This is a genomic window from Janthinobacterium sp. BCJ23 (assembly GCF_059617945.1).
Window position 1 is genome coordinate 451,540 of the sequence record NZ_JCAQAW010000004.1, and the last position, 57,061, is coordinate 508,600.

General features: G+C 63.3%; 52 protein-coding genes (2 of these 52 running past the window's edge). 34 read left to right on the forward strand and 18 right to left on the reverse strand.

Translation table 11 applies throughout. From position 1 onward, the window contains the following. Together AC54AG_RS16305 and bla are read left to right on the forward strand one after the other, a co-directional pair. Positions 1-345, forward strand: partial view of a M56 family metallopeptidase gene (locus AC54AG_RS16305; protein WP_331777821.1) — the end only. The gene continues 1,413 nt to the left of window position 1, outside the view; only the last 345 of its 1,758 coding nucleotides appear in the window; the start codon falls outside the window, past its left edge; the stop codon is at positions 343-345. Positions 346-422: 77 nt separating this feature from the next. Continuing rightward, positions 423-1,364, forward strand: coding sequence for a subclass B3 metallo-beta-lactamase (bla, locus tag AC54AG_RS16310; RefSeq protein WP_496630954.1), 942 nt, complete (start codon positions 423-425; stop codon positions 1,362-1,364). Between the two features lie 5 nt (positions 1,365-1,369). On the opposite strand, the gene AC54AG_RS16315 is transcribed toward bla, so the two are convergent. Continuing rightward, a complete protein-coding gene (locus AC54AG_RS16315; RefSeq protein WP_070304382.1) occupies positions 1,370-1,693 on the reverse strand; it encodes a tetratricopeptide repeat protein in 324 nt (107 codons plus the stop codon). Positions 1,694-1,764: 71 nt separating this feature from the next. Next, positions 1,765-2,751 (reverse strand): zinc-dependent alcohol dehydrogenase family protein, encoded by a 987-nt coding sequence (locus AC54AG_RS16320; RefSeq protein WP_331777823.1) that lies wholly within the window; start codon positions 2,749-2,751, stop codon positions 1,765-1,767. Between the two features lie 118 nt (positions 2,752-2,869). Between AC54AG_RS16320 and AC54AG_RS16325 the strand changes: the two genes are divergently transcribed. The 3 genes from AC54AG_RS16325 (at position 2,870) to AC54AG_RS16335 (ending at position 7,253) form a co-directional block, all read left to right on the forward strand. Further along, positions 2,870-3,790 carry a LysR family transcriptional regulator gene (locus AC54AG_RS16325; RefSeq protein ID WP_331777824.1) on the forward strand — a complete coding sequence of 307 codons (921 nt, stop codon included), beginning with the start codon at positions 2,870-2,872 and terminating at the stop codon, positions 3,788-3,790. Between the two features lie 55 nt (positions 3,791-3,845). Continuing rightward, complete coding sequence (locus tag AC54AG_RS16330) at positions 3,846-5,936, forward strand: TonB-dependent siderophore receptor (protein ID WP_331777825.1); 2,091 nt, start codon at positions 3,846-3,848, stop codon at positions 5,934-5,936. A gap of 147 nt (positions 5,937-6,083) precedes the next feature. After that, the gene (locus AC54AG_RS16335; protein WP_496630955.1) at positions 6,084-7,253 is read left to right on the forward strand and encodes an acetyltransferase domain-containing protein; all 1,170 of its coding nucleotides are present in this window, start codon (positions 6,084-6,086) and stop codon (positions 7,251-7,253) included. Positions 7,254-7,259: 6 nt separating this feature from the next. Here AC54AG_RS16335 and AC54AG_RS16340 read toward each other — a convergent pair whose 3' ends face one another. The 3 genes from AC54AG_RS16340 to AC54AG_RS16350 all read right to left on the reverse strand — a co-directional run bounded on the left by AC54AG_RS16340 (position 7,260) and on the right by AC54AG_RS16350 (position 10,735). After that, positions 7,260-9,131, reverse strand: coding sequence for a transthyretin-like family protein (locus AC54AG_RS16340; protein ID WP_070304387.1), 1,872 nt, complete (start codon positions 9,129-9,131; stop codon positions 7,260-7,262). A 105-nt stretch (positions 9,132-9,236) separates the two neighbouring features. Continuing rightward, positions 9,237-9,767, reverse strand: a complete 531-nt coding sequence (locus AC54AG_RS16345; RefSeq protein WP_092712965.1) for an isochorismatase family protein — start codon at positions 9,765-9,767, stop codon at positions 9,237-9,239. Positions 9,768-9,817: 50 nt separating this feature from the next. Continuing rightward, entirely contained in the window at positions 9,818-10,735 is a 918-nt protein-coding gene (locus tag AC54AG_RS16350) for a LysR family transcriptional regulator (RefSeq protein ID WP_034757572.1), read from the reverse strand. 122 nt (positions 10,736-10,857) lie between these two features. Here AC54AG_RS16350 and AC54AG_RS16355 point away from each other — a divergent pair, with 122 nt between their 5' ends. The 3 genes from AC54AG_RS16355 (at position 10,858) to mmsB (ending at position 14,643) form a co-directional block, all read left to right on the forward strand. After that, the gene (locus AC54AG_RS16355) at positions 10,858-12,072 is read left to right on the forward strand and encodes an ABC transporter substrate-binding protein (protein ID WP_034757576.1); all 1,215 of its coding nucleotides are present in this window, start codon (positions 10,858-10,860) and stop codon (positions 12,070-12,072) included. Positions 12,073-12,225: 153 nt separating this feature from the next. Then, positions 12,226-13,740 (forward strand): CoA-acylating methylmalonate-semialdehyde dehydrogenase, encoded by a 1,515-nt coding sequence (locus tag AC54AG_RS16360; protein WP_496630956.1) that lies wholly within the window; start codon positions 12,226-12,228, stop codon positions 13,738-13,740. Between the two features lie 9 nt (positions 13,741-13,749). After that, positions 13,750-14,643 carry a 3-hydroxyisobutyrate dehydrogenase gene (gene mmsB, locus AC54AG_RS16365; protein ID WP_496630957.1) on the forward strand — a complete coding sequence of 298 codons (894 nt, stop codon included), beginning with the start codon at positions 13,750-13,752 and terminating at the stop codon, positions 14,641-14,643. On the opposite strand, the gene AC54AG_RS16370 is transcribed toward mmsB, so the two are convergent. After that, a complete protein-coding gene (locus AC54AG_RS16370) occupies positions 14,640-15,032 on the reverse strand; it encodes a DUF1090 family protein (RefSeq protein ID WP_034757589.1) in 393 nt (130 codons plus the stop codon). The genes mmsB and AC54AG_RS16370 overlap by 4 nt on opposite strands. A gap of 134 nt (positions 15,033-15,166) precedes the next feature. On the opposite strand from AC54AG_RS16370, the gene AC54AG_RS16375 reads away from it, so the two are divergent. The 5 genes from AC54AG_RS16375 (at position 15,167) to AC54AG_RS16395 (ending at position 19,643) form a co-directional block, all read left to right on the forward strand. After that, positions 15,167-15,793, forward strand: coding sequence for a tetratricopeptide repeat protein (locus AC54AG_RS16375; protein WP_496630958.1), 627 nt, complete (start codon positions 15,167-15,169; stop codon positions 15,791-15,793). Then, positions 15,790-16,791 (forward strand): tetratricopeptide repeat protein, encoded by a 1,002-nt coding sequence (locus AC54AG_RS16380; protein ID WP_496630959.1) that lies wholly within the window; start codon positions 15,790-15,792, stop codon positions 16,789-16,791. The genes AC54AG_RS16375 and AC54AG_RS16380 overlap by 4 nt, the downstream gene beginning before the upstream one ends. Before the next feature lie 68 nt (positions 16,792-16,859). Further along, positions 16,860-18,074 (forward strand): AGE family epimerase/isomerase, encoded by a 1,215-nt coding sequence (locus AC54AG_RS16385; RefSeq protein ID WP_496630960.1) that lies wholly within the window; start codon positions 16,860-16,862, stop codon positions 18,072-18,074. Further along, entirely contained in the window at positions 18,071-18,991 is a 921-nt protein-coding gene (locus AC54AG_RS16390) for a carbohydrate kinase family protein (protein WP_072454597.1), read from the forward strand. The genes AC54AG_RS16385 and AC54AG_RS16390 overlap by 4 nt, the downstream gene beginning before the upstream one ends. Before the next feature lie 199 nt (positions 18,992-19,190). After that, complete coding sequence (locus tag AC54AG_RS16395) at positions 19,191-19,643, forward strand: hemerythrin domain-containing protein (RefSeq protein ID WP_235432905.1); 453 nt, start codon at positions 19,191-19,193, stop codon at positions 19,641-19,643. A 19-nt stretch (positions 19,644-19,662) separates the two neighbouring features. On the opposite strand, the gene AC54AG_RS16400 is transcribed toward AC54AG_RS16395, so the two are convergent. Together AC54AG_RS16400 and AC54AG_RS16405 are read right to left on the reverse strand one after the other, a co-directional pair. Continuing rightward, positions 19,663-20,721 carry a LacI family DNA-binding transcriptional regulator gene (locus tag AC54AG_RS16400; protein ID WP_331777834.1) on the reverse strand — a complete coding sequence of 353 codons (1,059 nt, stop codon included), beginning with the start codon at positions 20,719-20,721 and terminating at the stop codon, positions 19,663-19,665. Further along, positions 20,705-22,618, reverse strand: coding sequence for a glucokinase (locus AC54AG_RS16405; protein WP_034757602.1), 1,914 nt, complete (start codon positions 22,616-22,618; stop codon positions 20,705-20,707). Before AC54AG_RS16405 ends, AC54AG_RS16400 begins: the two co-directional genes overlap by 17 nt. Before the next feature lie 344 nt (positions 22,619-22,962). Here AC54AG_RS16405 and AC54AG_RS16410 point away from each other — a divergent pair, with 344 nt between their 5' ends. From AC54AG_RS16410 to AC54AG_RS16430, 5 genes are all read left to right on the forward strand, one after another. Then, complete coding sequence (locus AC54AG_RS16410; protein ID WP_080698777.1) at positions 22,963-24,282, forward strand: maltoporin; 1,320 nt, start codon at positions 22,963-22,965, stop codon at positions 24,280-24,282. Positions 24,283-24,526: 244 nt separating this feature from the next. After that, complete coding sequence (locus AC54AG_RS16415; RefSeq protein ID WP_034757604.1) at positions 24,527-25,780, forward strand: ABC transporter substrate-binding protein; 1,254 nt, start codon at positions 24,527-24,529, stop codon at positions 25,778-25,780. Between the two features lie 112 nt (positions 25,781-25,892). Then, on the forward strand, positions 25,893-26,777 hold the full coding sequence (locus tag AC54AG_RS16420) for a carbohydrate ABC transporter permease (protein WP_010397323.1): 885 nt from the start codon (positions 25,893-25,895) through the stop codon (positions 26,775-26,777). Beyond that, the gene (locus AC54AG_RS16425; RefSeq protein ID WP_496630962.1) at positions 26,774-27,649 is read left to right on the forward strand and encodes a carbohydrate ABC transporter permease; all 876 of its coding nucleotides are present in this window, start codon (positions 26,774-26,776) and stop codon (positions 27,647-27,649) included. Before AC54AG_RS16420 ends, AC54AG_RS16425 begins: the two co-directional genes overlap by 4 nt. Positions 27,650-27,658: 9 nt before the next feature. Continuing rightward, positions 27,659-28,768, forward strand: coding sequence for an ABC transporter ATP-binding protein (locus AC54AG_RS16430; RefSeq protein ID WP_070303050.1), 1,110 nt, complete (start codon positions 27,659-27,661; stop codon positions 28,766-28,768). An 82-nt stretch (positions 28,769-28,850) separates the two neighbouring features. Here AC54AG_RS16430 and AC54AG_RS16435 read toward each other — a convergent pair whose 3' ends face one another. The 6 genes from AC54AG_RS16435 to AC54AG_RS16460 form a co-directional block, all read right to left on the reverse strand. Next, positions 28,851-29,879, reverse strand: coding sequence for a ParB/Srx family N-terminal domain-containing protein (locus AC54AG_RS16435; RefSeq protein ID WP_496630963.1), 1,029 nt, complete (start codon positions 29,877-29,879; stop codon positions 28,851-28,853). Positions 29,880-29,978: 99 nt separating this feature from the next. Further along, positions 29,979-31,214, reverse strand: a complete 1,236-nt coding sequence (locus tag AC54AG_RS16440; protein WP_496630964.1) for a maltoporin — start codon at positions 31,212-31,214, stop codon at positions 29,979-29,981. A gap of 91 nt (positions 31,215-31,305) precedes the next feature. After that, entirely contained in the window at positions 31,306-32,439 is a 1,134-nt protein-coding gene (locus AC54AG_RS16445; RefSeq protein ID WP_331777838.1) for an ABC transporter ATP-binding protein, read from the reverse strand. 10 nt (positions 32,440-32,449) lie between these two features. After that, positions 32,450-33,289: a carbohydrate ABC transporter permease gene (locus AC54AG_RS16450; protein WP_046684851.1), complete on the reverse strand. Its 840-nt coding sequence runs from the start codon at positions 33,287-33,289 to the stop codon at positions 32,450-32,452. Between the two features lie 8 nt (positions 33,290-33,297). Then, complete coding sequence (locus AC54AG_RS16455; RefSeq protein WP_046685503.1) at positions 33,298-34,212, reverse strand: carbohydrate ABC transporter permease; 915 nt, start codon at positions 34,210-34,212, stop codon at positions 33,298-33,300. Positions 34,213-34,326: 114 nt separating this feature from the next. After that, positions 34,327-35,589 carry an ABC transporter substrate-binding protein gene (locus tag AC54AG_RS16460; protein WP_496630965.1) on the reverse strand — a complete coding sequence of 421 codons (1,263 nt, stop codon included), beginning with the start codon at positions 35,587-35,589 and terminating at the stop codon, positions 34,327-34,329. Positions 35,590-35,944: 355 nt separating this feature from the next. Here AC54AG_RS16460 and AC54AG_RS16465 point away from each other — a divergent pair, with 355 nt between their 5' ends. Genes AC54AG_RS16465 through AC54AG_RS16475 form a run of 3 tightly spaced genes read left to right on the forward strand, consistent with a single transcriptional unit; the run spans position 35,945 to position 39,417 of the window. Next, the gene (locus AC54AG_RS16465; RefSeq protein ID WP_496630966.1) at positions 35,945-37,273 is read left to right on the forward strand and encodes an ABC transporter substrate-binding protein; all 1,329 of its coding nucleotides are present in this window, start codon (positions 35,945-35,947) and stop codon (positions 37,271-37,273) included. Next, a complete protein-coding gene (locus AC54AG_RS16470; protein ID WP_034757625.1) occupies positions 37,248-37,961 on the forward strand; it encodes a response regulator in 714 nt (237 codons plus the stop codon). Before AC54AG_RS16465 ends, AC54AG_RS16470 begins: the two co-directional genes overlap by 26 nt. Next, on the forward strand, positions 37,954-39,417 hold the full coding sequence (locus AC54AG_RS16475) for an ATP-binding protein (RefSeq protein ID WP_456131357.1): 1,464 nt from the start codon (positions 37,954-37,956) through the stop codon (positions 39,415-39,417). Before AC54AG_RS16470 ends, AC54AG_RS16475 begins: the two co-directional genes overlap by 8 nt. Before the next feature lie 12 nt (positions 39,418-39,429). On the opposite strand, the gene AC54AG_RS16480 is transcribed toward AC54AG_RS16475, so the two are convergent. Continuing rightward, positions 39,430-40,650: a hypothetical protein gene (locus AC54AG_RS16480; protein WP_496630968.1), complete on the reverse strand. Its 1,221-nt coding sequence runs from the start codon at positions 40,648-40,650 to the stop codon at positions 39,430-39,432. 249 nt (positions 40,651-40,899) lie between these two features. Between AC54AG_RS16480 and AC54AG_RS16485 the strand changes: the two genes are divergently transcribed. Continuing rightward, entirely contained in the window at positions 40,900-41,277 is a 378-nt protein-coding gene (locus AC54AG_RS16485; RefSeq protein WP_425324045.1) for a type II toxin-antitoxin system RelE/ParE family toxin, read from the forward strand. Next, positions 41,246-41,581: a helix-turn-helix domain-containing transcriptional regulator gene (locus AC54AG_RS16490; RefSeq protein ID WP_496630969.1), complete on the forward strand. Its 336-nt coding sequence runs from the start codon at positions 41,246-41,248 to the stop codon at positions 41,579-41,581. Before AC54AG_RS16485 ends, AC54AG_RS16490 begins: the two co-directional genes overlap by 32 nt. Before the next feature lie 15 nt (positions 41,582-41,596). On the opposite strand, the gene AC54AG_RS16495 is transcribed toward AC54AG_RS16490, so the two are convergent. From AC54AG_RS16495 to AC54AG_RS16505, 3 genes are read right to left on the reverse strand one after another with little or no spacing between them, the layout of a single operon-like run. Next, entirely contained in the window at positions 41,597-42,619 is a 1,023-nt protein-coding gene (locus AC54AG_RS16495; RefSeq protein ID WP_496630970.1) for a Gfo/Idh/MocA family oxidoreductase, read from the reverse strand. Between the two features lie 34 nt (positions 42,620-42,653). After that, a complete protein-coding gene (gene iolG / locus AC54AG_RS16500; RefSeq protein ID WP_496631013.1) occupies positions 42,654-43,646 on the reverse strand; it encodes an inositol 2-dehydrogenase in 993 nt (330 codons plus the stop codon). Next, positions 43,639-44,505, reverse strand: coding sequence for a MurR/RpiR family transcriptional regulator (locus tag AC54AG_RS16505; RefSeq protein WP_034757651.1), 867 nt, complete (start codon positions 44,503-44,505; stop codon positions 43,639-43,641). The genes iolG and AC54AG_RS16505 overlap by 8 nt, the downstream gene beginning before the upstream one ends. A 248-nt stretch (positions 44,506-44,753) precedes the next feature. Between AC54AG_RS16505 and AC54AG_RS16510 the strand changes: the two genes are divergently transcribed. The 11 genes from AC54AG_RS16510 to cobA all read left to right on the forward strand — a co-directional run. Beyond that, a complete protein-coding gene (locus tag AC54AG_RS16510; protein ID WP_034757655.1) occupies positions 44,754-45,803 on the forward strand; it encodes a sugar ABC transporter substrate-binding protein in 1,050 nt (349 codons plus the stop codon). 174 nt (positions 45,804-45,977) lie between these two features. After that, positions 45,978-47,111, forward strand: a complete 1,134-nt coding sequence (locus tag AC54AG_RS16515; RefSeq protein WP_051991939.1) for an ABC transporter permease — start codon at positions 45,978-45,980, stop codon at positions 47,109-47,111. A 3-nt stretch (positions 47,112-47,114) separates the two neighbouring features. Then, positions 47,115-47,900 carry an ATP-binding cassette domain-containing protein gene (locus AC54AG_RS16520; RefSeq protein ID WP_070303058.1) on the forward strand — a complete coding sequence of 262 codons (786 nt, stop codon included), beginning with the start codon at positions 47,115-47,117 and terminating at the stop codon, positions 47,898-47,900. Positions 47,901-47,908: 8 nt separating this feature from the next. Then, positions 47,909-49,855 carry a bifunctional 5-dehydro-2-deoxygluconokinase/5-dehydro-2-deoxyphosphogluconate aldolase gene (locus tag AC54AG_RS16525; RefSeq protein ID WP_496630971.1) on the forward strand — a complete coding sequence of 649 codons (1,947 nt, stop codon included), beginning with the start codon at positions 47,909-47,911 and terminating at the stop codon, positions 49,853-49,855. After that, positions 49,816-51,678 (forward strand): 3D-(3,5/4)-trihydroxycyclohexane-1,2-dione acylhydrolase (decyclizing), encoded by a 1,863-nt coding sequence (iolD, locus tag AC54AG_RS16530; protein ID WP_496630972.1) that lies wholly within the window; start codon positions 49,816-49,818, stop codon positions 51,676-51,678. Before AC54AG_RS16525 ends, iolD begins: the two co-directional genes overlap by 40 nt. After that, entirely contained in the window at positions 51,675-52,595 is a 921-nt protein-coding gene (gene iolE, locus AC54AG_RS16535) for a myo-inosose-2 dehydratase (RefSeq protein WP_319992998.1), read from the forward strand. The genes iolD and iolE overlap by 4 nt, the downstream gene beginning before the upstream one ends. Continuing rightward, positions 52,592-53,389: a 5-deoxy-glucuronate isomerase gene (gene iolB, locus AC54AG_RS16540; RefSeq protein ID WP_070303062.1), complete on the forward strand. Its 798-nt coding sequence runs from the start codon at positions 52,592-52,594 to the stop codon at positions 53,387-53,389. Before iolE ends, iolB begins: the two co-directional genes overlap by 4 nt. A 14-nt stretch (positions 53,390-53,403) precedes the next feature. Next, on the forward strand, positions 53,404-54,903 hold the full coding sequence (locus AC54AG_RS16545) for a CoA-acylating methylmalonate-semialdehyde dehydrogenase (protein WP_219328368.1): 1,500 nt from the start codon (positions 53,404-53,406) through the stop codon (positions 54,901-54,903). Between the two features lie 74 nt (positions 54,904-54,977). Further along, a complete protein-coding gene (locus tag AC54AG_RS16550; RefSeq protein WP_070303064.1) occupies positions 54,978-55,616 on the forward strand; it encodes an ANTAR domain-containing response regulator in 639 nt (212 codons plus the stop codon). A gap of 157 nt (positions 55,617-55,773) precedes the next feature. Further along, on the forward strand, positions 55,774-56,952 hold the full coding sequence (locus AC54AG_RS16555) for a CmpA/NrtA family ABC transporter substrate-binding protein (RefSeq protein ID WP_331777850.1): 1,179 nt from the start codon (positions 55,774-55,776) through the stop codon (positions 56,950-56,952). A gap of 14 nt (positions 56,953-56,966) precedes the next feature. Further along, positions 56,967-57,061: the beginning of a uroporphyrinogen-III C-methyltransferase gene (cobA, locus tag AC54AG_RS16560; RefSeq protein WP_331777851.1), read on the forward strand. It continues 685 nt past the right edge of the window; the window shows 95 of its 780 coding nt (coding positions 1-95); the start codon lies at positions 56,967-56,969; its stop codon lies off the right edge, out of view.

Sequence of the window (57,061 nt, forward strand, 5' to 3'; positions counted from 1 at the left end):
GCGAATACGTCCACGGCCAGCGAGGTGGCGAAGATCGTCGCGGCCGCCGCGCGCTATCCGGACATCGCGCGCATCACCAGCCACCCGCAAGCGAGCGTGGCCGTCAATGGCAAGACACGCACCTTGCACAACACCAACCCGCTGGTCGGTGGCAAGGGCTGGGACATTGTGCTGTCCAAGACGGGCAGCAGCCACGAGGCGGGCAGCTGCCTGACGATGCGCATGCGCAGCGGCGGCAAGCACGTCACCATCGTACTGCTGGACGCCGACGGCGCACAGCGGCGCTCGCTCGACGCGGGACACATCCGCGACACCCTGGCCGACAGGACCGGTCGCATGCATTGATACCCCCCCCGGGCGCGCCAGTGCGGGCGCCCTTTTTTTACACTCTGGAGATGAAGATGACACTATTGGCGAAGTTGATGCTGGCTACGGTTGCGACCATGGCGGCTGGTACGGTGCAGGCGAAGACGCCGGTGACTGTGCAGGATAAACCGGTGAATTGCGACAATTGCAAGGAATGGAACGCGCCCGTCAAGCCGTTCAATGTCTTTGGCAATACCTGGTATGTGGGCACGGCCGGCCTGTCGGCCGTGCTGGTGACGAGTCCGCAAGGTCATATCCTGCTCGACGGCGCGCTGCCGCAATCGGCGCCGTTGATCATCGCAAACATCAAGGCGCTGGGCTTTCGCATCGAGGACGTGAAATACATCCTCAATTCCCACGCGCATTGGGACCATGCGGGCGGCATCGCCGCGCTGCAGCGGGCCAGCGGCGCCACCGTGATGGCCAGCGCAGCGGCCGCCCCCGTGCTGCAAAGCGGCACCAATGGCAAGGACGATCCGCAATACCAGGCCGATCCCGTCGTGCATGTGGCCAAGGTAAGCAAGGTCAGCCTGGTGGGCGAGGGCGATACCGTCAAGGTTGGACCGTTGACCCTGACGGCCCACATGACGCCGGGCCACACCCCCGGCGGCACGACATGGACGTGGACGTCGTGCGAAGGTCAGCGCTGCCTGGACGTCGTGTATGCGGATAGCCTGAACCCGTATTCGAGCGGCGATTTCCGCTATACGGGCAAAGGCGCGGGCAAAGGTGGCACGCCCGATATTTCGGCCTCGTTCGAAGCGAGCATCGCCAAGGTGGCCGCCTTGCCATGCGACATCATCATCCCCGTGCATCCGGGCACGACGGACGTGCTGGGCAAGGCCGCCAGGCGCAGCGGCTCGGACAATCCCCTGATCGACGCCAGCGCCTGCCGCGCCTATGCGGCCGAAGCGGGCGGTTTGCTGGCCAAGAAGCTGGCGAAAGAGCGGGGCGAGGCGGCGCCTCTCGACGCCAAGGGCGCCGCGCACGTGCATTAAGTTTTTTACTCTGCCGCCTGGCGCTGTTTGTGCAGGCGTTTCAGGAATACCGTCATTTCCTTGTCGGCTTGCAGGTCGCCTTGCTGCTGGGCCACTGTCACGCCGGTGGTCCAGGCGGCCTGCGCTTCGTCCAGCCGGCCCAGCTGGTGCAAGGCCTTGCCCAGCAGTTTCCAGGCGGCGGAATAGCCGGGCTGCTGCACGGTGGCTTGCGCCAGGTGCAGGGCCGCTTGCTCGGCGTCATGCTCTTTCAGGCAGGCGTCGCCCAGGCCAAAGCGCAGCAGGGCGTTGTCGCGCCCCTGCGCCAGCAGTTTTTCCAGATTTTCACGCATCAAGAGCCCCGTTAATATGCAAGTTTATTCTTGCATATTAACGTTTCCTCTTGCAAGTAACAAGCCCGCGTTCAATCCCGCATCTCCACCACCAGCTTGCCGCGCGCGCTGCCGTCGATTTGCGCCGCGTGCGCATCGTGCGCCGTGTGCAAGGTAAAGCGGCGTGGATCGAGCCGCACCTGCAGCTTTCCCGCCTCGATCAGCTTGTTGGCTTCGCGCAGGATGGCGCCATGGCGCGCATGATGCTCACCGCTCAACAGGGGGAGCAGGGTGAACACGCCCGAGTACGTCGCCGCGCGCGCTGTCAGCGGGCTCAGGGCGAACGTGCCCCAGCCGAGGCAACTGACGACGTGGCCGCCGTAGAGGCGTGCCGCCTGGAAGCTGGCGTCCAGGGTGGCGCCGCCCACCGTGTCGTAGACGATGTCGAAGCCGGCGCCGCCCGTATGTTCGGCCACGTAGTCGTCCACCGTGCTGGTCCGGTAATCGATGAAACGGGCGCCCAGCGCTTCGATGGCATCGCGGCTGGCGGCGCTGCCCGTGGCATACACCGTGGCGTCAAGGGCGACGGCAAGCTGCACGGCCATGTGGCCCACGCCGCCCGCGCCGCCATGCACGAGTACGCTGTCGCCCGCCTTCACGTGGGCGCGGTCGACCAAACCTTCCCAGGCCGTGATGAAGACGAGGGGCAGGGCGGCCGCCTCGCGCATGCCCAGCGCTGGCGGCACGGGCGCCAGCAGCGCGGCGTCAAAGACGCCGTACTCGGCCAGCGAGCCCTGGATGCCGCCGATGCCGCCCGCCATGCCATACACTGTTGCGCCAACGTGAAAAGTCGTCACGCCATCGCCGACGGCTTCCACCGTGCCGGCCACGTCGATGCCGAGGATGGCAGGCAGGCGGGGCCGGGCGTGCGGGGCGGCGCCGGCGGCGATTTTCGTGTCGAGCGGATTGACGCCGCTGGCAGCGATACGCACGAGGACTTGCCCGGGGCCGGGCTGCGGCACGGGAACGTTTTCGATGGTCATGGGGGCGGCAAAGCTGGTGAGGACGAGGGCTTGCATGGGATTCTCCTGTGGTTGATGCCCCAGTCTAGGCGGTGACGGCACAAAGAAAAATGGGGCGCGGCCCCATGCACTATTTCGATATCGTGGATAATCATAGTCAAACAGGAGGGAGTGCATGGACAGGCTGGAAGCGATGCAGGTGTTTTGCGCCGTGGTCGAGGCGGGCGGTTTCAGCAAGGCGGCGCAGCGCCTGGGCATTTCGACCTCGTCCGTGACGAACCAGGTGGCGGCGCTGGAAAAACACTTTGGCGTACGGCTCTTGCAGCGCACCACGCGCAGCATGTCGCTGACGGCCGAAGGCCAGCAATGCCATGCGCAGGCGCGCCAGATGCTGGCCGACATGGCGGCGCTGGAGTCCAGTCTTGAACAAGCGGCCGGGAAACCGTCGGGCAGCTTGCGCGTGGATATGCCCAGCAGCATCAGCCGCAACCTCGTGGCGCCCGCTTTGCCCCGCTTTATGGCCGCTTATCCCGACATTTCCCTGCGCCTGACCGTCAGCGACCGCCTGGTCGACATGGTGGAAGAGGGCATCGATGTGATGCTGCGCATCGGCGAACCGCAGGATTCGTCGCTGGTGGCGCGCAGCCTGCTGAACATGGATTATCTGTGCTGCGCCTCGCCCGCCTTTGTTGCCCGGCATGGCCTGCCGCGCACGCCGCAGGAGCTGGACCAGTTTGCCTGCCTGCATTTCCTGTATCCGAAATCGCGCCAGGTGCGGCCCTGGCTGTTCCAGGCCAAGGCTGGAGAGGATGGTGATGCGGCATATGCGCACACGCCGCCGGCCGCCTTGGCCTTCGACCATATCGAATCGATGATCGCCGCCGCCCAGGCCGGCTGCGGCATCGTGCAGGCGTTGTCGGTTTCCGTGCTGCAGCCGTTGCGTGAAGGCAGCCTCGTACCCGTGCTGCAACCGTTCCGCACGCGGGGGCCGGGCCTGTGGGCGCTGTTCCATCCGCGCCAGCTGCGCGCGGCCAAGGTGCAGGTGTTCGTGGAGTTTTTGACGCAGATGTTTGATGAAGGCTTTAATGAGAATTGATTATCAATTATAATGCAAGCCTATTGCATTGAATTGCCCATTGTCAGGAATCCCCATGTCCGTGTTTTTACGCCGCCCCGTGGCGCTCTTGCTGGCCGCCGCCAGCCCCTGGTCACTGGCAGTCGATGGTGCGCAGGCTGATGACGTCGTTACCGTCAAGGCGGAGCGCCAGCATTACCGCAGTTTATCCGCCACGGGCGCCACCAAGACGGACGCCTTGCTGATGGACTTGCCGCAAAGCGTGCGCGTGCTGACCGGCGACCTGCTGCGCGACGCGGGCGTGACGACTTTGACCGGCGCGCTGGACCTGGCCAGCGGTATTTCCAAACAAAGCCCGCTGGGCGGCCTGTGGGACAGCTACGCCATGCGCGGTTTCACGGGCGACCCGAATTTCGGTTCCGACTATATGGTCAACGGTTTCAGTTCCAGCCGCGGCTACAACGGCATGCGCGACGGCGGCAATACGCAGGCAGTGGAAGTGCTGAAAGGCCCCGCATCGGCCCTGTACGGCCGTGGCGAGCCGGGCGGCACGGTGAACATCACGACGAAAAAGCCGAAGTTCGCGCCGGAATACAGCGCCGATGTATCGCTCGGCAGCTTCCAGACGCGCCGCGCCGCCCTGGATTTGACGGGACCCTTGAGCGGCACCATCGCCTACCGCCTGAACGCGGCGCATGAAGAAGGGGACAGCTTCCGCGATACGGTGAAAGTCGAGCGCAGCCTGTTTTCGCCGTCCTTCCTCTGGCTGGTGGGCGAGCATACGACGGTGTCGTATGAAATCGAGGCCGTGCGGCAGCGCGCGCCGTTCGACCGCGGCGTCGTCGCCGTAAATGGCCAGCTGGGACTTGTCCCCGTGTCACGCTTCCTGGGCGAACCGGGCGACGGTCCCATGACGGTCAAGTCGCTGGGGCAGCAGCTGTTCATCCACCACGCCTTGTCCGACGACTGGACGGTGCAGGCGGGCGCTTCCTACCGCGACAGCGAATTGAGCGGCTATTCGACCGAGGCGAACAGGCTGCTGGCCGATGGCCACACCCTGCAACGCCAGCGCCGCCACCGCGATTTCTCGGCCACCGACGTGTCGGCACGCGTTGAAGTGCTGGGCAAGTTCGGGACGGGCGCGCTGGCGCACGAAGTGCTGGCCGGTGTCGATGCCTATCATTTCGACGACCACCGGGTGCAGCTGCGCCGCAATCCCTCGGCCGCGAATGGCTATGCCATCGATATTTTCAATCCTGTGTATGGCGGCAAGGCCGATCCGCTGGCCCTGTCCATCGACACGCAGGAAGGGCAAAGGGCGCGTGGCCTGTATGCGCAGGACCAGATCGACCTGGGTGCGCAATGGAAGGCGCTGGTCGGCGTGCGCCACGATAGCTACACGCAGGATGTGAGGAACAATCGCCTGCAGGTGAGCAACCGCCAGTCGCTGTCGGCCACCAGCCCCCGCGCGGGCCTCGTCTACCAGCCGACGAAGGCGTGGTCGCTGTATGCGAGCGCGGCCAAGGGTTTCCGGCCCAACAGCGGCATCAGCATAGCCAACCAGGCGTTCCCGGCCGAGCGCAGCCGCTCGTATGAGCTGGGCGCCAAGCTGGAAACGGGCAAGCTGACGGGCACTGTGGCCGTGTACGACATCCGCAAGAGCAATGTGCTGACGACCAATCCCGCCAACACGGACTTCGCCATCGCGGCGGGCGAGGTGGGCAGCCGGGGACTGGAGCTCGACGTGTCGGGCGAAGTGGCGCGCGGCTTGCGCGTCTCGGGCGCCTATGCCTACACCAATGCCACCGTCACGCGCGGCGACAATACGATCGTGACGGGCAGCCGCTTCGCCAACGTGCCACGCCACAGCGCCAATCTGCTGGCCACCCAGCAATTCGCACTGGGCACGGGCACGGCCAGCGTGGGCGGCGGCCTGCAATACGTGGGCGAGCGCCTGGGCGACGTCGCCGTCAGCAGCAAATTTACCTTGCCGGCCTATACGACGGCCAAACTGCTGGCATCGTACTCGCCGACGGCGAAACTGCGTCTGGCCCTGAACGTGGAAAACCTGTTCAACCGCAGCTATTATGCGAGTTCCTATAGCCAGCTTTGGGTGGCGCCGGGGGCGGAGCGTACGGTGACGTTGAATGCGCATTACCGGTTTTGATGTATTCACCCAACAGCAAAGTGCTGGGGTCGGACCCGCCGGGGGAATATGCCCCAATGGGGCATATTCCGATTCCGAAGGAACTGACCCCAGTTTCTGCTGTTGGGGTACGCACGCTACTCTTATCCTTACATTTAAAATGAATAAATGACCGTTCCCACTCCCCTGACTTCCCCCGCCATCCTGCGCGCCCGCATTGCCGTCATCGACGTCATGCGCGGCCTCGTCATGCTGATCATGCTGTTCGACCATGTGCGCGAAACGTTCTTTCTGCATCACCAGGTCAGCGACCCCATGGATGCGGCCCACGTCGACCCGGCCCTGTTCTTCACGCGCCTGGCCGCCCACGTGTGTGCGCCCATGTTCGTCTTTTTGACGGGTTTGTCGGCCTGGCTGTATGCGCATCCGGCCGCCGGTCCGCGCAGCGCTACCGGCTTTTTGTTCAAGCGGGGCTTGCTGCTGGTCGTGCTGGAACTGGTGTTCGTCAACTTTGCCTGGATGGGCACTTTCACGCCGGCGATCCTGTATCTGCAGGTGATCTGGGTCATCGGCCTGGCCATGATGGCGCTGGCCGTGCTGCACAAGCTGCCGTTGAAAGTGCTGGTCGTGCTGGGCGTGGCGATTGTCGCCGGCCAGCATTTGTTTACCTGGCTGCACGCGGAAGAGGGCAGCGTTGGCTACTATCTGCTGACGGTGCTGCTGCAACGCGGTTATCTGGTCGCCGATGGCGCCATGAAAATCAAGGTCAGCTATCCGCTGCTGCCGTGGATAGGCGTGATCGTGCTCGGCTATGCGGCTGGCCCCCTGTATGCTCGCGGGCTGTCTGCCGAAGGACGGCGTCGCCTGCTGCTGGCGCTGGGCGGCGGCAGTTTGCTGCTGCTGGCTGTGTTGCGCGGCTTTAATCTGTATGGCGAAACTTTGCCGTGGGTGGCCGGCGACACGGCCTTGCGCACGGCCATGAGCGTGCTGAACTTCACCAAGTATCCGCCGTCGCTGGATTTCCTGCTGTTTACCCTGGGCCTGGGCTTGCTGGGCATGGCCTGGCTGGAAAGCGTCGATAACTGGTTTACGCGCGCTTGCGCCACCTTTGGCGGCGCGCCCATGTTCTATTATTTGCTGCACCTGTATCTGCTGCTGGCCATCGGCATCACCTTGACGGCTGTGCTGGGCGCCAATCACGGCAACCGTTATGGCGTCGAGCACATCTGGCAAGTGTGGCTGATCGCGCTGGCCCTGATGCCCGTGCTGTATTTCCCTTGCCGCGCGTTCGCCAATTACAAGCGCACCTCGAAGCAGGCCTGGGTGCGCTACTTCTAAGCTCGCCTATTTGCAGTAGAGGCGGTCAATGCTGTGCGGCGATGCCAGGTAATGGCGCGTCTGCCAACCGATGGCCACCCGGTAGGCGCACGGCGGATCGAGCGCCACGTTGACGGGGAAGCCGCCATTGTTGCCCGACAGGTGAGGCCCGCCCGCGCCGCCACGGAACAGATAGTTGCTGGACGGTGGTGGCGGCGTGAAGCTGGCGGCCGGCAGCGGTGGCGGCGGATGCGTAATGCCGTTGTTGTTGGAAATCGTGACATTGAAAAAGCGCAGATGCGGGTGGTCGATCGTGTACAGGATATGCACGAGGCCGCCCGCGATGGGATTGCAGGCATTGCTGCGCAACTCTTCCAGGTCCAGCGCCACGATGACGGGCGAGTTGTCGAAGACGATGGAATCGAGCCCGTCCGTGGACACCAGCGCCAGGCTGATGCCGTCGCGCACTTCGAAGCCCAGGCGGTAGCGGCGTATCGGTTCGCTCTCGGCCGCCGTCAGGCTGCGCCCCGCGTCGAGGATGGGCAAGCCGCCCGGCAGCTTGGCCGGGTGCAAGCTCGTGATGGCCGGCGTATTCACGGTCAGCAAGTCGAACGTGCGCAGGAAGATGTTGGGCGCCACGTTGACGATGGCCGTCGTGCCGTCGCGCATGTCCACGGTGACGGGCTTGCCGTCCACCCGTATCCAGCCGCCCGGTTTCAAGTCGCCCGCATCGATGATGACGGGCGCCGAATCGCCGAGACCCAGTCCGTTCGTATAAAACACATAGCCGACGTGCGTGCCGAGGATTTGCGTCAACGGCGCCAGGCTGGCGGGCGCGACCGGGGGGATGGCCGTCGGGTCGTCGCTGCCGCCGGGCCAGGACCATTCGCCGATGAGGAAACGGTATTCGAGCGGGTTCGCGGGAATGGCGCTGTTGCGCAGCGGGCAATTGCCCTTCAGGGTGACGCCGCCGGCGAATACATACGAGGCGCCGGGGCCGCCTGCATAGCCTTGCGCGGAAAAGCCGGCCAGCGAGGGAAACGGGTGGATGTCGAAGATTTCCACCTGCTGCCAGTGGGGCACGCCTTCCACGTCGGGCGGCAAGACTTCTTTCGAGCACAATTCCACGCAGAAACAGTGGCCCACGTTTTCGCGGCCCGGCTGGCGCCCGTTGGCCTGCGTTTCCGACAGAATGGCCACGCTGCCCAGTTGCGCCGTGAAATACACGTCGGGGCCGCTGGCGAACTCCACGTTGATGAACGGTGAAAACGGTGTGAGCGTGAAGTCCGACGTCAGATAATCGATGCGGAAGCGCCCGCTGGCGTCCGTCACCGCGACGCCGAGCGCATCGTCCTGCAGCCAGTCGGCGTCGAAGGCCCGCACGGTGGCGCCGGCGATCGGCGCGTGGGGAGCGTCGCAGGTGCGCAGGCGGCCGCAGATGGTCCAGGCGCCGAAGCGGGCGCGCACGAGGCACCAGAAGCGTTGCGGCAGGCAATAGTCCCAGATGGCGAGATAGTCGTTTTCGGCCTGGCGCCAGCGGGGCTGAATGGTGGTGATGGAAAACTGCAGCGGCACGGGGTCTTTCGGCCCCGGTTTCAACCGCGGCACGGTAGGGCACAGGATATCGACTTCCACGGCCTCGCCCTGGTAATCGCCTGCCAAGGTGAAACTGTAGTTGCCGTCCTCGTCCGTGCGCGCTTCGGCCAGCAGGAACGGTGCTTTCGCCTGCACCTCTTCTTCCGTGAGGATGGCGAAGGTTTCCTTGGCGCTGGCCATGGCCAGCGCCGTGACGTTTTGCGACTCGCGCGGCCGGTACAGGCGCACGATGACGTGGGACAATGCTTCAGGGCACTCGGCACAGATCAAGCCGCATAGCTTGCCTCGCAGGATATAGGCCATGATGGCTCCCTTGCTGATGTGGACGGCGCGCCGCTCGGAATGGCGGCGCTGTTACCAAGCTAGCAAATGAGCGGCGGTCGGGCTTGATCCTGCGTAAAAGTATGGCTATTTAATCAGCGCCAATACTTCGCGGAAACGCGGGTGCTTGCAGTCGCGCAGCCATTCGAAGGCCAGCATCTCCACCGTCACCAGATGGGCACCGAGCTTGTCCAGGCGGGCCAGCGCCGCGTCGCGGCTGGCTCCCTGGCGCGAACCGACGGCGTCGATGGCGATGATGACCTCGTAGCCCAGCTCCAGCAGGCCGATGGCCGTCTGCAGCATGCACACATGGGCTTCGCACCCCGTGACGACGATCTGTTTTCGCCCGGCGGGCAGCATCTGCTGCAAGCCGTCAAAACAGGCGCCGAAATGCGTCTTGTGCAAGGTCCGTTCGCACAGCGCGGCGATCTCTTCCACGTTCGGCCCCAGTCCCTGGCGGTTCTGTTCCGTGCCCAGCACGGGCACGTCGAGCAGGCGGGCGATCTTTGCCAGGCGCAGGTTCTGTGCCAGCACGAGGCCCGCATCGTGGATGGCCGGCATCAGGCGGCCTTGCAGGTCGACAATGACCAGCACGGCCTGGTTCGCATCCATCAGCATGGCGTTCTCCCTATTAGTATGTGGCGACAGTGTAGCGCGCCGCAGCGTGCTCAAGCTGGCCAGCTGGGCGTGGCCGTTTCGCCCATCAGGTAGGCGTGGTTCAAATCGATGGCGCTGCGCAGGTAGTTCCACAGGGCGCTGACCCTGGCGATATTGCGCCGCTCGCTGGGCGAGATCATCCAGAAGGCGCGCAGCAGGTCGATCTCGCCATCGAGCACGGGCACCAGTTCGTTCGACTGCTGGGCCACGAAGCAGGGCAGGATCGCCAGCGCCTGGCCCGCGCGCGCCGCGTGGTACTGAGCGATCACGCTGGTGCTGCGAAACGCGCGCAGGGAATCGGGCGCCACGTTGTCCATGTAGCGCAGTTCCGAACTGAAGACCAGGTCGTCCACGTAGCCGATGATCGGGTGCTGCGCCAGTTGCGCCACGCTGGTGATCGGTGCGTGGCGTGCCAGGTAGGCTGGCGTGGCGTACAGTTTCAACCGGTAGTCCGATAATTTGGTCACCACATACGGGCCGGACAGGGGGCGCTCGATGGAAATGGCCACGTCCGCCTCGCGCTTGGACAGGCTGACGAAACGGGGCACGGCGATCAGGTCCACGCTGATGTGCGGGTAGCGGCCGCAAAACTGTGCCAGGTGGGGCGCCAGCACGATGGCGCCGAAGCCCTCGGTGGCGCCCAGGCGCACCTGGCCCGACAGCAGCCGGTTGTGTTCACCCAATTCCTCGGTGGCGGCAAACACCGTGCTTTCCATTGTTTCCGCGTATTCCATCAGGCGGTGGCCCTCGGGCGTCAGCTGGTAGCCCACGTAGTTGCGGTCGAACAGCTGCGTGCCCACCTGCTCCTCGAACTTGCGCATGCGGCGCGACACGGTGGAATGATCGATGCCCAGCTTTTTCGCCGCATCGACAAGGCCGGCGCTGCGCGTCAGTTCCAGGAAGACCCGTACATTGTCCCAATCGAGCATGGCAAACCCTCTCTGTGTATTTTTGCAAAGGAATTATGCATTAATTTCACTTGAGCGCATATTTTTACACATGCAGAATGCATCTACACATATAAGAAAAACCCATCCACCTGGAGACACGCATGAAAAAAACCGTTCTGGCCATGGGCGCGCTGGCGCTTACCCTGTCCTTTGGCGCACACGCGCAGATTTCCGATGGCGTCGTCAAGGTCGGCATCCTGACCGACATGTCCGGCCCGTATTCGGCCATGGGCGGGCGCGGCTCCGTCGTCGCCAGCCAGATGGCCGTCGAGGATTGTTTGAAGGCCGAATGCAAGGGCATGAAGATCGAGATCCTGTCGGCCGACCACTTGAACAAGGCCGACATCGCCGCCTCGAAGGCGCGCGAATGGATAGACCGCGACAAGGTCGACGCCATCGCCGATCTGACCAATTCCTCGGTGGCCCTGTCCGTGCAAAAGCTGATGAAAGAGAAGGGCGGCATCGCCATGTTCAGCGGCCCCGCCACTGGACGCCTGACGAATGAAGACTGCTCGCCGAACGGCTTCCACTGGATGTTCGACACGTATTCGCAGGCGGCCGGCACGGCGGCGGCGCTGACCAAGCTGGGGCAAAAATCGTGGTACTTCGTCACCGTCGACTACGCGTTCGGCCACTCGCTGGAAAAGGATGCCAGCGACGTCGTCAAGCGCAATGGCGGCACCGTCGTGGGCGCCGTGCGCCATCCGCTGAACGCGTCCGATTTCTCGTCCTTCCTGGTGCAGGCGCAAGGCTCGAAAGCGCAGGTGATCGGCCTGGCCAACGGCGGCGCGGACACGGTGTCGGCCATCAAGCAGGCACGCGAATTCCGTATCGGCAGCGGCAAGGACCAGCGCCTGGCCGCCTTGCTCGTGTTCCTGTCGGACGTGCACGCGCTGGGCCTCGATACGGCCCAGGGCCTCGTCTATGCGGACGGCTTTTACTGGGATTACGACGACCGCAGCCGCGCGTTTGCCAAGCGCTTCGAAGCGCTCAACAAGGGCGCCAAGCCGACCATGGTGCAGGCGGGCGTGTATTCGAGCGTCTATCACTACCTGAAATCGGTGGCGGCGGCCAAGAGCGACGACTCGAAGATCGTCGCCCAGAAGATGCGCGAATTGCCGATCAAGGACGCCGTCATGAACAACGCCTCGATCCGCCCCGACGGCCGCGTGATCCACGACATGTACCTGGTGCAGGTCAAAACCCCGGCCGAATCCAAAGGCGCGTGGGACTACCTGAAAGTGCTGTCGACCATCCCCGCCGACCAGGCGTTCAAGCCAATGGATGCGGCGGCGTGCAATTTGGTTAAAAAGTAATTTTAGTCTATCGACGGAGCAGCATAAGGCCGGGGTCAGTTCCTTCGGAATCGGAATTTCCCCCCACTGGGGGAAATTCCCCCGGCGGGTCTGACCCCAGTACTCCGCTGCTCCGTCGAGTCCTATGAACATCGCACACCCGGAGCCTCAACCATGAACCAAGCCCTCACCCAAGTCCCTGCTGTCCCACTGCACATCGCCGGCAAGCACCACGCTTCGACCAGCACCGAATGGCGTGACGTCATCAATCCGGCCACGCAGGAAATCGTCGCCAAGGTACCGTTTTCCACGCCCGACGAAGTGAACCTGGCCGTCGCCACTGCCAAGGAAGCGTTCAGGACCTGGCGCAATACGCCGCTGGCGGCGCGCATGCGCATCATGCTCAAGTACCAGCACCTGATCCGCGAAAACATCGGTACTTTGGCCGAACTGATCACGCGCGAGCACGGCAAGACCTTGCCCGACGCGGAAGGGGAGGTGATGCGCGGCCTGGAAGTGGTCGAGCACGCGTGTTCGATCGCCACCCTGCAGCTGGGCGAGATCGCGGAAAACGCGGCCACCGGCGTCGACGTGTACAACATCTACCAGCCGCTGGGCGTGGGCGCCGGCATCACGGCCTTCAATTTCCCCGTCATGCTGCCATGCTTTATGTTCCCGATCGCCATCGCCTGCGGCAATACCTTTGTATTGAAACCGTCGGAGCAGGATCCGTCCTCGTCGATGTATCTGGTTGAACTGATGTACCAGGCGGGCTTGCCGGCCGGCGTGCTGAATGTCGTGCATGGCGGCGCGGACGTCGTCAACATGCTGTGCGACCATCCCGACATCAAGGCCGTGTCCTTCATCGGTTCCACCCATGTGGGCACGCATGTGTACCGCCGCGCCAGCGAATCGGGCAAGCGCGCGCAATCGATGATGGGCGCGAAAAATCATTGCGTGGTGCTGGCCGACGCCAACAAGGAACAGGCGATCAATAACCTGATCGGCGCCGCATTCGGCGCGGCCGGCCAGCGCTGCATGGCCAATTCCGTCGTGGTGCTGGTGGGCGAAGCCCGCTCCTGGCTGCCGGAAATCGTCGCCCGCTCGCAAGCGCTGAAAGTGGGGCCGGGCAGCGACCGCACGGCCGACCTGGGTCCGATGGTGTCGAAAGCGGCCATGCAGCGGGCGGAAAAGCTGATCCAGGCGGGCGTGGACGAAGGCGCGCAGCTGCTGCTCGATGGCCGCGGCCACAAGGTGGCCGGCTACGAAGGCGGCAACTTCATGGGGCCGACGATTTTCTCGAAGGTGGCCGCATCGAACTCCGTCTACACGCAGGAAATCTTCGGCCCCGCCATGTGCGTCGTCGAAACGGATACGCTGGACCAGGCCATCGCCTTCATCAACGCGAACCCGAACGGCAACGGCACGTCGATCTTCACCTCGTCCGGCTGGGCGGGGCGCAAGTTCCAGAACGAGATCGACGTGGGGCAGGTGGGCATCAACGTGGCCATCCCCGTGCCCGTCGCCTACTTCAGTTTCACGGGCTCGCGCGCATCGAAACTGGGCGACCTGGGCCCGAACGGCAAGCAAGCCTTGTACTTCTGGACGCAGACCAAGACCGTCACGGCACGCTGGTTCGCCCCGGACGATGGCGGCAGCGGCGTCAATACCACCATCTCGATGAAATAAGGGGATGCCATGGGCACCAATATCGTTTTCATCGGCCTGGGGAACATGGGGCTGCCCATGGCGCAAAACCTCGTGCGGGCCGGCCATGCGGTGACGGGTTTTGACCTGGTGCCGGCCAGCGTGCGGCAATTTGCCGATGGCGGCGGCCTGGTCTCCGATGACCAGGCGGCGGCGATCCAGGCCGCCGATATCGTCATCACCATGCTGCCGGCCAGCCGGCATGTTCTCGGCGCGTACCTTGGAGACGCGGGCATCCTGGCGCAGGCGCGGCCAGGTACCTTGCTGATCGACTGTTCGACGATTTCCACCGAGGCGGCGCGCCAGGTGGGCCGCGCGGCGCAGGAGCAGGGCATGCCCATGCTGGACGCACCCGTCTCGGGCGGCACGGCGGGCGCCACCAACGGCACCTTGACCTTCATGGTGGGCGGCGAAGAATCCGCATTGGCTGCGGCGCGGCCCTATCTGGACGTCATGGGCAAGGCCATCTTCCATGCGGGCGGCTCGGGTTGCGGCCAGACGGTCAAGATCTGCAACAACATGCTGCTGGGGATACTGATGATCGGCACCAGCGAAGCGATCCGCCTGGGCGTGGCCAATGGCCTGGACCCGAAGGTGGTGTCGGACGTGATGGCGAAAAGCTCGGGCCGCAACTGGACCCTGGACGTGTACAACCCGTGCCCCGGCGTGGCGGAAAACGTGCCCGCGTCGCGCGGCTATACGGGCGGCTTTGGCGTCGATTTGATGCTGAAAGACCTGGGGCTGGCCGTGGAAAGCGCGCTGGCCAGCGGCGCCTCCGTGCCGCTGGGCGCCTTGTCGCGCAATTTATACAATTTGCACAGCAAGGCGGGATCGGGTGCGCTGGATTTTTCCAGCATCTATCAGATGCTGGGCGATAAAACTTAAGGCTGTTGCGCCTGCAGGGCCGCCAGTTCCGCCCTGGCTTTTTCCAGCTTGCCTTCCAGCTTGGCGATTTTCTTCGGCTGTTTATTCGCTTCCTGGGCCAGGCGTAGCGAACGCTCCGTCTGGTTCACCTTGGCCTGCGCCTTGACGATTTTCTTGTTGTGGCGCTCGACCAAGGTGCTGTCGCGGCAGTGGGCATTGACTTCGTCGAGCGCGCGCGTGAGGCCCGCGACCTTGTCGGACAAGCCCTGTTCTTTGGCCTGGCGCAATTCGCTGCGGATGCTTTCGCGCTTGGCGGCGCAGCCGGCCAGCTGGGTGTCGGCGGCGCTGGCGGCTCCGCTTGCGGCGATGGCAAGGAGCAAGGCCAGGGCGGTTTTCGATAGATGGTTCATAGTGTTCCTGTATCAGTGGCGGGCCCGTGCAATGTAAGCCCGCCGGGGTGCCCTGTCAAACTTCCCGTACCGTGCGCGCCTTCCTGGCGAGCCATCGGCTACCATGCGTGTTTTCTTCTTTCCGACACCGTCGCATGCCCAAGAAATTACTCTGTCTGATTCCTTTTCTGCTGCCGCTGCCCATCCTGGCGCAAACCTCGCCCACCTTGCTCGATCTGCAGCTGCTCGCCATCAAGGCCAGGGCGGATGTGGCCAGCCATAGCCCGCAAAGTATCGCCGAATTTGCCGAGACCCGGCGGCTGGCGGAAACGGGCGACGTGGAGGCTCAGCTGGACCTGGCGCGCATGCTGCAGCTGGGCGTCGGCACGCCGCAAGACACGGCGCAGTCGATGGCCTGGGTACGCAAGTCGGCCGAGGGCGGCTATGCGCCGGCGCAATCGGCTTTGGGCCTCGCCTATACCGTGGGTGGCAAGGTGCCCATCGACCGCGTGCAGGGTGAATACTGGCTGCGCAAGGCTGTGGCGCAGGATGACGCAATGGCGCAAACCATCCTGGCGCTGGAATTCATCAATGGCGACAGCAGTGCCGAAGAACAGGCGCTGGCCATCACCTGGCTGAAGGCGGCGGCGAACGAGCAGCACTTTGTGCCCGCCATGCGGCGCATGGTCGATGTGTACGTCAACGGTGAACTGGGACAACAGGCGAATGCCGAAGATGCGGCCGAATGGCGCGGCAAGCTGGCGGAAAGCGAAAAGAAATGAAGACCATCGTGTTTGTATTAAGCCTGGCGCTGGCGCAGCCCGTCCTGGCGCAACAAGCGTTCGCCAGAGCACCGCGCCAGCATCCGGCGCTGGCCGAATTCGACACACGCGGCCTCGATGACATGCGCGCAAAGGTGCGGGCCGTGATCGACCGCCCGGCCGACCTGTCGCCGGACAAGGTCGCCGCCTTCGACAAAGCGCGTACCGCTGCGGAAGGGGGCGATGCCGCCGTCCAGCTGGAACTGGCGCAGATGCTGCATGAGGGCGAGGGCACGCCGCGCAACCTTGACGCCGGTCTGGCGTGGATGAAGAAATCGGCCGAAGGCGGTTATGGCCCCGCGCAGGCTTTCCTGGGCGTGGCCTATACCTTGGGGCAGGGTATGGCCATCGACCGCAAGCTGGGCGAATACTGGTCGCGCAAGGGCGCCGCGCAAGGCGTCGAGCTGGCCAACTTCATGGTGGCGCAGCACTTTGAAAATATCCACAGCAGCGCGGAAGAGCAGGCGCACGCGCTGCACTGGCTCAAGTACTATGCTGAAAACGGCTTCATCCCCGCCTACAATGAAATCGGCTACCGCCTGATGATGACGGCGAAGGACGACGCGCAGCGCAAGGAGGCGTTCGGCTGGTACATGAAGTCGGCCAAGGCGCTCGATCCGTCGGGCTTGAACAATGTCGCGTACTCGTATGAAATGGGGCAGGGCGCACCGCAGAGCGACGAAGCGGCCCTGGGCTGGTACGAGATGGCGGCCATCGCCAAAAGCCCGCCGGGGCAGACGGGCTTTGCGCGGCTGCTGGAGCAGGGCCGTGGCGGCCCGACCCGGCAAGGGCCGGCTCCTGAACCGTTCGAGTTGTACCTGCTGGCGGCAAAGCAGGGCGATGCTGAAGCCATCGAACGGCTGGTCAAGGTGTACGATAAGGGCGAGCTGGGACAGGCGGCCGACCCCGCGCAGGCCGCACTGTGGCGTGAAAAGCTCAGGCTGGCCAAGACTCCCTGAGGGGGCATGACGGCGCGGAAACGGCATGCTATCATCATTGTTATCGATAACAATATCATGAGAGAACCATGAATCCCGATTTCCGCTCCAAGGCGATGCTCGAAGCGCATATCCTGCACACGATGCACTTTTATCACCCGCGCGCCATTGACCCCAGCGGCGGCTTCTATCACTTCTTCCTCGACGATGGCACGGTGTACGACGCCAGCACGCGCCACCTGGTCAGCAGCACGCGCTTCATCTTCAATTACGCCATGGCGCACCGCCGTTTCGGCGGGGACGAATACCAGGCGGCCCTGCGCCACGGCGTGGCCTTTTTGCGCGACGCGCACCGCGACCCGGCCACGGGCGGCTACGCCTGGCAACTGTCGTGGAAAGACGGTGTCAAGACGGTCGAAGACGGCGCCAACCACTGTTACGGCCTGGCTTTCGTGCTGCTGGCCTATGCCCACGCCTTGCAGGCGGGGATGCCGGAAGCGCGCGCCTACCTGGACGAAACGTTTGAGCTGATGGAGCAGCGCTTCTGGTTGCCCGAACACGGCCTGTATGCGGACGTGGCCAGCGCCGACTGGTCTACTCTGGATGGCTACCGTGGCCAGAACGCGAACATGCACGCCTGCGAAGCGATGCTGGCCGCGTTCGAAGCGACGGGCGAGGCGCGCTACCTGCACCGCGCCGAAACCTTGGCGCACAACATCACCGTGCGCCAGGCGGGTCTGGCGAACGGCATGATCTGGGAACACTACACGCCCGACTGGGCCATCGACTGGGATTACAACTTGCACGACAAGAGCAATATCTTCCGTCCGTGGGGCTACCAGCCCGGCCACTTCACGGAATGGGCCAAGCTGCTGCTGATCATGGAGCGCCACGCCAAGTTCATGGCCGGTCCTTCCGACTGGCTGCTGCCGCGCGCGCGCGAACTGTACGACACGGCCCTGGCCAAGGCCTGGGATGGCACGCATGGCGGCATCCATTACGGTTTCGGCCCGCACGATGAAATCTGCGATGGCGACAAATACTTCTGGGTGCAGGCGGAAAGCTTCGCCGCCGCCGCCGTGCTGGCCGCGCGCACGGGCGACGAGGCCTACTGGCAAAGCTATGACAAGATCTGGGACTACAGCTGGAAGCACTTCATCGACCATGAACACGGCGCCTGGTACCGCATCCTGACGCCCGAGAACCAAAAAATCAGCAAGGAGAAAAGCCCGGCCGGCAAGACCGATTACCATACCATGGGCGCCTGCTATGAAGTGCTGAACGCGATTGGCGGTGCGGCATGAACACCTCTTTTCCAACTTTTGTGTCGGCCGGCGAAGCGCTGACGGACATGTTGCGCACGGGTCCTGACACGTGGAGCAGCCAGGTGGGCGGCTCGACCTGGAACGTGGCGCGCGTGATGGCGCGCCTGGGCGTGCCCAGCGCGTTTGCGGGCGCCGTCAGCCGCGATGTCTTCGGCGATGCGCTGGCCGCTGCCACCGACGTGGCGGGCCTGGACATGCGCTTCCTGCAGCGCCATGCGAAGTCGCCGCTGCTGGCCATCGTGCATGAACTGCATCCGCCCACGTATTACTTCATCGGCGACGATAGCGCCGACCTGCATTTCGACGCGGCGCGCTTGCCGGCCGGCTGGATGCAGGGCGCGCAATGGGTGCATTTCGGCGGCATCAGCCTGGCGCGCGAACCGCTGGCGGGCAAGCTGGTGGCCCTGGCGCAGGAACTGAAGGCGGCTGGCGTGAAGATCAGCTATGACCCGAATTTCCGCATCATGATGGATGAACGCTACGACGCCACCCTGCGCCGCATGACGGAGCTGGCCGACGTGATCAAGGTGTCCGATGAAGACCTGGCGGGCCTGTTCCGCCACGGCGACATCGATGGCGCGTTTGCCATGCTGCGCAGCTGGAATCCGCACGCCACGTATTTATATACGCGCGGCGCGCAGGGCGCGGCCCTGTACCAGGGCGAACGGACATGGCAGGCGGCGCCACCCGTCATCGAGGTAGTCGACTCGGTGGGGGCGGGCGACGCCAGCATCGGCGGCTTGCTGTATAGCCTGATGTACCGCCCGGATGCCGACGGCGGCCAGCACTTGCGCTTTGCCGTCGCGGCCGGCGCGGGTGCCTGCCTGGCGGCCGGCGCCGCGCCGCCTTCGGTGGAGCTGGTGCAGTCGCTCGAGACACGCACGGTCGTCAGTTAAGTCAGGGTTGGCCTGATCTGCATCAACAAGGTAGCCGCATTTACGCTTGGCCTACCTTGTTGTAAGCAATGCTCCTACATGGCTACCGCAGGGTGCTGCCTACAATGTCTACTTCGTGCTGACACTTGGAGACAACATCATGGCCACCCAATCACCTCAGGCAGCTTCCGTTTCCCAAACACAGGCAGGCATGCCGGACATGGACGCGATCGAGCTGCTGACGCAAGACCATCAAACCGTCAAAGAACTGTTCGAACAGTATGAGGGCCTCAGCGACCGTTCGCTCGTCAGCAAGCGCAAGCTGGCCCTGAAAATCTGTGAGGAACTGAGCAAGCATGCGATGGTGGAAGAAGAAATCTTCTATCCCGCCGTGCGCGACGCCAGCCGTTCGAACGAAGACCTGGTCGATGAAGCCACCGTTGAGCACGCATCAGCCAAGGAGCTGATCGCGCAAATCGTCGCCATGGCGCCCGGCGAAGACTTGTATGACGCCAAGGTCAAGGTACTGTCCGAGCAAATCGATCATCACGTGCTGGAAGAGGAGGGCGAGATTTTCCCGCGCGCGCGCGACGCGGAAATCGATCTGGAAGCCATGGGCAGCCAGATCGCGGCGCGCAAGGCGGAAATCGAGCTGCCCGACATGCAGGCGTGAGCGCCATGCACGCTTGTGGCTAGCGCACACGTCCCGTCGAGGCCCGTTCCATCAAGGTAAACGCCATCAAATGATGCGTGGCCGTCGCCGTTTCCCCGGCGCGGCGCTGGCGGATTTCGTCGATGACGAGACTGACGGCGGCGCGCGCCATGTCGGCGATAGGCTGGTGGATGGTGGTCAGCTCGGGCCAGACCGTGGTGGCGACGGGCGTATCGTCGAAGCCGCACACGCTCAATTCCGCCGGCACCTGCAAGCCCATGCCGTGCGCCACCGCCAAGGTGGCGGCGGCCATGTCGTCGTTGCTGGCGAAGATGGCGCTCGGGTGCGGTGCTTGCGCCAGCAGCTGGCGCGCCGCGTCCAGCCCCGAGCGATACGTAAAGTAGCCTTGCGCCACCCTGTGCGGCGCCACTGGCAAGCCCGCTTCCCGCATGGCGTCCTCGAAGGCCTGGCGGCGCAGCAGGGCGGGCGTGTGCGCCGGGTCGCCTTCGATGAAACCGATGTCGCGGTGGCCCAGCGCGAGCAAGTGGCGCGTCATGGCCAGCGCGCCTTCGTAGTCGTCGATGCGCACGGCCGAGACGCCGGGCGAGGGGCGCGCCGTGGCCACGGCGATGGCGGGGATGCCCATGGTATTGAGCTGCGCCAGCACCGCGGGCGAATCGCACAGGGGCGGCGGCACGAGGATGCCGTCCACGCCGGCGGCCACCAGGCAATCGATGCCGGCGCGCTGGCTGCCCTGGTCTTCGCAGCGTTCAAGAAGCAGCTGGCCGCCGCCCTGGCGGCACTGGTCCATGGCACCGACGAGGAATTCGCTGAGGAAGGCCGCGCTGGGGTTGCTGTACAGGAGGCCGATCCGCAGGGTGCCCGTGCGGGCAGCTCTGGCCGCCAGGTTGGGCTGGTAGCGCAGGCTGGCGATCGCCGCCTCGACCTTGTCGCGCGTGGCCGTGCTGACGCTGGCGCGCCCGTTGATCACGCGCGATACCGTCATGGCCGACACGCCGGCCACGCGCGCCACGTCGTGCACAGTGGCCCCGCTGGCGGTGTCTGGTGCGGCGTGCGCCGCCTTATTCGAGGTGACCACCGAATTTCAGCTTGCCGCTGATGCGCATGCCGTGCAATTGGCCTTCTTCCAGCTCGGCGGCGCTGGTGCGCTGCGCCGTGTCGCGCCGCGCCAGTCCCACCGACAGGATATCGAGCATCATCAGCTGCAGCAGGCGCACGATCATGGGCACGAAATTGAGGTTGCCTTCCGGGTGGTTCAAGGTCAGCAGCACGTCGGCCAGCTTGGCCAGCGGCGAACCGCTGGCCGTGATCGCCAGCACGCGCGCGCCGCAGCCCTGCGCCACCTTGACGGTGCGCAGCAGGTCGGGCAGGGCGCCCGAGCGGGAAATGACCAGCGCCACATCGCCCGGTTTCAGCATGGCGGCGCTCATTTCCTGCGCCTGCGGGTCGGCAAAGAAGCTGCTGACGATGCCCAGGTTGAGCAGCTTGTGCTGCATGTCGTCGGCCACCACGCGGGCGCTGCCCACGGCCAGCAGTTCCACGCGCTGCGCGCCGCGCAGCAGTTCGATGGCTGCCGTCAGCGCTTTCACGTCGAGCATGTCGCGCATGGCCAGCGCGGCCGAGGCATTATTGCCCAGCACCTTGCGCGCCAATTCCGCGTCGGAGTCCGAGATCTCCACGTGGCAGTGGGCCACCGTGATGGCGCCGCCCGTCAGGCCGGAGGCCAGCTTCAATTTGAAGTCGGCCAGGCCCTGCACCCCGATCGAGCGGCAAAAACGCATCACGGTGGGCTGGCTCACGCCCACCCGCTGGGCGATTTCCGCGATCGGCAGCGTGAGCATGGCATTCGGTTCCTTCAAGACCCAGTCGGCCACCTTGCATTCCGATGGACTCATGCGCCCGCGCGCCTGGCGCACGGATTCCAGTACGGGCGCGCCGGTATGGGCGCGCTTGAGCTTTTGCGCCAGGATGGCGGCGATGCCGAGGAATGTCGGCAGTTCGGCCGTGATCAGGAAGGTGGGGATCTGCGCCAGGTATTCGTTCAGGCGGCCCTTCTGTTCGAAGCGGGCGCGGAACTGCGACTGTTCGAACAGGGGCCCCAGGCGCGGCACGATACCTCCACCTATATAGATGCCGCCCAGCGCGCCCAGGGTCATGGCCACGTTGCCGGCGATGGAGCCGAGGATGGCGCAAAAGCAGTCCACCGCTTCGAGGCACACGTCGCATTCATTGTTCAGGGCGCGGCTGGTGATGTCGGCTGCCAGCAGCAGCGGCGCATCGGGCTTGCCGGCGCGCTCGGACAGGGCGCGGTAGATCAGTTCCAGCCCCCGTCCGGAAGCGAGGCGCTCGGCCGAGACGTGCGACAGCTCGCGCCAGGCGAAGGACAGCACGTCCATTTCGCGCTGGTCGCAGGGAGCGAAGCTGACGTGGCCCCCTTCGCTGCCCAGCGCGATCCAGCGGTCTTCGGCGGGGATCATGCCCGACACGCCCAGGCCCGTGCCTGAACCGAGCAAGCCGATGACACTGTCGGCGCGCGCCATGCCGCCGCCGATCTGCTGGCGCTGGTCGGGCCGCAGATAGGGCAGGGCCATGGCCAGCGCCGTGAAGTCGTTCACCACCAGCAGGGTGTCGAGGCCCAGCGCGGCGCGCATCGCCTCGATCGAGAAGAACCAGTGATGGTTCATCATGCGGATATTGTCGTCGTCGATGGGATTGGCGATGGCGATGGCCGCATGGCGCACGCGCGCCGAACCGGCGGCGCGCGCCTCGTCGCTATCCATATAGGCGGTGATGGCGTCGAGCAGCGACGCGTAGTCGTCGCAGGGCAGCACGGCGACCGCTTCCAGGTGGCCCTGGCGCGTTTCCAGCACGAAGCGGGCATTGGTGCCGCCGATGTCGGCCAGCAGGCGCGGGCCTTCACTGAAACGCTCCGCCGGATCGCTGCCTGCTACTTCCATTTTTTCATCAATTTTCATGGCGGTGCCTAGTCTCGTATGCGTGCACGGTCGTGGCCGCGCACTGTCGTTATGGCAAAAACCAAGGATTTTAATTCGTATACGTGCCGCGTGCCGAAAAATGCGGGGTGCTTGCGCAAATGCCCGCCCACAGTGCCGGATGCTGCGGTGTCGGCGGGAAAATCAGGGCAGTCAACCCGTATATCGGTACGCAAATAAAGTGTCGCAGAGTAGTCGTAGGATTACAACATAATATGTTGATATTTGTTCGTAGTATAGTTACTATGTCCCTGCTGGAAAGAATTCTGGCCAGTACATTCGGCCACGAATGACTAGATAAAAAATAACTACTGAGGAGACTTACCATGCTGCATCGCAACATGTTGAAGGCCGTGTTGAAGACACTGCCAGCTGCCATCGTCTTAGCCATCGCCAGCGGTTCCGCTGCCGCCGATCCAATGTACCCATCCGACTCCGAAGGCTTCCACGGCTACCTGCGCGCTGGCGCTGGCAGCAATACCTCGGGTGACGGCGGTTCGCAAGGCTGCTTCGGCCTCGGTGGCAACACCATGAAATATCGTCTGGGCAATGAGTGCGACGCCTACACGGAATTCGGCTACACCAAGTCCGTTGCCCAGTCCGGCGGCGTGAACTTCCTGGCCACGATCTGGGTCAACGCTTACGCGCCAAACTCGGATTTCGGCGACAACAAACTGGGCATCGTCAAAGCCTATGTCGAAGCGCAGGGACTCGATTTCCTGAACGGCGGCACGGCCTGGGTCGGTAAACGCTTCTACTACCGTCCTGACATCCACATGCTGGACTTGCAATACATCAACATGAACGGCACGGGCGCCGGCCTGGACCGCATTCCGATGGGTCCTGGTAAATTCTCGTACGCCTTCTTCAAGGACAACGACATCGCCCAGCGCGATGACGACAAAGGCTCGCGCAGCGGCGTACCTGGCGCCTACCTGGGCACGAAATCGGCCGTGCGCCAGAACTTCATCTACGGCGAAATCCCCGTCAATGAAAACGGTACCCTGGACCTGGCCGCGACCTACATCATCGGCGAAGGCAAGGATGACGCCATCCTGGGCAAGCGCAATAACGGCTGGCAGCTGTCGGCATTCCACCGTCAAGCGAAAGTCTTCGGCGGCGGCAATACCTTCGGCGTGCAGTACGGCGTCGGTCCTGGCGTCGGCGGTGCCGGCAACGGCCAGTTCGGCGCTTCGGGCGACACCGGTTTCGGTTCGGACCGCAAGCGTACGCGCGTCTTCAATGACATGGCGATCCAGCCGATGGCCAACTTCGGCATGGAATTTGTCGCCCTGTGGCAAAAAGACGAGTCGAATGCTACCGGTTCCTCGACCTGGACCTCGGTCGGCGTACGTCCTGTGTACGCGTTCACCAACAACTTCAAGCTGGTGGGCGAACTGGGTACGGACCGCGTGACGCAATCGGGCGGCCAGCCAGCCAAGCGCCTGACCAAGCTGACCATCGCACCGACGATCTCCGCCGGTCCTGGCCTGTGGTCGCGTCCTGAACTGCGCGCTTTCGTGACCTACGGCAAATGGAACGATGCGGCCACCGCCTCGGTCAATGCGTCGAACAACGGCGGCCCGATCTATAACAACAATACCAGCGGCACTTCCTACGGTTTCCAGGTAGAAACCTGGTTCTAAGTTTGCAGGCGTCGTAAGTCTAGATCAACCTGGCGCATCCTTCGCGGATGCGTTTTTGGCGCCGTCCCGTGATATAAATGCAATGTAGTCATGTCATGGATCACGGCGCCGTCTTTACACCAAGATGATGCCCGTTTACAAGCGGGTCTGAGCACAAGAGCGTCGATACAGGCGCAGATTTCACCTTTTTCGGCCCCCGTATGCCGAAGCCCCCTAAAAGCTTGATCAAAAAAGGAATGTGGAGATGAAACTGAAATTCAAGATTACCCAACTGGCCGCATTGACCACCCTGGCATTCGCTGGCAGCGCCTTTGCGACCGACGTGGAAGTGTTGCACTACTGGACCTCCGGCGGCGAAGCGAAGTCCGTGGGCCAGTTGCAGCAAATCGTGAAAGAAAGCGGCTTCGGCTGGAAAGACTTCGCCGTGGCCGGCGGCGCTGGCGAAAACGCCGCGACCGCGCTGAAAACCCGCGTCATTTCCGGCAACCCGCCGACGGCCGCCCAGATCAAGGGCCCATCGATTCAGGAGTGGGGCGCTGAAGGCGTGCTGGCCAATATCGATGATGCGGCCATTCCAGGCAAATGGGATGCCGTGCTGCCGAAAGTCGTCGCCGACATCATGAAATACAAGGGCCACTACGTTGCCGCTCCCGTCAACGTCCACCGCGTCAACTGGATGTGGGTCAATCCGGAAGTGCTGAAAAAAGCCGGCGTGGCCACCACCCCGACGACCTGGGATGCGTTCTTTGACGCGGCCGAGAAGATCAAGAAATCGGGCGGCATCGCGATCGCCCACGGCGGCCAGCCTTGGCAGGACGCCACCGTGTTTGAATCCGTCGCGCTGGGCGTGGGCGGCACGGAGTTCTACAAGAAAGCCATCCTCAAGCTGGACCAGAAGGAATTGACCGGCCCGACCATGCTCAAGGTGTTCGACACCCTGGGCAAGGTGAAGACCTACATCGACAAGGATGCGGCAGGCCGCGACTGGAATCTGGCGACCGCCATGGTCATCAACAACAAGGCCGGCTTCCAGTTCATGGGCGACTGGGCCAAGGGCGAGTTCACGGCCGCTGGCAAGGTGCCGGGCAAGGACTACCTGTGCGTGGCCGCTCCTGGCACGGACAAGGCCTACACCTTCAACATCGATTCGTTTGCCATGTTCACGCAAAAGGATGCGAATGCGAAGAAAGGGCAGATCGCCCTGGCCAACGCCATCATGAATCCGAAGTTCCAGTCGATCTTCAATCTGAACAAGGGTTCGATTCCTGTGCGTTCCGGCGTATCGAAGGACAAGTTTGACGCTTGCGCCCTGAAATCGATGGAAGACATGGACGCCACCAACAAGTCCGGCGGCCTGGTGCCATCGTTCGCCCACGGCATGGCGCTGCCATCGGCCACGCAAGGCGCCGTGACCGACGTCATCGCCAAGTTCATGAACACCAACATGAGCTCGAAAGACGCGGTTGCAGCTTTGGCCAAAGCGGCAAAAGTGAAGTAATCACGACGGCGCCGGCACGCTCGCCGGCGCCCGCTGCATTGCATGCATCGCAGGCGTCCGCCCTGGCTTCGACCAGGCCGGCGCCACACGCAGTTCTCTCTACGGCTCTCCTATGTCCATACGCAAGCAATTCGACCGATGGATACCGCAGATGGTGTTGGGCCCCACGCTCATCGCCAGCTTGGTATTCGTCTATGGTTTTATCTTTTTGACCGGTTGGCTGTCGCTGACCGAATCGCGGCTGATGCCGAACTACGAGTTCGCCGGCCTGGTGCAATACGTCGAGCTGTTCGACAACGAGCGCTGGTGGACCTCGCTCAAGAACCTCGGCATCTTCGGTGTCCTGTTCATCGGTTGCAGCATCGCCATCGGCCTGTTCCTGGCCATCCTGCTGGACCAGAAAATCCGCGCCGAAGGCGCGCTGCGCGCCATCTACCTGTATCCGATGGCGCTGTCCTTCATCGTCACCGGCACGGCCTGGAAATGGATGCTCAATCCCAGCCTGGGCCTGGAAAAGGTCATGCACGACTGGGGCTGGACCTCGTTTACCTTCGACTGGCTGGTGAACTCCGACATGGCCATCTACACGGTGGTGATCGCCGGCGTATGGCAGTCGTCGGGCTTTGTCATGGCCCTGTTCCTGGCCGGCCTGCGCGGCATCGATGACGAGATCATCAAGGCGGCGCAGGTCGATGGCGCGTCCTTGCCGACGATCTACTGGCGCATCGTGATTCCCGCCATGCGTCCCGTATTTTTCAGCGTGCTGCTGATCCTCGCGCATATCGCCATCAAGAGCTTCGACCTGGTCATCGCACTGACGGCTGGCGGACCTGGCAACTCGTCGTCCGTGCCGGCCATCTTCATGTACCAGTTTTCCTTCACCCGCGGCCAGCTGGGCCTGGGCTCGGCATCGGCAATGATGATGCTCGCCACCATCGTGGCCGTGCTCGTGCCGCTGATGTATCTGGAAACGCGCAGCGCAAAGGCGATGAGATGACACACACTCCTACACGTAACAACAAACTCACCCTGGGACGGGTGGTGTTATATCTGCTGCTGATCCTGTTCGCGGTGTACTACATCGTGCCCCTGTACGTGACCCTGTCGACGTCGTTCAAGTCGCTCGACGAGATCCGCAGCGGCAACCTGCTGGCCTTGCCGCACGTATGGCAATTTGATTCCTGGTTCAAGGCCTGGTCTTCGGCCTGCACGGGCGTCACCTGCGACGGCATGCAGCCGTTCTTCTGGAACTCGATCAAGATGGTGATTCCCGCCGTGCTGATCTCGACCTTCCTTGGCGCCTTCAATGGCTATGTGTTCGCACACTGGCGCTTCCGCGGTTCGGAAATCCTGTTTGCCGCCTTGCTGGTGGGCTGCTTCATTCCGTTCCAGGTGGTGATCCTGCCGATGGCGCGCCTGCTGGGCGAATTCGGCCTGGCCAATACCACCACGGGCCTCGTCTTCGTGCACGTGGTGTACGGCACGGCGTTCACGACTTTGTTCTTCCGTAACTACTACATCGGCGTGCCGGAAGAACTGATCAAGGCGGCGCGCATCGACGGCGCCGGTTTCTTCCTGATCTTCCGCAAGATCGTGCTGCCGATTTCGGGTCCGATTTTCGTCGTCTGCATCATCTGGCAATTCACGCAGATCTGGAACGACTTCCTGTTCGGTATCGTCTTCGCCAGTGGCGATTCGCAGCCGATCACGGTGGGCTTGAACAACCTGGTCAACACGTCCACGGGTGTGAAGGAATACAACGTCAACATGGCCGCCGCGGTGATTGCCGCGCTGCCGACCCTGCTGGTCTATCTGGTCGCAGGCCGTTATTTTGTGCGCGGTCTGACCGCAGGCGCAGTCAAAGGTTAAGGAAAGAATATGTCCAGTTTATCGATACGCAGCATCCGCAAGGTGTACACGAATGGCGTCGAAGTCCTCAAGGGCATCGACATCGAGATCAAGGATGGCCAGTTCCTGATCCTTGTCGGCGGCTCCGGCTCCGGCAAGTCGACCTTGCTCAATATGGTGGCCGGCCTGGAAAGCGTCACGTCCGGTGAAATCCTCATCGACGGCAAGGTCGTCAACGACCTGCCGCCTAAGGACCGCGACATCGCCATGGTGTTCCAGTCCTACGCGCTGTACCCGTCGATGACGGTGCGCGAAAACATCGCGTTCGGCCTGAACGTGAAAAAAGTGCCGAAGGCGGAGCAGGAGGAAATCGTCGCCCGCGTCGCCGAAACCCTGCAGATCACGCACTTGCTCGATCGCCGTCCGGCGCAGTTGTCGGGTGGCCAGCGCCAGAGGGTCGCCATGGGCCGCGCCATTTCGCGCAAGCCGTCGCTGTTCCTGTTCGACGAACCGCTGTCGAACCTGGACGCCAAGCTGCGCGTGGAAATGCGCGCCGAGATCAAGCTGCTGCACCAGCGCCTGAAAGCCACCATCGTCTACGTCACGCATGACCAGATCGAGGCGATGACGATGGGCGACCTGATCGCCGTCATGAAGGATGGGGTGGTGCAGCAACTGGGCACGCCGCAGGAAATCTACGACAATCCAGCCAACCTGTTCGTGGCCGGCTTCATCGGCTCGCCGTCGATGAACTTCATCACCGTCAAGCCTGTCATCGAAGGCAACGAGGTGTTTGTCGCCATCGAGAACGCGGGCAAGAGCCTGCGCCTGGCCTTGCCGTTTGCCGCCGACAAGCTGCGCAGCTATGCGGGCCGCGACGTGATCCTGGGCGTGCGTCCGGAGCAGATCACTGACATGAGCAGCGCACACGGCGACGTGGGCCAGGAACTCGGTTGTTTGATCGACCTCGTCGAGCCAACCGGTCCCGACACCTTGCTGACGACGCGTTTGAACGGCGCGGCCGTGACTTGCCGCACGCACCCGCGCGAAGCCGTGCTGCCGGGGCAGACCATGCAGTTGTCGTTCAACCTGTCGAAAGCGGCCCTGTTCGATCCGGCCAACGGCGAACGCATCGCCTAAGCGTTGTCTCCATAAAAACGGCCCGCTTGTCGCATGACAGGCGGGCCGTTGTCGTTTACGCAGCTTGTTTACGCTGCCGCGCTTATTGCGCCAGCGATTTTTTATAGGCGATGGCGTGGCGCAGCTTGCCCTTGTCGTCGATCAGTTCATCGAACGCTTCCCGGTTGACTTCCCGCAGGGCGCCCAGTTCGCGCGCGCTCTTGCCGCCGCTGACGATATCGTCCGGTTGCAGCGCCACCATTGCCTGCGCGGCCAGCAGGACCGCATTCGCATACGCGGTGGCATCACGCAGGTCGACGCGCGCCAGGTCCAGCGTCGGCATGCCGCGCAGCCAGTCGGCCCAGTAAAACTCGAGAAATTCCGTGGCGTGTTCCGGCGGCTCGTAGCCGATTCCGCGCGTAAAGTAGACGAGCGAGCGGTATGGGTCGTCGCCCAGGGACTGCAGGCCGATGGCGGGCGGCAGCTGCCGTGGCGTGATGGCCTGGTTGCGGCCGTTTTTCAGCCGCACCTTGTTTTCCTCGCGCATGCGCGTCCAGAACGCCGCTTCGCCCAGTGCGCTGAAATTGTCGCTGACCTTGACCCAGACTTTCATTTGACGATTGCGCCCGCCGTCGGCATCCCAAAATGTGGAAAACGTGTGGTGGCCATCGGTCAGGTACACGATGCCGCGCGGGCCGATGACGACGGTCTTCATGTCATCCGGACGGCTGCCCACGGCCGCCTTGCAGCGGTAGCCGGCCGGTGGCGCGGCCAGGGTGGCGCCAGGCACATTGGCCGTGTTGGGCAAGACGTCGCCCTGGCCATTGGCTTCGCACAGGTCGGCGAATTTCTTTGGCTTGGCGATGTCGGCGATGTGTTTTTCTTCGGCCGCATAGCGTCCCAGCTTGTAATACACCTGGTCGTAGCCGATGGCTGGCTGGGTCGGATGCAGTTCATCGAGGCGTACTTGCAGGATGCGCGGATGGGCGGCGCTGCCCACGACGGTGGCCATCAGCGCCTGCTGGCGCGCGCTCGGGACCGGCGCCGGCGCGACGGCGGCATCGCGAGCCCATGCCATGCTGGCGAAAACGAGGGCCAGCGCGGCGGCGGCCCGGGGGAATGCGGCGTGCATGCGGCCTCCGAAGTGAGCGGTATGGCGTGCAGCATAGCGCGGCACGCGATTTCGCGCAGTCCGACAGGCGCATGCACTGCGCCATATCAAGACAGCTTCTTAAAACCACGTCTCCACTTGCAGGCCGAACGAGGTGCCGCTGGTGGCGTTGCCATACACGGGACCCGATTCATTGGCCTTGTTGACGGCGGCCGTGGCGGCGTCGTTCCATTTGCCGTACGTGACGAAGGCGCGCAGCTCGGGGCGCGACCAGTAACCCTTGCCCGCCGTCAGGGTGGGCGCGAAGGTCAGCTTGGTCAGGCGCTGCGCGGCGCCGCCCGTGGGCGAGGTCACGCGGTCCGTGCCCAGTTCGAACTGCAGCTTGAAGTTGTCGTTGACGGCATACACGGGGCGCACGCCCAGGGTGGTCCAGGTCGAGCTGCCGCCCGTGGCGTCGGATTTGTCGCGCTGCACGATGGCGATCATTTCCGCGCTCCATTCCGGCGTCGGCTGTATCCACAGCGAATTGAAGATGCGCAAGCGCGTGACGTCGCTGCCGTTGCGGATCGAGCCCGTCGTGCCCATGCGGTTGCAGCACTGGCCACCCGCGCCCGTGCCCGGCCCGACGCCGTACTGGATGCCGAAGGTGTTTGCGCCGCCCCATACTTTATCTTGCTTGTGCAGCACGGTGGCTTGCCAGCCGCTGTGCGAGGTGCTGTCCTTCTTGTCGGGCGTGATCAGGGTGGTCAGCACTTCCAGGGTGCCATCCTGATTGATGGGGATGCCCTGATAGACGAGGTTTTGCCGGATGGCCGAGCTGCCGGGCTTGTCGTTATCCTTGAAGAAACCATAGCTGATGCGGCCCGGTCCCAGTTTGTACTGGTCGATGCCGCCGCCCGTGCCGTTCATATTGATGTATTGCAAGTCCAACATGTGGATGTCGGGACGCATGTAGTAGCGCTTGCCGATCCAGGCCGTGCCACCGTTGAGGCTTTCGATGTTTTTCGCTTCCACGTACATCTTCGACATGCTCAGGTCCGAATCGCTGACGGCGGAACTGGGCGTATAGGCGGCCACCATGATATGGCCGACGAAGCTGACGCCATTGGGCGACTTGGCCATTTCCTTCTGGTATTCGAATTCGCCATAGGTGTCGCATTCGTTGCCGAGCCGGTAGCGCATGGTGTTGCCGCCCAGGCCGTAGCAGCTTTGCGGGCCGCGGCTGTCCGTGCTCGAGCCGAGGCCGGCGCGGAAGTAGCCGTGGTATTCGCCTTCGGCATCGCTGGCGTGGGCGGCGCCGCAGGCCAGCAGCATGGCGCAGGCCAGCGCCAGCGAGGTCTTCATCGGGTGTTGCATGGAGTCTCCTTGTCGTTATCAAAATGCGTGCTTGGGCACGTCGTACCGGATCGCTGCCGATCCAATCGGGGGGCTGCCTGGGCGGAAAGGCTCAGGCGGCCAATATCTGTTTCGATGAAATCAGGTTGCCGGGCTGGCGCCGCGTGCGCGCCACGCCTTGCGCGTCGAACAAATGGAAGGCGCTGCTGGCGGCCGAGACCGTGAATGGCTGGCCCAGCGGCACGCGGTTGTTGCCGTCGCCGCGTATCACCAGTTCCTGGCCGTTGTCCAGCGCCAGGTAAATGAAGTTGGCTTCGCCCAGGTGTTCCACCAGGCTGACGACGCCCTGGAAGCGGGCGCTGCCGTCGCCGTTTTCGAGGATGTGTTCCGCCCGCAGGCCCACCGTGACGGCGTCGCCTGCATGCAGGCCGGCCGGGTCGACGAGGGCCGTGATTTCCTGGCCGCTGGCCAGCGCCACGCGCACGCCATCGTCCTGTGCGGCGACGACCTTGCCTTCGAAGAAATTCATCATCGGCGCGCCGATGAAACCGGCCACGAAGCGGTTCGCCGGCTGCTGGTACAGCTCCAAAGGCGTGCCCGCCTGCTGGATATGGCCGCCATGCATGACGACGATCTTGTCGCCCAGGGTCATCGCCTCGACCTGGTCGTGCGTGACGTAGACGATGGTGGCGTTCAACTGGCGGTGCAGCTTGGCGATTTCCAGCCGCGTCTGCACGCGCAGGGCCGCGTCGAGGTTCGACAGCGGCTCGTCGAACAGGAACAGCTGCGGTTCGCGCACGATGGCGCGGCCGATGGCCACCCTCTGGCGCTGGCCGCCCGACAGTTCGCGCGGCAGGCGTTCCAGCAGGTGGTCGATCTTCAGGATGGCGGCCGCGTGGCGCACGCGCTGGGCGATGGCTTCCTTGCTGGCGCCGGCGATCTTCAGGCCGAACGCCATGTTGCGGTACACGCTCATGTGCGGATACAGCGCATAGCTCTGGAAAACCATGGCGATGCCCCGTTCGGCCGGCGGCAAGTCGTTGACAACCTTGCCGCCGATGGACAATGTCCCTTGCGAAATGCTTTCCAGGCCGCACAGCATGCGCAGCAAGGTCGATTTGCCGCAGCCGGAAGGACCCACCAGCACGACGAATTCACCGTCACGGATGTCGAGGTCGATGCCGGCCAGCACATTGTGGCGGCCGTCGTAGGATTTGGTCAGTTGTTGCAGGCTTACATGGGCCATGGCGCACCTATTATTTGACCGCGCCGGACGTCAGGCCGCGGATCAGTTGACGAGAGAAAATGACGTACATGACGAGCACGGGAATGACGGCCAGCGACAGCGCCGCCAGCACGGAGTTCCAGTCCGTCACGTATTGCCCGATGAATTGCTGCACGCCCAGGGTGACGGTCTTGGTACGGTCCGATGGCGCCAGAATCAGCGGGAACCACAGGTCGTTCCAGGCCGGAATCATGGTGAACACGGCCACCGTGGCGATGGCGGGGCGGATCAGGGGCAGGATCACCTGGAAGAAGATGGCGAATTCGCCCACGCCGTCGCAGCGCGCCGCATCCTTCAGTTCGCGCGGCACCTGGCGCACGAATTCGGACAGAATCATCACGGCCAGCGGCAGGCCCTGCGCCGTGTACACGAGCACCAGCGCCGTCAAGGTGTTGATCAGGTCGAGCCGCACCACCAGTTCCAGGATGGACACCGTACCCAGGCGGATGGGGATCATGATGCCCAGCGCCAGGTACAGGGTCAGCAGGCGATTGCCCGTAAACGTGTATTCGGACAAGGCCCAGGCCGCCATGGCGCCGAACAGCACGATCAGCAGCAGCGACAGCAGGGTGACGAACAGGCTGTTGCCGAAGTACAGCAGGAAGTCGGAATTGGCCAGCACCTTGTGAAAGCCCACGAGCGAAAAGGTGGAAGGCGTGGGCAAGGCCAGCGGATTGTCGAAGATGGCGGCCCGCGTCTTCACTGAGTTGATCAGGATCAAGACGATGGGAAACAGGGCGATGATGGTGTAGCCGGCCAGGATCGCATGCACGGCGGCGCGGCCCAGGGGGCGGGTGGAAACGTTGCGCATGGCGGCCCTTACAGTTCGTAGCGTGTCAGCTTGCGCTGCACGAAAAAGAAATACACGCCCACGCCCACGAGGATCACGAGGAACATCATGGTGGCCACGGCGGCGCCCATGGTGGGGCTGCCCAGCTGGGCCTGGTAACCGAAGAAGGTGCGGTAAAAGAAGGTGCCGAGGATGTCGGTGGCGTAGTTCGGCCCCGCCAGCGCGCCTTTCACGGAATACACGAGGTCGAAGGCATTGAAGTTGGCGACAAAGGTGAGGATGGTCACCAGCCCCAGGGTGGGCCAAATCAGCGGCAGCTTGATTTGCCAGAAGATGCGCATGGCGCTGGCCCCTTCCGCGTGGGCCGCCTCGATGATTTCCTCGGGCACGGCCAGCAGGGCCGCATAGATCAGCATCATGGGGATGCCGATATATTGCCAAACGGAAATGAGGGCGATGGTCAGCAGGGCCGTCGATTCCTGGCCCAGCCATGGCGCGAAGTAAGTGCCTATGCCCACGCCATCCATCAGCGACTGGCCCACGCCCCACAGCGGCGACAGGATCAGCTGCCAGATGAAGCCGATGATGACGACGGACAGCAGGGTCGGCAGGAAGATCAGGGTGCGGTAGCTGCGCTCGCCCTTCAAACCCTTGAGGCTGAAGAGGGTGGCCAGCAGCAGGCCGATGGGATTTTGCAGCAGCATGTGGATGAGGAAAAACTTGCAGTTGTTCCACATCGCATTCCAGAAACTTTGCGACCATTGCGGGTCGAACAGGATGGTGGCGTAGTTGGCCAGGCCGGCAAAATGGTGCTGGCCGCTCTCATCGGTCGTGTACAGGCCCAGGCGCAGGGTATCGGCCAGGGGCAGGGCGCTGAACAGCGAGTAAATGACCAGCGCCGGGGCCAGGAACACGAGGACGTGCCATGGGAAAGCTTTTTTCACGGCGAAACTCCAGACGAAGAAAAGCACCGGCGGCGGGGCCGCCGGCAAAACCGTGCCACCGGCCGCCGCATCGCACTGCTCAGGCCGGTTGCTCGGGGAGGGTAGACGTGGTGATTACTGTTGCGGCTTGTACCACTTGGCAAAGCCGGACTGGATCTGGCGCGCGGCGTCCTTCGGCGCCAGCTTGCCGTTCAGGACCTGGGCATTGACGTTCCACAGCTCGTTTTCCATGCTCGGCTCGCCACGGTTGAGGATTTGCGCATTCAGGCGGATGGTCGAGGCGCAACTGGCGCGCCAGCCGTTCATCTGCTTGGCCAGCGGGTCCTTGATGGAGATCAGGTGGTTCGACAGCGAAAAGAAGCCCGTCACCTTGTTGGTGTAGATGTCGGCGAATTCCTGCGAACCGAGCCAGGCGAGGAATTTGTAGGCGTCTTCCTTGTTCTTCGACTTCTTGTTGACGCTCATGCCGATGTCCGTGTGGTCCGAGATATAGCACTTGTCGCCGGCCTTGCGCACGGGCGGGTTGAAGGCACCCAGTTCCAGTTCCGGGTCTTGCTTGAAGTAGGCGATGTCCCAGGAGCCGGACGGGTAGATGGCGGCCTTGCCCAGCGCGAACTGGTTCTGGCTGTCGCCATAGGTTTGCGCGCTGGCGCCCTTGGACAGGTAGCTGCCCAGACGGGCCTCGTATTCCCAGGCGGCAACGAATTGCGGGTCGGTAAATTTGGCCTTGCCGGCGATCAGCGCCTTGCGGCCCTCTTCACCCTTCCAGTAATTGGCGCCGATGCTGGTGAACACCACCTGGTTCGCTTCCCACTGGTCGGCCGTGCCCAGGGCCAAGGGCGCATATTTGCCGCTTTTCTTGACCGTTTCCAGTACCTTGAAGAATTCCTCTTCCGTGGCGGGCGGCTGCAGTTTCAGTTCACGGAAGATTTTCTTGTTGTACAGGAAGCCATGCATGACGGACGCTATCGGCATGCAGAAGGTGTCCTTGCCATCGTCCGTCTGCCACGCCACCTTGGCCGAGGCGGGGAAGTTGTCCATGCCGGCCTTGCCGTCGAGCTTTTCCAGCTGGCCCCGCTTGTACAGGGCCAGCGAGACGTCGAACGGTCGGCAGGCCAGCAAGTCGCCGGCCGTGCCACCGCTCATGCGCGCGTTCAGGGTGGAATCGTATTCGGTAGGGGCCGTGGGCGAGAACTTGATCTCGATGCCAGGATGCTTTTTCTGGAAGGCGGGAATGAGCACCGTTTCCCACAGGGTCTTGTCATCCACGCGCCAGCTTTCGATGGTGAGCGTGCCCGCCTGTGCCGTGCCGCTGGCCAGCAGCAGGGCCAGCAATGTGTTGCGCGCGGCCGCGCCGCCTTTTGCATGCAGTTGCATGTCGTCTCCTTGTTGGTGTTGGTCTTGTTTGGCTGCCTGTTACGCTGCAGTTGGCGGACAGTAGCATCGGGGGAAATGTGACGCCAGCGTCCGGTATTGTGCCGACGATTATTTCTTATCTCGTTGATTTAAAAGAAAAATCTTGAAATGCGCGGGGGTGCTTGCTTACCTTTCCTTACCGATGTCCGCTGCCGTGGCGCGCCGCGCGGGGCGTCGGGCGCGTGGCGCCCCTTGTGCGGTGCGCAAGGTAGTGCAACAAAAGCTCACGTTTCTTTACAAATCAGGGGGCTAAATTACCAACCTGCTGTTTTGTAGTTGGGCTATAGTTTGTCGCGACAAGAACAAGGGGACAGGATTGAAGACGCCGCCGCACAGCACCGCCGACCGCCATGCCGGGGACGCCCGCCGTCGCGGCGTGGCGGCGCTGGCGCTGCTTGCCTTCCTGTGCAGCAGCGTGCCGGCGCGGGCCGAAGCGCTGCAAGTGCTGCACTGGTGGACCTCGGCCGGCGAACGCCGCGCCGCCGACGTGCTGGTGGCGCGCCTGGCGCAGGAAGGCGTCGAATGGCGTGACGCGGCCATCGCGGGCGGCGCCGGGGTCGGCGCGGGCAAGGTCTTGAAGAGCCGCGTGCTGGCCGGCAAATCGCCGGAAGTCATGCAGCTGATCGGCTATACCCTGGGCGAGTGGAGCGACCTGGGTCTGCTGCTGCAGCTCGACAGCGTCGCCGCCAGCAACAACTGGCGCGCAACCATGTATCCCACCGTGTGGGGATTGCTGCAAAACCGCGGCCATACGATGGGCGTGCCGGCCGGCATCCACCGCATCAATACCCTGTTTTACAACCGCAAGATCTTCCAGCGCCTGGGCCTGGCCGTGCCGCGCAGCTGGAGCGACTTTGAGCGCGTGGCCGGCAAGCTGCGCCAGGCCGGCATCACGCCGCTGGCGCAAAGCAGCGAAGCGTGGCAGGTGGCGACCCTGTTTGAAACGCTGGTGCTGGCCGAATCGGGGCCCGCGTATTACCGCGCCCTGTTTGTCGACAAGAAAGCCGAGGCGTATGCGGACCCGCGCCTGCGCCACGCCTTGCAGCGCTTGAGATCGCTGAAACAATGGATGGGCACGCCGCTGCGCGAACAGGGCTGGCCCGAAATGGCGCGCCAGGTGGGCGACGGCGAGGTGGCCATGTACATCATGGGCGACTGGGTCAAGGGCGAACTGAATGCCTGGGGCCGCGCCACGGACGAGGCGTTCGGCTGCGCCGCCGCGCCGGACACGGGCGACTACCACCTGTACAGCATCGACACGCTGGCCATGTTCGCCTCCGACTACACGCACCAGGGCGCGCAGGAAAAGCTGGCGCAGGTGGTCGCTTCGCTGCCCGTGCAGCTCGAATACAGCCAGGTAAAGGGCTCGATTCCCGCCTTGCGCCAGGCCGACCTGTCGCGCCTGGACAGCTGCGCGCGCGCCTCGGCACAGGCATTCGCGCGCGGCGCCGCGTTCCAGGCGCCCAGCCTCGTGCACCGCATGGCCACCGATGAAACCAGCAAGGACGCCATCATCGCCGAAGTGCACCGCTATTTCCTAGATGAGACGATCAGCGCGGCCGACGCGCAACGCCGCATCGGCAGCATGTTGCAGGCGCTGAATAAAAAAGGACGAGACCATGTCACGCAAAATCCTCGTCGTTGACGACGATCAAAAGACCCGCATGCTATTGAAGGCCTACCTGGAAAAGAACCAGTACGAGGTGGGCCTGGCGCACGATGGCGCCACTTTCCTGGCCGAATTCCACCGCCACGTCGACAGCCTGTCGCTGGTGATCCTCGACGTGATGCTGCCCGACACGGATGGCTTTGCCCTGTGCAAGGTGGTGCGCGCCCGCTCGAACGTGCCCATCATCATGCTGACGGCCAGCTCCGACGAGACGGACCGGGTGGTGGGGCTGGAACTGGGCGCCGACGACTACATCGCCAAGCCCTACAGTCCGCGCGAATTGCTGGCGCGCATCAAAGCCATCCACCGCCGCACGGGCATCGACGCGGCCGCGCCGCCCCGCTATTACCGCTTCGTCGGTTTCACGCTCGATACGCTCGAGCGCACGGTGACGGATGCCGATGGCGAAGCGCTGCAGCTGACGGGCCTCGATTTCCAGCTGTTGCGCTACTTTGTCGAGCATCCGGGCGATATCCTCGACCGCAGCGTGCTGTGCGAACAGACGCGGGGGCGCGACGCGGGGCCGCTTGACCGCTCGCTCGATGTGCAGGTGAGCCGGCTGCGGTTGCGCCTGAAGGACGATGGCAAGCAGCCCATGCTGATCAAGACGGTGCGCGGCGCCGGTTATGTGTTCTCGGCCGACGTGAGCAGTGGGCATGCCTGAGCGGGGTGTGCGCCGGCTGCTCGAGCGCCTGCTGCCGCCATCGCTGCTGGGCCGCCTGTCCGTGGTGATGGTGGCCGGCGTGCTGGCCACGCAACTGGTGGGCAACCTGATCTGGGCCACGCAGCTGCGCCGCGACTCGGCCGTGGAGGCGCGCATGGCGTCGCAGCACCTGGCCCGCAGCGCCGCCAGCACCATCCGTTTCTTCCTCAGCCTGCCGGCCAACTACCGCCCCATCCTGATCCAGCAATTTCGCGAAATGGGCGGCACGCGTTTCTTTGTCAACGTCAATCAGGGGCCGCTGGCCATCCGCGAAATCGCCCCGCACGCGCTGGCCGATACGGTGGTGGCCACGGTGGGGGCGGCGCTGAAGAGCGACTTGCCGCAGCTGGCCGGCTACCGCGTGGGCTTCGCCTGGCCGAGCGACCTGGTGGTGGCCGACAGCGGCGCGCACATCGGCGACTTGCCGGAAAACTGGGTCCAGCACATCTTGCTGCTGAAACCGAATCCCGCACCCGTCCTCGTGATCCAGGCCGAGCTTGAGCCGGGCAACTGGCTGTACCTGGCGGCACTGATGCCCAACCCGTATTTCTTGCAAAGCAGTAATCCGTGGACACTCGACCGGGTATTGCTGCAAGCGTTGTCGCTGGCGGCCGTGCTGCTGCTGTCGATCCTCGTCGTACGCTGGACCACACGGCCGCTGGCGGCCCTGTCGGACGCGGCCGAAGCGTTTGGCCGTGGCGAGACGCCGCCACCCCTGCCGCAGACGGGCAGCCGCGAGTTTGTGCAGACGGCGCGCGCCTTCAGCGGCATGCGCGAACGCATCCAGCGCTACCTGGAAGACCGCGAACGGCTGTTCGTTTCGATTTCGCACGACTTGCGCACACCCATCACGCGCCTGAAATTGCGCACGGAATTGCTCGACGACGACGTGCAGCGCAACGAATTCCACGATGACCTCGATGAGCTGGACATGATGGTCAAGGGGGCGCTGCAATGCGTGAAGGATAGCGACATCCATGAAAACGCCACCGAGGTGCGCCTGGACCCCTTGCTGCAGCGCATGGTGCGCGGGACACAGCTGGCAGGCCATGAAGTGCATTACGTGGGGACGGACCTGAGCGTGAAGGCCAAGCCTCTGGCCTTGAAGCGCGCCATCGGCAACTTGCTCGACAATGCCCTGTTTTACGGCAAGACCGCCCATTTGTCGGCGTGCCGCGAGGGCGCCAACGTGGTCATCCGCATCCGCGATGATGGCCCCGGCGTGGCCGAAGAGGCGTTCGCCAGCCTGTTCCAGCCCTATGTGCGCCTGGAACATGGCCGCGAGCAAAACGCGCATGGCATGGGATTGGGGCTCGGTATCGCGCGCAGCATCGTCCAGGCTCACGGCGGCGAGCTGACCCTGGCCAACCACCGCGATGGCGGCCTGGAAGCGACCATTCGCCTGCCGGCCCAGTAAGCGACGTCAGCTTTACCCGGCCAGCAGTGCGCTGGGCACGCGCGGCGAAGACATCAGGTCGCGGAAGGCGGCCCAGTGCTCGGCGCGCGTCGCGCCCTGGCGTTCGACATAGGCTTTCGCCATGTCCTGGCCCAAGTTGTAATTGATGACGTATGCGCCCATGGCATCATAGAACTGCAGGCGCTGCGCGGATTTCTCGGCCGGGTACAGGCGCACGTTGACCAGCCATTCCAGCGCTTCTTCGCGGCTCAGGCTGCCTTCCAGGTATTGGCGCGCGATGTCGTTGTCGGCATAGCCGAGTTTGGCCAGCAGCGCGTTGAGTTGCGCATAGCGGGGCGCCAGCGCCGGGTCGAGGCCGGCCAGCGGGTACAGCACCTGTTGTTCGAAAGCCAGCCGTTCTTCATCCGTAAAACTCAGTTCGATGCCGTAATTGGCCGTGCCTTCGGCGATCAGGGATTGCGGCGAATACAGCGGATAGATGCAGTACTCCATCCAGCCCTTGCCTCGCACCAGGTCGCGCTCGAGCAGCACGTTGTAGACGTGGTGGCCCGGATACGCTTCGTGGCAGCCGAGATCGACGGCGCGATCGATGTACACGGGCAAGTCCGTATTGATCTGGATCACGCTCTGGTAGTTGCCCTTGTACCAGTTGTAGCCGCTCCACGGCTTGTCGGTGACAAATTCCAATATAAAATCTTCGCCCTCGGGCAGGGCGATGTAGCGCAAGGTGCGTTCGCGGCCCGCGCGGATGGCCGCATCCATGACGGCGTGCAGCTTGTCGGCGGGAATGATGAGCTGTGCGCGCAAGGCGTTGACCCTGTCGCTGACCGTGCCGTCGCCAGGCAGCAGCGCGTCGATCTGCGCCACCAGTGTTGCATAGTATGCGCGGCTGTGATGGGGCGAGACGGCGTCGTACAGGCGCGCGCTTTCCGTATCGAAATCGAGGCGCGATCCCTGCAGCATCTCCGCGCGCGCCATGACGGCTTGCAGCTGCTTGCGCAGGTTGAGGGCGCGCAGGCCAGTTTCACCGGCCAGCAGGGCCAGCGCCTTGTCCGTCGCAGCCTGGATATCGCTTAAACCCAGTTGCTGTTCCACCGCTTCCTGTTGCCATGCGGGCGGGCCGTAATAGGCATCCACATACGAGGCATCGTGCTGGCCCATGGCCAGGACCAGCCTGACGTAGCGTTCGGCCACGTCGGCGAGAGTAGGAGAGTTGCTGTCGTTGTTCGTCATGGTGGCCTGGTTTTTGCGGTTGGGCAGGCGCTTATTGTATAGCGCAACATGCTGGAGCGAGGCACGGATACGGAGCACGGACGGGCGGCCTCATTTCTCTATAACAATTAGAAAAATGCATCTTGATATAGCTCAGTGAACCCGGCGTTCGTGGCCTGCGCGTGCGGGTTTGGTAGCAAGATGGCGTGGTCTTCTTTTTTATGTGTACACGTGATTTTCCCCTTGATTTTTCTTCGTTTATGGACGAATATGATGTACGAGATCCGGCACTACCTGACATCATCGGGCAGGGATTTATATACGGAATGGCTGAAGCGGCAGCGCGACAATACGGCCAGGGTGGCTATCGTGCGACGCGTGCTGCGCATGATGCCCGGTAATTTTGGCGATCATAAATTTTGCCACGACGGCGTGTGGGAATTGCGCATCGACGTGGGGCCTGGTTACCGTATTTACTATGCCATCGACGAGGGCCAGATTATTTTATTGCTGTGTGGCGGAGACAAGCGCACGCAGTCGAAAGACATCGAATACGCCTGTGCCTGCTGGCACGACTGGAAGGAGAGAGGACATGAAAGAGGACGTGAAACAGGTCATGAGCAAACCACCAAGAGACCGCTCGCATGACGAAGCGATGGCCGAACTGTACCGCGATGATCCCGCCTTCGCCCTTGAACTGATCAACAATATCCTCGTCGACGGCGACCATGGCGAACTGCTGGCCGTGCTGCGCCAGTTGACGCGCGCCTTTGGCGGCGTGCCCGCCGTGGCGCAGGCCGCCAAGCTCAATCCTACCCAGCTGTACCGCACCCTGTCGCCCGATGGCAATCCCTCCCTGAGTACCTTGACGGCCATCCTCGATGCCATGGGCTTGCGGCTGGCCGTGGAACCCAGGCAGCCCGAAGGTCCATTTTCCGCACCGGCTGCCTGAGTCCCCGCCCTGAGTTTAAAACTCCACGGGCCGTGCCTCGCGCATCGCTTGCGTCATGGCCAGGCCGATGCGCGTCGCTTCTGTTGCGTCGTGCAAGGTCAGCGACAAGGTGCGCCGGCCCAGTGCCGCATCCGTAAACTCCTGCGCCTCGATCAAGAAGGCGTCGGTGAAGCGGGCATAGAAGTCCGGCGTGCACTCATTGCGCACGCCATGCGCATCTGAAATTTCCACCCTGTTCAGACGTGGATTGCTGCCCACGGCCAGGCGGCCGCCCGTGCCGAACACTTCCGTCAGGGTTTCATGGCCATGCGCCATGGTGCGCGAGGCCATGAAGCTGGCCATGCTGCCATCGGAAAATTCGACCGTTGCCAGCCCGTTGTCGACGTCGCCGAACGCCTGCAAGCCCGTGTGGATGGCGTTGGTGCCGCTCGCATACACGCGCTTGGGTGCGGGGTTGCCCAGCAGCCAGCGCGCCAGGTCGATATCGTGCACGCTGCAATCGAGAAAGATGCCGCCGCTGGTGGGGGCGAAGCGCATGAAGGCGCCGCTGGGGTCGTTCTGGTCGCAGGTTTGCGAACGCACCAGATACGGCTTGCCGATGAGTCCCTGCGCGATCTTTTGCTGCGCGTCATGGTAGCTGGCGTCGAAACGGCGCACGAAGCCGATCATGATGGTCAGTTGCGGGTGGCGCGCCGCTTCCGCTTCCACCTTCAGGCAGTCGGCCAGGTCCAGCGACAGCGGCTTTTCGCAAAACACGTGCTTGCCGGCGCGCAGGGCGGCGATGATCTGGTCCGCATGCAGCGAGGTGGGCGTGACGAGGAAGACGGCGTCCAGGCCCGGATGGGCCAGCAGGGCGTCGTAATCGGCATAGCCGGTAGTGATGCCGAGCTGGCTGGAGGCCCAGTCCAGTTCGGCTGGCACGGGGCTGCAGGCGGCCACGACTTCGGCATTCGGCACGCGCTGCGCCAGGTTGATGGCGTGGCGCTGGCCCAGCCGGCCCAGGCCGACGATGCCGACTTTTAATGTTGGGGATGACATGGTGTCTCCAGATTTTTTATTGTTGTTTATAAAGTTACGACGCCAGGGTCACGACACGACCCTCGCGCCACGACAGGGTGGCCGCCTCGGCCAGTTCCAGCGCCTTCAAGCCATCGTGGACGGTCGTGCGCAGCGGCGTGCCGTGGGTGAGGGCGTCAAAGAAGTGCGCCATTTCCTGCGCGTAGGCCACGCGATAACGTTCCAGGAAAAAATCTTCCGGCCTGTCGACGCTGACGTTCACCGAACCATAGGCCGTCACTTCCGTCGGCTTGTGGTTGCCCGCCTGCAGCATGCCGGCGCTGCCCAGCACCTCAAAACGCTGGTCATAGCCGTAGGCAGCGCGGCGCGAGGCATTGATCTGGCACAAGCGTCCCTTGGCCGTGCGGATGGTGACGACGGCCGTGTCCAGGTCACCCGCTTCGCCGATGGCCGGATCGACGAGGCAGCTGCCCGTGGCGTGCACGCTGACGGCTTCATCGTCGAGTATCCAGCGGAAGATGTCGAAATCGTGGATCAGCATATCCTTGAAGATGCCGCCCGACACCTTGATGTAGCTGACCGGTGGCGGGCCCGGGTCGCGGCTGGTGACGATGAGTAACTCCGGCGTGCCGATCTCGCCCGCTTCAATGCGTGTCTTGACGGCATTGAAAGTGGGGTCGTAGCGGCGCTGGAAACCCAGCATGCACAGCACATTGGCTTCCTTGACGGCGGCGGCGCAGGCGCGCGCCCGGTCGATGGTCAGGTCGACGGGTTTTTCGCAAAAGATGGCCTTGCCGGCGGCGGCCGAGCGCAGGATCAGGTCCGCGTGCGTGTCCGTGCTCGAGGCAATGACGACGGCCTTGATGGCCGGGTCGGCCAATGCCGCCTCAACCGTGGCGCTGCTGCCGCCATGCAGGCAGGCCAGCGCGGCGGCCGCTTCCTGGTTGACGTCAACCACGTACTTGAACTGCACGCCGGGTTGGGCAGCCAGGTTGGCCGCGTGGATTTTGCCGATGCGTCCGGCGCCGAACAACGCTACTTCAATCATCATGTTCTCCTGGGGTGTGGATTTCTTCGATGTCGAGCTCTAATTTGTAGGCCAGCGCGATGAACAGCGCCTGGCACAGGCAGATGGTGCTGGTCAGCGAGCGGAAGGCGAAGGCGCTACCCTCTGTGACGGTGAGCAGCGCGTCGGCGGCCCGCGCGAGCGGAGCCAGCTTGCTGTCGGTAATCACGAGGACCTTGGCGCCTTTGTCTTGCGCCGCCTTGATGCACTGCTGGGTTTCCTTGCCGTAAGGCGAGAAACTGATGGCGATCGCCACATCGCGTTCGCGCACGCTGCGCATCTGTTCGCGGTGCATGCCGCCCAGTCCGCTAATCAGGTGCACGCGCTTGTCCGTGTGTTCGAGCGCATAGGCGATGTAGGAGGCGATCGGAAAGGACCGGCGCACGCCGATCACATAGATATTTTCCGCTTTCAGCAGCAGGTTGACGGCCGCTTCCAGTTGGGCGTCGTCGAGTCCTGCCGCCAGGTCGTCGAGACCGGCGCGGCTGGCGCCGACGAATTCGCGCGTCAGGTCGCCTGCGCTGAGGGCGGCGTCGCGCGTGGAGATCAGCTTGCGGATGCGCTGCTGGTAGTCGGGCGTGGCGCCGGCCTGGTCCGTATAAGCCTGGCGGAACACGTCCTGCATTTCGGAAAAGCCCGTGTAGCCGAAGCGCTGCGCGAAACGCACGATGGCGGACGGCTGCACGTCGCAGGCGGCGGCGATGTCGCTGATGCGTTCGAGCATCAGGCTGGCCCGGTGCTTTTCAATGTACTGGGCGATGACTTTCAACTGGCGCGACAGGTTGTCGTACTCGGCGGCAATGTGCTGCATCAGTTGTTCGATGGGGGCGGTGGCTGCCATGATTTTTTCCTTGGTGTACTTGCTGGGCCGCTGTCTCCGTGCGGCTGGTTCTGGCGAGAATTATAGGAGGGAATCTTAAAAATAGAAACGAATTTCTATTTAAATTTATTTTGAAAATTTTATTGCATTTGTCTTTTTTGTGGCCTAAGCTGTGCGCAGTGCATCGGTTCGTGTGCCGCAAGGCCAGGCCGGTGACACCCTTCATAAAAGCTCGCAACTATAAAAATTAATCCGTCTAGGAGACATTCATGCATAGCAATAAAAGCAAGGGTTTGATGAAGTGCCTGGCCATCGCCAGCCTGGGCCTGAGCCTGGGTTTGAGCACGGGCGCTAGCCATGCTGCCGGCGAGAAATTCGTCATGGTCAGCCACGCGCCGGACTCCGATTCCTGGTGGAACACCATCAAGAACGCCATCAAGCAAGCCGGTGAAGACTTCAACGTGTCCGTCGACTACCGCAATCCGCCGAATGGCGACCTGGCCGACATGGCGCGCCTGATCGAGCAGTCGGCCGCGCGCAATTACGATGGCTTGATCGCCGACATCGCCGACTTCAGCGTGCTGCAAAAACCGCTGGGCACGGTAGTGGCCAAGAAAATCATGCTCGTGACCATCAATTCGGGCACCATCGCGCAAAGCGAACAGTTGAAAGCCATCATGCACGTGGGCCAGCCCGAATATGACGCGGGCCTGGGCGCCGGCAAGCGCGCCAAGGAAGCGGGCATCAAGTCGTTCGTGTGCGTGAATCACTATGCGATGAATGCGTCGTCGTTCGAACGCTGCCGCGGTTTTGCCGACGCGCTCGGCGTCGACTTCAAATCGTCCACGCTCGACACCAATGGCGTCGACCCCGGCGTGATCGAAAGCAAGGTCAGTGCCTATTTGCGCAGCAATCCAAAGACCCAGGCCGTGCTGGCGCTGGGACCGGATTCGGCGCCAGCCGCCATGCGCGCCGTCGAGAAGCTGGGCTTGAAAGGCAAGATGTACTTCGCCAGCTTCGACTTGTCGGAAGAAATCGCCAAGGGCATCAAGGATGGCAGCATCCAGTTCGCCATCGACCAGCAGCCCTATCTGCAAGGCTACATTCCTGTCGCCGTGATGGCCATCATGAAACAGCAAAAGATCACTGACCTGGCCAAGGTCAAGGAGATCCTGATCGCCAATCCGAAATACCAGGCACGCCTGGCGGAATACGGCCTGACCCCGATCTACGGCCCACGCCATATCAGCTCCGGCCCCGGTTTCGTGACCAAGGAAAACATTTCCAAGGTCGAAAAATACGCGGGCCAATACCGCTAATCCACACAGTCGCCACCGGGTTTGCCCAGCGCCGCACCGCTACCTGCGGGCGGCGCATGGGAGGAGCACGCCTGGCGCCAGCGATGCTGGCAGGAAAGTAATTGAAATTGGTAACAAGTATCACTGAAAGGACATCGTATGACTGCGCTCAAAACCAGCCTGGCTAGCCCCGGCATGAATCCTCCTCCGCCTCCCGGCGCCGCCAGCAAGCCAGTTGCCGCCGCCGACGAGCGCGTGGGCACGACCAGCTGGGTCAAACGGTTTTTTGGCCGCCCCGAGTTCGCCTCGATTTCCGGCGCGGTGCTCGTGTTTGCCTTCTTCGTCATCACGGCCGGCGACTCCGGCATGTTCAACCTCGATGGCGTCGTCAACTGGATGCAAGTGGCGTCCTACCTGGGCATCATCGCCATCGGTGCCTGCCTGCTGATGATCGCCGGTGAATTCGACCTGTCGATTGGCTCCATGATCGGCTTTGCCGGCATGATGATCGCCATCCCGACCATCTATTTCCACTGGCCACTGTGGGCCGCCATTATTTTCGCCTTCGCCGGTTCCATGGCGCTGGGCTGGCTCAACGGCTACATCGTCATCAAGACGCGCTTGCCCTCGTTCATCGTCACCCTGGCATTCCTGTTCATCCTGCGCGGCCTGACCCTGGCCTTGTCCATCATGTTCGCCAACCGCACCATCGTCAGTGGCGTGGGCGACCTGGCGGCGCAGGACTGGCTGGCCAGCCTGCTGTTCCACGGCAATGTGGCCACTGGCCTGTTCCAGTGGATGGGCGCGCATGGCTGGATCGCCGTGCTCGACGACGGCTCGCCGCTGGTCAAGGGCATTCCGAAAGTCATCGCCTGGTGGCTGGTGCTGGCTGCCGGCGCCGCGTTCGTGTTGTCGCGGACCCGCTTCGGCAACTGGATGTTCGCCGTGGGCGGCGACGCCAACGCGGCCAAGAATGTGGGCGTGCCGGTGCGCAAAGTGAAAATTTCGCTGTTCGTCTTCACGGCCTTCTGCGCCTGCCTGTTTGCCACCTTGCAAGTATGCGACGTGGGGTCGGCCGCTGCCGACCGCGGCATGCAAAAGGAATTCGAAGCCATCATCGCGGCCGTCATCGGCGGCGCCTTGTTGACGGGCGGCTACGGTTCCGTCGTCGGCGCCTGCTTCGGCGCGCTGATCTTCGGCGTGGTGCAGATCGGCATCACTTATACCAACATCAATTCGGACTGGTTCCGCGTGTTTCTCGGCGTGATGCTGCTGATCGCGGTGCTATTCAATAACTTTGTACGCTCACGCGTCACGGAAGCGAGATAAATCATGAGCGAGCATATTCTTGCCCTGGAAAATGTCAGCAAGCGTTTCGGCTCCGTGCTGGCGCTGCAAAACATCACCATGCGGTTGAAGGAAGGCGAAGTGCATTGTTTGCTGGGCGACAACGGCGCCGGCAAGTCGACCCTGATCAAGACCCTGGCCGGCGTGCACAAGCCCACCGATGGCCAGTACCTGGTCGACGGCAAGCCCGTCGTCTTCAATTCGCCCAGCGAAGCGCTGGACATGGGCGTGGCCACCGTCTACCAGGATCTGGCGCTGGTGCCGCTGCTGTCCGTGGCGCGCAATTTCTTCATGGGGCGCGAGCCGATGAAAAAGCTGCTGGGACTGGTGCCCGTGATGGATATCGACTATGCGGCCGAGACGGCGCGCGACAAGCTGGCCGAGATGGGCATCATGGTGCGCGACCCGCACCAGGCCATCGGCACCATGTCGGGCGGCGAAAAGCAGTGCCTGGCCATCGCCCGCGCCATCCACTTCGGCGCCAGGGTGCTGATCCTCGACGAGCCGACGGCAGCCCTGGGCGTAAAACAGTCGTTCAATGTGTTGAAACTGATTTACAAGGCGCGCGAGCGGGGCATTTCCGTGATCTTTATCACGCACAATGTGCACCATGCGTATCCGGTGGGCGACTCGTTCACGTTGTTGAACCGGGGCAAGTCGCTGGGCACCTTCACCAAGGATACTGTGAGCAAGGAAGCCTTGCTGGACATGATGGCGGGCGGCGCGGAAATGCAAACGCTGATGAGTGAACTTGACGGTGTCACGATTTAAGGATAGCCATGAATAATTCCACACAATTTGCCCAGGGCCGGGCGCTGGACGTGATCTGCCTGGGCCGCCTGGCCGTGGACCTGTACGCGCAGCAGATCGGCAGCCCCCTGGAAGACGCGACGAGCTTTGCCAAATACCTGGGCGGCTCGTCGGCGAACATCGCCTTCGGCACGGCCCGGCTGGGCTTGAAGTCCGCCATGCTGTCGAAGGTGGGCGACGACCACATGGGTCGTTTCCTCACCGACACCCTGTCGAAAGAGGGCTGCGACGTCAGCCACGTGGGCATCGACCGCGACCGCCTCACGGCCCTCGTCATGCTGGGCATCAAGGACAAGAACACGTTTCCCCTGATTTTCTATCGTGAAAATTGCGCCGACATGGCCATCGACGCATCGTCGGTGGATGCGGCTTTCATTGCCTCGAGCAAGGCGCTGTTGATCACCGGCACGCATTTCTCCACGGCTGCCATGCACGCCATCAGCACGCAGGCACTCACATTGGCCCGCGCCAACAAAGTGCGTACCGTGCTCGACATCGATTACCGGCCCGTGCTGTGGGGTCTGTCGGGCAAGGCCGATGGCGAAACGCGTTTCGTTTCGAACGAAGGCGTGACCAAGCATCTGCAAAGCATCCTGCCGCAATTCGACTTGATCGTCGGCACGGAAGAGGAATTCATGATCGCCGGCGGCGGCGCGGATATCATGGCCAGCTTGCGCGCCGTGCGGGCCGCCACCCTGGCCACCCTGGTCGTCAAGCGCGGGCCGCTGGGCAGCGCCGTCATCGACAATGTGGTGCCGCACAGCCTCGATGATGCATATAATTACCGTGGCGTGCGCGTGGAAGTGCTCAATGTGCTGGGCGCGGGCGACGCGTTTCTGTCGGGCTTCCTGAAAGGCTGGCTGCGCGGCGAGGATTACGAAGCGTGCTGCCGCTACGCGAATGGCTGCGGCGCCCTCGTCGTGTCGCGCCACGGCTGCGCGCCGGCCATGCCGTCGCCCGTCGAGCTCGACTATTTCCTCGCCAATGCGGCCAAACTGACGCAGCCGGACCAGGACGCCACCTTGTCGCGCCTGCACCGCACGACGGTGGCGCGCAAGGAGTGGGATGAGTTGTGCGTGTTTGCCTTTGACCACCGCACGCAATTCTTTGAGCTGGCGCAACAGACGGGCGCGCCCGAGTCCGCCATTGCGGCCTTGAAGCAATTGATGGTGCAAGCCGTGGCGCAGACGGAAACGGCCTTGCAGCTGGCCGGCAAGACGGGCGTGCTGATCGATGGCCGCTATGGCGTCGATGCGCTCAACGATGCGACCGGGCGCGGCTGGTGGATAGGCCGTCCCGTGGAATTGCCGGGATCGAACCCGCTGCAATTCGACTGGGGCCGTTCCATCGGCTCCCACCTGCTCAGCTGGCCCAAGGAACACGTGATCAAGTGCCTGGTGCAATTGCACCCTGACGACGCCGTGGAAAACCGGCTGGAACAGGAAGCGCAAATCAAGGCCCTGTACGACGCGGCGCAAGTGAGCGGTCACGAACTGTTGCTCGAAGTCATACCGTCGGAAGCGTTGCCGCACAGCGACGACACGGTGTTACGCGCCGTCAAGCGCCTGTACAACCTCGGTATTTATCCCGAATGGTGGAAGCTGGAAAGCATGTCAGCCCAGCAATGGCAAGCCATCGATGCCCTCGTGCACGAGCGCGATCCGTACTGCCGTGGCGTCGTCCTGCTGGGTTTGAACGCGCCGATTGCCGCCCTGGCCGACAGTTTCGAGCAAGCCAGTGCCAGCACGACGTGCAAGGGTTTCATGGTAGGCCGCACTATCTTCCAGGAACCGAGCCGCCGCTGGCTGGCCGGCGAACTTGACGATGCCGGCCTGATCGCCGCCGTGCGCGCCAACTTCGAGCAGCTCATTTCCCTGTGGCAGCGTACACGCAACCGTCTGGAGCGTGCAGCATGAGCACGATTCGTTTAACCATGGCCCAAGCGCTGGTGCGCTACCTGGCCGCCTTGCGGGTGGAGGGGGGCGAACCTCTGTTCGGCGGCGCCTTTGCCATCTTTGGCCACGGCAACGTGGCGGGCCTGGGCGAGGCGCTGTACCAGTACCGCGACAGCTTCCCGACCTACCGCGCCCATAACGAACAGGCGATGGCGCACTCGGCCATTGCCTATGCGAAAGCCCACATGCGCCGGCGCATGATGGCGGTGACCAGTTCCATCGGCCCGGGCGCGACCAACTTGCTGACGGCCGCCGCGCTGGCGCATGTGAACCGCCTGCCCGTGCTCTTGCTGCCCGGCGACGTCTTCGTCTCGCGCGCGCCGGACCCGGTCTTGCAGCAACTGGAAGACGGCACGGATGGCAGCGTGTCGGTGAACGATGCGTTCAAGCCGCTGTCGCGCTACTTTGACCGCATCGTCTATCCGGAACAGCTACTGACGGCCTTGCCGCGCGCCATTGCCGCCTTGACGGACCCGGCCGCCTGCGGCCCCGTCACATTGTCTTTGCCGCAAGACGTGCAGACGATGGCGTATGACTATCCCGTGGATTTCTTTGAACCGCGCATCGTGCGTTTCCGCTCTTTGCCGCCTGTCGAGCAGGAACTGGAGGAGGCGGCAGCGTTGTTGAAAAACGCGAAGCAGCCGCTGATCGTCGCCGGTGGCGGCGTGCTGTATGGCAAGGCCAGCGCCGCCTTGCAGGCGTTTGCCGAGCGCCATGGCATTCCCGTGGCGGAAACCCAGGCCGGTAAAAGTTCTTTGCCATGGAACCATCCGCTGCAGCAGGGCGCCATCGGCGTGACGGGCTCGCCTGCGGCCAACAGCCTGGCGGCGGATGCGGACGTGGTGCTGGCCATCGGCACGCGCCTGCAGGATTTCACGACGGGTTCGAACTCCCTGTTTGCGCAGGCGCAACTGGTGAGCCTGAACGTCAACAGTTTTGATGCGCTGAAACGCCGGGGCCTGGGCTTGCAGGCGGACGCGACACTCGGTTTGCAAGGCCTGTCGCGGCTGCTGGGCAGCTGGAATAGCGCGGGCCAGTGGATGGACCGGGCACAACAGGCAGGGAACGCGTGGCGCGAGACGGTCAAAAGCATCACGGGCCGGCGCGATGTGGCCGGCTTGCCGTACGACGGCGAAGTCATCGGCGCCGTGCAACGTTCTTCAGCGGACTCGACCAGCAACGATATCGTCGTCTGCGCGGCGGGCACCTTGCCGGCCGAGCTGCATAAATTGTGGCGCACGTCGACGCCGGGCGGCTACCACATGGAATACGGCTACTCGTGCATGGGTTACGAGATCGCCGGTGGCCTCGGCGTCAAGATGGCCAAGCCTGATAGCGAGGTCATCGTCATGGTGGGCGACGGCAGCTATCTGATGATGAATTCGGAAATCGCCACCTCCGTCATGCTCGATAAAAAACTCATCATCGTCGTGCTCGACAACCGGGGTTATGGCTGCATCAACCGCCTGCAGCAGGCGTGCGGCAATCCTTCGTTCAACAATATGTTGCCCGATAGCGCACCACACATTGACTTTGCCCTGCATGCGCAATCGCTGGGCGCGCTGTCCGAACACGTGACCAACATTGCCGAGCTGGAGCAGGCCATGCTGCGCGCCCGGGCAGCTAGCCGCACGTATTTGATTTGCATCGACACGGACGACACGCGCACGACTGATGAGGGCGGTTGCTGGTGGGAAGTGGCCGTGCCCGAGGTCTCCACGCAGCCAGCCGTGCAAGCTGCGCGCGCCCGTTATGAACTTGACCGCCAAGGACAACAACAATGAACGCACCGACATGGAATGTGAAGATCGGCATCAACCCGATCTCGTGGATGAACGACGATTTGCCGAGCCTGGGCGGTGAAACGCCGCTGGAAACAGCCCTCAAGGAAGGCGCCGAGATCGGCTACGTAGGCTTTGAATTGGGCAACAAGTTTCCCAAGGATGCCCCAGCGCTGAACGCGGTGCTGGGCAAATACAATCTCGCCTGTGTTTCCGGCTGGTATTCGGGACGGCTGGCGCATCGCTCGGTCGAAGAAGAGATCGCTTCCGTATCATCGCATTTACGGCTGCTTGCCGACAGCGGCGCCACCGTCATGGTCTACGGCGAAGTGGCCGACGCGATCCAGGGCGAAGCGCGCCCGCTGTATAAACGCCCGCGTTTCCAGTCGCAGCAGCAATGGCAGGACTACGCCAACAAATTGACGGCCTTTGCCGCCCATTTGCTCGCGCATGGCGTACGCCTTGCGTATCACCACCACATGGGCGCCTACGTGGAAACGCCGGCCGACGTGGATCAACTAATGGCTTTGACGGGGGCCGAAGTCGGCTTGCTGTTCGACACGGGCCACATCACGTTTGCCGGCGGCGATGCGCTGGCGGTGCTGAACAAACACATCGATCGCATCTGCCACGTGCATTGCAAGGACGTGCGCCCGAACGTCGTGAAACTGGCGCGCAATGGCCACTGGAGTTTCTTGCAGGCCGTCATCAATGGCGCCTTCAGCGTACCGGGCGACGGCAGCATCGACTTTCCGGCCATCCTCACGCGCTTGTATCTGCACGGCTACGAAGGCTGGCTCGTGGTGGAAGCGGAGCAGGATCCGGCCGTGGCCCCCAGCTACGAATACGCGAAGATGGGCCATGACTACCTGGCCAAGCTCGTCGAGGCCATTCCGCGTCTGGGCCGGGAGGCGGCATGAGCCCGCTATTGGTCAAAGCGAACAAGGCCGGCGGCAAGATCGTCGAGGTGACGCCCGAGTCGGCCGGCTGGACGCATGTCGGGTTCGCCGCGCACCGGCTTCAGGCGGGCGAATCGCTGAGCCTGGACACGGGGAAGCGCGAGCTGTGCATCGTCGTGCTGACGGGTACGGTGACCGTACAGGCCGGTGAACAGCAGTGGCGCGAGATCGGTCACCGCCAAAGCGTCTTTGAGGACCGCTCGCCGTATGCCGTGTATGTCCCGCTGGATACAACGGTCAACATCACGGCAGTGAGCAATGCCGAGGTCGGACTTTGCAGCGCGCCCGCCACGACCCACCGTCCGGCGCGCCTGATCGACCCCGCCACCATGACGCGCTCCGTGCGCGGCAAGGGCGCGAATACCCGCTATGTGTGCGACATCCTGCCGCAGACGGCCGAGGCCGATGGTTTGCTGGTGGTCGAGGTGGTCACGCCGTCCGGCCACTCGTCCAGCTATCCGCCGCATAAACACGACAGCGACAATGTGCCGCTGGAAAGCTCACTGGAAGAAACGTATTACCACCGCCTCAATCCCGAGCAGGGCTTTGCCTACCAACGGGTCTACACAGACGACCGTTCCATTGATGAAGCCATGGCCGTGGAAAACCACGACGTGGTAATGGTGCCCAGGGGCTACCACCCCGTGACCGTGCCGTATGGCTACGACGGCTATTACCTGAACGTGATGGCTGGCCCCAAGCGGGTCTGGCATTTCAAGAACGACCCGGCCCATGACTGGCTGATGACGAAATAACCTAGGACAAGACAATGACAACCCCGATGATTGGCCACTTTATTGGTGGCAACCCGATGGCTTCGCGTTCAGAGCGCACGAGCGACGTCTTCAATCCCGCCACCGGCGCCGTGACGGCGAAAGTGGCGCTGGCCACGCCTTCCGAACTGAACGCGGCCGTGGCGGCAGCCCACGCGGCGTTTCCCGCTTGGTCGCAAACCTCGCCGCTGCGTCGCGCCCGGGTCATGTTCAAGTTCAAGGAATTGCTGGAAGAGCACTCCGACCAACTGGCCGCCCTGATCACGGCGGAGCACGGCAAAGTATTTACGGATGCCAAAGGGGAAGTGACGCGCGGCATCGAAGTGGTGGAGTTTGCCTGCGGCATCCCGCAAATGATGAAGGGAGAATACTCGGAACAGGTGGCCGGCGGCATCGATGCGTGGTCGATCCGCCAGGCGCTCGGTGTGTGCGTCGGCATCACGCCATTCAACTTTCCCGTGATGGTGCCCATGTGGATGTTCCCGATGGCGATTGCCTGCGGCAATACGTTCGTGCTGAAACCGTCGGAGCGCGATCCGTCGGCCAGCCTGCTGCTGGCGCAACTGTTGACGGACGCGGGCTTGCCCGATGGCGTCTTCAATGTGGTGCAGGGTGACAAGGAAGCCGTGGATGGGTTATTGCACCACCCGGACGTGCGCGCCGTCAGTTTCGTCGGTTCCACGCCGATTGCCGAATATATCTATGCGACCGGCTGTGCGCAGGGCAAGCGCGTGCAGGCCCTGGGTGGCGCGAAGAATCACATGGTCGTCATGCCCGACGCGGACATCCCGCAGACGGTCGACGCGCTGATGGGTGCGGCGTTTGGCTCGGCCGGCGAGCGCTGCATGGCCATTTCCGTCGTCGTGGCGGTGGGCAATGTCGCGGACCAGCTGGTCGAAGCCTTGGTGCCGCGTATTGCCGCCCTGAAAATCACGCAGGGCATGGATCTGTCGGCCGAGATGGGCCCCGTTGTCACGCAAGTGCACAAGGACAAGATCGCAGGCTACATCGCCAAGGGTGTGGAAGAGGGCGCCAAGCTGGTGGCCGACGGGCGCGGTTTCGTGCTGCCCGGCCACGAGCAAGGGTTCTTCCTCGGCGGCAGTCTGTTCGACCACGTCACGCCGGACATGACCATCTACAAGGAAGAAATCTTCGGCCCCGTGCTGTGCATCGTGCGCGTGCCGGACTTTACGACGGCGCTGGACCTGGTCAACGCGCATGAGTACGGCAATGGCACGGCCATCTACACGCGCGACGGCAACACGGCGCGCGAGTACACGCACAGGGTGCAGGTGGGGATGGTCGGGGTGAACGTGCCGATTCCTGTGCCGATGGCCTTCCACAGCTTCGGCGGCTGGAAGCGCAGCCTGTTTGGCGACCACCACGCGCATGGCCCGGAATCCGTACGCTTCTACACGAAACAGAAGGCCGTGACCCAACGCTGGCCCGCATCGACGGCGGCCGGCGCCGAGTTTGCCATGCCGACCCTGAAGTAAAGTACCGTGTAAACCCGGCTGGTTCGCTTCTTGCTTACTGCAATGGTTGTGTTTAGCCATTGCAGATCGCTCCCATGACGTCCAGCCGTACCCAGCCTTTGCGCATCGTTGTCGTCAACACCATTGTCGAGCACGGCGTGCACGAGAATGCGGCCTTGGCTGCCCAGGTGCAGCGCGGCAATGCCTTGCGCATCGGCTTGCTGGAATCGGGCTTCGATATCGTCGCCTCGCTGCCAGCCGACCTCTACCTCCCCGAGCGCATCGCGCAACTGCAGCCTGACCTCATCATCATCGATGCTGAATCGGACGCGCGCGACGTGCTCGAGCACATCGTCATCGCCACGCGCGACGAGCGCCGCCCCATCGTCCTGTTTACCGAAGACGGCGCCACGGCCAGCATCGATGCGGCCATGGCGGCCGGCGTGTCCGCGTATATCGTGGCCGGCCTGCATGCCGAGCGCATCTTGCCCGTGCTCAATGTGGCCCTGGCGCGCTTTCGCCAGGAAGAAAAACTGCGCGCCGAATTGCTCGACACGCGGCACAAGCTGCTCGAGCGCAAGGTGATCGAACGGGCCAAGGGCCTGTTGATGACGCATCATGGCTTGACGGAAGACCAGGCTTACCAGCGCTTGCGCAGCATGGCCATGAACAAGAAACTCAAACTGGCGGACATTGCCCAACGCATCCTCGACGTGGAGGACTTGCTGGGATGAAGCGCGCATTTCCTGACACATGCTGGTGCAGTGCACCATTCCGGTGCATTTTCACCTGCCTGGGACCGGGCATGCACAGGCACGGTCCTTGCTGCTGGATGGCTATGGCCTTGCCCATGTCGGCGCGGCAAAACAGTACTTATCAGCAAGGAATGGTATGACACAGCAAGCGGGCACGAGTGCCCACGCGATGCGCTCCATGCATCCGGAAAAACAGACGATACGCATCGGCTACCTGCCGCTGACCGATTGCGCCTCGCTGGTGATGGCGTCAAAACTGGGCCTCGACGAAAAATACGGCATCAAGATTGAACTGAGCCGTGAGATGTCGTGGGCCGGCGTGCGCGACAAATTGAACAACGGCGAACTCGACGCTGCCCACGTGCTGTACGGTCTCGTGTATGGCGTGCAGATGGGCATCGGCGGGCAACAGCACGACATGGCCGTGCTGATGAACCTCAACCACAGCGGCCAGGCCGTGACCCTATCGGCGGCGCTGGCGCGCGAAGGTGCCCACGATGGACCATCGCTGGCGCGGCACATGCGCGGCGCGGCGCGGCCATTTGCGTTTGCGCATACTTTCCCGACCGGCAACCACGCGATGCTGCTGCAATACTGGCTGGCCGCGCACGGTATCGATCCGCTGCGCGACGCGCGCGTGATGACGGTGCCGCCGTCGCAAATGGTGGCCGCCTTGCGCGCGGGCCAGATGGATGGCTTTTGCGCCGGCGAACCGTGGGGCTACAAGGCCATCGTCGATGGCGTGGGCGTGACGGCCACCACCAGCGGCGCAATCTGGCCCGACCATCCGGGCAAGGTGCTGGGCACCAGCGCCGCATTTGCGCAGCAGCATCCGAACAGCTGCCGCGCCCTGATTGCCGCCGTGCTCGAGGCGGGGCGCTGGATCGATGCCAGCGACACCAACCGGCTGGCCATGGCGGCCACCCTGGCCGAGCCCGCTTATCTGCATACGCCGCAGGAAACCCTGGCGCCGCGTATCCTTGGCCATTACCAGGATGGCCTGGGCAAGACCTGGGACGAGGCGCACGGCTTGAAGTTTTACGGCGATGGCGCCGTCAATTTCCCGTATTTGTCGGACGGCATGTGGTTCATGACCCAGCACCGGCGCTGGGGCTTGCTGCGTGACGAACCCGATTACCTGGCCGTGGCGCGCCAGGTCAACCGCATCGACCTGTACCGCCAAGCGGCGGAAATGACGGCTACACCCGTACCAAAATCCCCGATGCGCAGCTCGACCCTGTGCGACGGCGTCGTGTGGGACGGCAGCGCGCCGGAAGCGTACGCGGCATCGTTTGCCATCGGCCACTTTTTTTGATTGGAGAGTTCATCATGGCGCAATGTGGTAGCGTGACCTTGGTCGGTGCCGGTCCCGGCGACCCGGACCTGCTGACCCTCAAGGCCGTGAAGGCCATCGCACGGGCCGA

Coding starts and splice junctions, on each gene's coding strand:
- bla (WP_496630954.1), top strand. CDS start 423: ATGCTGGCTACGGTTGCGACCATGGCGGCTGGTACGGTGCAGGCGAAG.
- AC54AG_RS16315 (WP_070304382.1), bottom strand. CDS start 1,693: ATGCGTGAAAATCTGGAAAAACTGCTGGCGCAGGGGCGCGACAACGCC.
- AC54AG_RS16320 (WP_331777823.1), bottom strand. CDS start 2,751: ATGCAAGCCCTCGTCCTCACCAGCTTTGCCGCCCCCATGACCATCGAA.
- AC54AG_RS16325 (WP_331777824.1), top strand. CDS start 2,870: ATGGACAGGCTGGAAGCGATGCAGGTGTTTTGCGCCGTGGTCGAGGCG.
- AC54AG_RS16330 (WP_331777825.1), top strand. CDS start 3,846: ATGTCCGTGTTTTTACGCCGCCCCGTGGCGCTCTTGCTGGCCGCCGCC.
- AC54AG_RS16335 (WP_496630955.1), top strand. CDS start 6,084: ATGACCGTTCCCACTCCCCTGACTTCCCCCGCCATCCTGCGCGCCCGC.
- AC54AG_RS16340 (WP_070304387.1), bottom strand. CDS start 9,131: ATGGCCTATATCCTGCGAGGCAAGCTATGCGGCTTGATCTGTGCCGAG.
- AC54AG_RS16345 (WP_092712965.1), bottom strand. CDS start 9,767: ATGCTGATGGATGCGAACCAGGCCGTGCTGGTCATTGTCGACCTGCAA.
- AC54AG_RS16350 (WP_034757572.1), bottom strand. CDS start 10,735: ATGCTCGATTGGGACAATGTACGGGTCTTCCTGGAACTGACGCGCAGC.
- AC54AG_RS16355 (WP_034757576.1), top strand. CDS start 10,858: ATGAAAAAAACCGTTCTGGCCATGGGCGCGCTGGCGCTTACCCTGTCC.
- AC54AG_RS16360 (WP_496630956.1), top strand. CDS start 12,226: ATGAACCAAGCCCTCACCCAAGTCCCTGCTGTCCCACTGCACATCGCC.
- mmsB (WP_496630957.1), top strand. CDS start 13,750: ATGGGCACCAATATCGTTTTCATCGGCCTGGGGAACATGGGGCTGCCC.
- AC54AG_RS16370 (WP_034757589.1), bottom strand. CDS start 15,032: ATGAACCATCTATCGAAAACCGCCCTGGCCTTGCTCCTTGCCATCGCC.
- AC54AG_RS16375 (WP_496630958.1), top strand. CDS start 15,167: ATGCCCAAGAAATTACTCTGTCTGATTCCTTTTCTGCTGCCGCTGCCC.
- AC54AG_RS16380 (WP_496630959.1), top strand. CDS start 15,790: ATGAAGACCATCGTGTTTGTATTAAGCCTGGCGCTGGCGCAGCCCGTC.
- AC54AG_RS16385 (WP_496630960.1), top strand. CDS start 16,860: ATGAATCCCGATTTCCGCTCCAAGGCGATGCTCGAAGCGCATATCCTG.
- AC54AG_RS16390 (WP_072454597.1), top strand. CDS start 18,071: ATGAACACCTCTTTTCCAACTTTTGTGTCGGCCGGCGAAGCGCTGACG.
- AC54AG_RS16395 (WP_235432905.1), top strand. CDS start 19,191: ATGGACGCGATCGAGCTGCTGACGCAAGACCATCAAACCGTCAAAGAA.
- AC54AG_RS16405 (WP_034757602.1), bottom strand. CDS start 22,618: ATGAAAATTGATGAAAAAATGGAAGTAGCAGGCAGCGATCCGGCGGAG.
- AC54AG_RS16410 (WP_080698777.1), top strand. CDS start 22,963: ATGCTGCATCGCAACATGTTGAAGGCCGTGTTGAAGACACTGCCAGCT.
- AC54AG_RS16415 (WP_034757604.1), top strand. CDS start 24,527: ATGAAACTGAAATTCAAGATTACCCAACTGGCCGCATTGACCACCCTG.
- AC54AG_RS16420 (WP_010397323.1), top strand. CDS start 25,893: ATGTCCATACGCAAGCAATTCGACCGATGGATACCGCAGATGGTGTTG.
- AC54AG_RS16425 (WP_496630962.1), top strand. CDS start 26,774: ATGACACACACTCCTACACGTAACAACAAACTCACCCTGGGACGGGTG.
- AC54AG_RS16430 (WP_070303050.1), top strand. CDS start 27,659: ATGTCCAGTTTATCGATACGCAGCATCCGCAAGGTGTACACGAATGGC.
- AC54AG_RS16435 (WP_496630963.1), bottom strand. CDS start 29,879: ATGCACGCCGCATTCCCCCGGGCCGCCGCCGCGCTGGCCCTCGTTTTC.
- AC54AG_RS16440 (WP_496630964.1), bottom strand. CDS start 31,214: ATGCAACACCCGATGAAGACCTCGCTGGCGCTGGCCTGCGCCATGCTG.
- AC54AG_RS16445 (WP_331777838.1), bottom strand. CDS start 32,439: ATGGCCCATGTAAGCCTGCAACAACTGACCAAATCCTACGACGGCCGC.
- AC54AG_RS16450 (WP_046684851.1), bottom strand. CDS start 33,289: ATGCGCAACGTTTCCACCCGCCCCCTGGGCCGCGCCGCCGTGCATGCG.
- AC54AG_RS16460 (WP_496630965.1), bottom strand. CDS start 35,589: ATGCAACTGCATGCAAAAGGCGGCGCGGCCGCGCGCAACACATTGCTG.
- AC54AG_RS16470 (WP_034757625.1), top strand. CDS start 37,248: ATGTCACGCAAAATCCTCGTCGTTGACGACGATCAAAAGACCCGCATG.
- AC54AG_RS16475 (WP_456131357.1), top strand. CDS start 37,954: ATGCCTGAGCGGGGTGTGCGCCGGCTGCTCGAGCGCCTGCTGCCGCCA.
- AC54AG_RS16480 (WP_496630968.1), bottom strand. CDS start 40,650: ATGACGAACAACGACAGCAACTCTCCTACTCTCGCCGACGTGGCCGAA.
- AC54AG_RS16485 (WP_425324045.1), top strand. CDS start 40,900: ATGATGTACGAGATCCGGCACTACCTGACATCATCGGGCAGGGATTTA.
- AC54AG_RS16490 (WP_496630969.1), top strand. CDS start 41,246: ATGAGCAAACCACCAAGAGACCGCTCGCATGACGAAGCGATGGCCGAA.
- AC54AG_RS16495 (WP_496630970.1), bottom strand. CDS start 42,619: ATGTCATCCCCAACATTAAAAGTCGGCATCGTCGGCCTGGGCCGGCTG.
- iolG (WP_496631013.1), bottom strand. CDS start 43,646: ATGATTGAAGTAGCGTTGTTCGGCGCCGGACGCATCGGCAAAATCCAC.
- AC54AG_RS16505 (WP_034757651.1), bottom strand. CDS start 44,505: ATGGCAGCCACCGCCCCCATCGAACAACTGATGCAGCACATTGCCGCC.
- AC54AG_RS16510 (WP_034757655.1), top strand. CDS start 44,754: ATGCATAGCAATAAAAGCAAGGGTTTGATGAAGTGCCTGGCCATCGCC.
- AC54AG_RS16515 (WP_051991939.1), top strand. CDS start 45,978: ATGAATCCTCCTCCGCCTCCCGGCGCCGCCAGCAAGCCAGTTGCCGCC.
- AC54AG_RS16520 (WP_070303058.1), top strand. CDS start 47,115: ATGAGCGAGCATATTCTTGCCCTGGAAAATGTCAGCAAGCGTTTCGGC.
- AC54AG_RS16525 (WP_496630971.1), top strand. CDS start 47,909: ATGAATAATTCCACACAATTTGCCCAGGGCCGGGCGCTGGACGTGATC.
- iolE (WP_319992998.1), top strand. CDS start 51,675: ATGAACGCACCGACATGGAATGTGAAGATCGGCATCAACCCGATCTCG.
- iolB (WP_070303062.1), top strand. CDS start 52,592: ATGAGCCCGCTATTGGTCAAAGCGAACAAGGCCGGCGGCAAGATCGTC.
- AC54AG_RS16545 (WP_219328368.1), top strand. CDS start 53,404: ATGACAACCCCGATGATTGGCCACTTTATTGGTGGCAACCCGATGGCT.
- AC54AG_RS16550 (WP_070303064.1), top strand. CDS start 54,978: ATGACGTCCAGCCGTACCCAGCCTTTGCGCATCGTTGTCGTCAACACC.
- AC54AG_RS16555 (WP_331777850.1), top strand. CDS start 55,774: ATGACACAGCAAGCGGGCACGAGTGCCCACGCGATGCGCTCCATGCAT.